61 protein-coding genes (1 of these 61 running past the window's edge) are annotated in these 57,671 nt (G+C 62.9%); 41 read left to right on the top strand and 20 right to left on the bottom strand.

The window, feature by feature from the left end:
• The first annotated feature begins 259 nt into the window (after positions 1-259).
• Complete coding sequence (locus tag E3T27_RS13495; RefSeq protein WP_134573342.1) at positions 260-805, top strand: hypothetical protein; 546 nt, start codon at positions 260-262, stop codon at positions 803-805.
• 135 nt (positions 806-940) lie between these two features.
• Here the strand turns inward: E3T27_RS13495 and E3T27_RS13500 are convergent, their stop codons facing one another.
• From E3T27_RS13500 to E3T27_RS13510, 3 genes are all read right to left on the bottom strand, one after another.
• Entirely contained in the window at positions 941-1,639 is a 699-nt protein-coding gene (locus E3T27_RS13500) for a hypothetical protein (protein ID WP_166786214.1), read from the bottom strand.
• A 349-nt stretch (positions 1,640-1,988) separates the two neighbouring features.
• Complete coding sequence (locus E3T27_RS13505) at positions 1,989-3,272, bottom strand: LCP family protein (protein ID WP_134573346.1); 1,284 nt, start codon at positions 3,270-3,272, stop codon at positions 1,989-1,991.
• Positions 3,273-3,322: 50 nt separating this feature from the next.
• On the bottom strand, positions 3,323-3,511 hold the full coding sequence (locus E3T27_RS13510) for a hypothetical protein (RefSeq protein ID WP_134573348.1): 189 nt from the start codon (positions 3,509-3,511) through the stop codon (positions 3,323-3,325).
• A gap of 645 nt (positions 3,512-4,156) precedes the next feature.
• On the opposite strand from E3T27_RS13510, the gene E3T27_RS13515 reads away from it, so the two are divergent.
• The 3 genes from E3T27_RS13515 (at position 4,157) to E3T27_RS13525 (ending at position 6,842) form a co-directional block, all read left to right on the top strand.
• Positions 4,157-5,368 carry an LCP family protein gene (locus E3T27_RS13515; protein ID WP_134573350.1) on the top strand — a complete coding sequence of 404 codons (1,212 nt, stop codon included), beginning with the start codon at positions 4,157-4,159 and terminating at the stop codon, positions 5,366-5,368.
• A 337-nt stretch (positions 5,369-5,705) separates the two neighbouring features.
• On the top strand, positions 5,706-6,041 hold the full coding sequence (locus tag E3T27_RS13520; protein ID WP_134573352.1) for an ArsR/SmtB family transcription factor: 336 nt from the start codon (positions 5,706-5,708) through the stop codon (positions 6,039-6,041).
• 78 nt (positions 6,042-6,119) lie between these two features.
• The gene (locus tag E3T27_RS13525) at positions 6,120-6,842 is read left to right on the top strand and encodes an NAD(P)H-dependent oxidoreductase (RefSeq protein WP_134573354.1); all 723 of its coding nucleotides are present in this window, start codon (positions 6,120-6,122) and stop codon (positions 6,840-6,842) included.
• 133 nt (positions 6,843-6,975) lie between these two features.
• On the opposite strand, the gene E3T27_RS13530 is transcribed toward E3T27_RS13525, so the two are convergent.
• Positions 6,976-7,608: a GNAT family N-acetyltransferase gene (locus E3T27_RS13530; protein WP_241992255.1), complete on the bottom strand. Its 633-nt coding sequence runs from the start codon at positions 7,606-7,608 to the stop codon at positions 6,976-6,978.
• 230 nt (positions 7,609-7,838) lie between these two features.
• On the opposite strand from E3T27_RS13530, the gene E3T27_RS13535 reads away from it, so the two are divergent.
• Genes E3T27_RS13535 through E3T27_RS13545 form a run of 3 tightly spaced genes read left to right on the top strand, consistent with a single transcriptional unit; the run spans position 7,839 to position 10,761 of the window.
• Complete coding sequence (locus tag E3T27_RS13535; protein ID WP_134573358.1) at positions 7,839-8,894, top strand: nidogen-like domain-containing protein; 1,056 nt, start codon at positions 7,839-7,841, stop codon at positions 8,892-8,894.
• Positions 8,888-10,297, top strand: a complete 1,410-nt coding sequence (locus E3T27_RS13540; protein ID WP_134573360.1) for a PxKF domain-containing protein — start codon at positions 8,888-8,890, stop codon at positions 10,295-10,297. The genes E3T27_RS13535 and E3T27_RS13540 overlap by 7 nt, the downstream gene beginning before the upstream one ends.
• 23 nt (positions 10,298-10,320) lie before the next feature.
• Positions 10,321-10,761, top strand: coding sequence for a hypothetical protein (locus E3T27_RS13545; RefSeq protein ID WP_104196159.1), 441 nt, complete (start codon positions 10,321-10,323; stop codon positions 10,759-10,761).
• Here the strand turns inward: E3T27_RS13545 and E3T27_RS13550 are convergent.
• The 3 genes from E3T27_RS13550 to E3T27_RS17035 form a co-directional block, all read right to left on the bottom strand.
• Positions 10,746-11,048, bottom strand: coding sequence for a hypothetical protein (locus E3T27_RS13550; RefSeq protein ID WP_166786215.1), 303 nt, complete (start codon positions 11,046-11,048; stop codon positions 10,746-10,748). The two genes, E3T27_RS13545 and E3T27_RS13550, sit on opposite strands and share 16 nt — an antisense overlap.
• 372 nt (positions 11,049-11,420) lie before the next feature.
• Positions 11,421-12,272, bottom strand: a complete 852-nt coding sequence (locus E3T27_RS17030; protein WP_241992269.1) for an IS30 family transposase — start codon at positions 12,270-12,272, stop codon at positions 11,421-11,423.
• On the bottom strand, positions 12,167-13,210 hold the full coding sequence (locus E3T27_RS17035; RefSeq protein ID WP_241992256.1) for a helix-turn-helix domain-containing protein: 1,044 nt from the start codon (positions 13,208-13,210) through the stop codon (positions 12,167-12,169). The genes E3T27_RS17030 and E3T27_RS17035 overlap by 106 nt, the downstream gene beginning before the upstream one ends.
• Positions 13,211-13,816: 606 nt before the next feature.
• Here E3T27_RS17035 and E3T27_RS13560 point away from each other — a divergent pair.
• The 14 genes from E3T27_RS13560 (at position 13,817) to csrA (ending at position 25,020) form a co-directional block, all read left to right on the top strand.
• Entirely contained in the window at positions 13,817-14,200 is a 384-nt protein-coding gene (locus tag E3T27_RS13560; protein ID WP_134573362.1) for a hypothetical protein, read from the top strand.
• 339 nt (positions 14,201-14,539) lie between these two features.
• Positions 14,540-14,773 carry a flagellar FlbD family protein gene (locus E3T27_RS13565; RefSeq protein WP_104196162.1) on the top strand — a complete coding sequence of 78 codons (234 nt, stop codon included), beginning with the start codon at positions 14,540-14,542 and terminating at the stop codon, positions 14,771-14,773.
• Positions 14,773-15,639, top strand: a complete 867-nt coding sequence (locus E3T27_RS13570) for a motility protein A (protein ID WP_134573364.1) — start codon at positions 14,773-14,775, stop codon at positions 15,637-15,639. The genes E3T27_RS13565 and E3T27_RS13570 overlap by 1 nt, the downstream gene beginning before the upstream one ends.
• Positions 15,640-15,662: 23 nt before the next feature.
• Positions 15,663-16,493, top strand: coding sequence for an OmpA/MotB family protein (locus E3T27_RS13575; protein WP_241992257.1), 831 nt, complete (start codon positions 15,663-15,665; stop codon positions 16,491-16,493).
• Positions 16,494-16,565: 72 nt separating this feature from the next.
• Positions 16,566-17,477 (top strand): flagellar motor switch protein FliM, encoded by a 912-nt coding sequence (locus E3T27_RS13580; protein ID WP_174722224.1) that lies wholly within the window; start codon positions 16,566-16,568, stop codon positions 17,475-17,477.
• On the top strand, positions 17,474-18,181 hold the full coding sequence (fliN, locus tag E3T27_RS13585; RefSeq protein WP_134573366.1) for a flagellar motor switch protein FliN: 708 nt from the start codon (positions 17,474-17,476) through the stop codon (positions 18,179-18,181). The genes E3T27_RS13580 and fliN overlap by 4 nt, the downstream gene beginning before the upstream one ends.
• On the top strand, positions 18,182-18,643 hold the full coding sequence (gene fliO / locus E3T27_RS13590) for a flagellar biosynthetic protein FliO (protein WP_104196165.1): 462 nt from the start codon (positions 18,182-18,184) through the stop codon (positions 18,641-18,643).
• A 44-nt stretch (positions 18,644-18,687) separates the two neighbouring features.
• Positions 18,688-19,482, top strand: a complete 795-nt coding sequence (gene fliP, locus E3T27_RS13595) for a flagellar type III secretion system pore protein FliP (RefSeq protein ID WP_134573678.1) — start codon at positions 18,688-18,690, stop codon at positions 19,480-19,482.
• The gene (gene fliQ, locus E3T27_RS13600; RefSeq protein WP_104128455.1) at positions 19,479-19,754 is read left to right on the top strand and encodes a flagellar biosynthesis protein FliQ; all 276 of its coding nucleotides are present in this window, start codon (positions 19,479-19,481) and stop codon (positions 19,752-19,754) included. Before fliP ends, fliQ begins: the two co-directional genes overlap by 4 nt.
• A gap of 1 nt (position 19,755) precedes the next feature.
• A complete protein-coding gene (locus E3T27_RS13605) occupies positions 19,756-20,514 on the top strand; it encodes a flagellar biosynthetic protein FliR (RefSeq protein WP_174722225.1) in 759 nt (252 codons plus the stop codon).
• Positions 20,515-21,654, top strand: a complete 1,140-nt coding sequence (locus E3T27_RS13610) for an EscU/YscU/HrcU family type III secretion system export apparatus switch protein (RefSeq protein ID WP_134573368.1) — start codon at positions 20,515-20,517, stop codon at positions 21,652-21,654.
• Positions 21,651-23,702 carry a flagellar biosynthesis protein FlhA gene (locus tag E3T27_RS13615; RefSeq protein ID WP_104196168.1) on the top strand — a complete coding sequence of 684 codons (2,052 nt, stop codon included), beginning with the start codon at positions 21,651-21,653 and terminating at the stop codon, positions 23,700-23,702. The genes E3T27_RS13610 and E3T27_RS13615 overlap by 4 nt, the downstream gene beginning before the upstream one ends.
• Complete coding sequence (locus E3T27_RS13620; RefSeq protein WP_104196169.1) at positions 23,677-24,696, top strand: hypothetical protein; 1,020 nt, start codon at positions 23,677-23,679, stop codon at positions 24,694-24,696. The genes E3T27_RS13615 and E3T27_RS13620 overlap by 26 nt, the downstream gene beginning before the upstream one ends.
• A 9-nt stretch (positions 24,697-24,705) precedes the next feature.
• A complete protein-coding gene (gene csrA, locus E3T27_RS13625; protein ID WP_134573370.1) occupies positions 24,706-25,020 on the top strand; it encodes a carbon storage regulator CsrA in 315 nt (104 codons plus the stop codon).
• A 32-nt stretch (positions 25,021-25,052) separates the two neighbouring features.
• On the opposite strand, the gene E3T27_RS13630 is transcribed toward csrA, so the two are convergent.
• From E3T27_RS13630 to idi, 8 genes are read right to left on the bottom strand one after another with little or no spacing between them, the layout of a single operon-like run.
• Positions 25,053-25,430, bottom strand: coding sequence for an RNA-binding S4 domain-containing protein (locus E3T27_RS13630; RefSeq protein ID WP_104196171.1), 378 nt, complete (start codon positions 25,428-25,430; stop codon positions 25,053-25,055).
• A 36-nt stretch (positions 25,431-25,466) separates the two neighbouring features.
• Positions 25,467-26,366, bottom strand: coding sequence for a prenyltransferase (locus tag E3T27_RS13635; RefSeq protein ID WP_241992258.1), 900 nt, complete (start codon positions 26,364-26,366; stop codon positions 25,467-25,469).
• Positions 26,359-26,679, bottom strand: a complete 321-nt coding sequence (locus E3T27_RS13640; protein WP_134573372.1) for a lycopene cyclase domain-containing protein — start codon at positions 26,677-26,679, stop codon at positions 26,359-26,361. Before E3T27_RS13640 ends, E3T27_RS13635 begins: the two co-directional genes overlap by 8 nt.
• Positions 26,679-26,999, bottom strand: a complete 321-nt coding sequence (locus tag E3T27_RS13645; RefSeq protein ID WP_104196173.1) for a lycopene cyclase domain-containing protein — start codon at positions 26,997-26,999, stop codon at positions 26,679-26,681. Before E3T27_RS13645 ends, E3T27_RS13640 begins: the two co-directional genes overlap by 1 nt.
• Positions 26,996-28,603: a phytoene desaturase family protein gene (gene crtI, locus E3T27_RS13650; RefSeq protein WP_134573374.1), complete on the bottom strand. Its 1,608-nt coding sequence runs from the start codon at positions 28,601-28,603 to the stop codon at positions 26,996-26,998. Before crtI ends, E3T27_RS13645 begins: the two co-directional genes overlap by 4 nt.
• On the bottom strand, positions 28,600-29,508 hold the full coding sequence (locus tag E3T27_RS13655) for a phytoene/squalene synthase family protein (protein ID WP_134573376.1): 909 nt from the start codon (positions 29,506-29,508) through the stop codon (positions 28,600-28,602). The genes crtI and E3T27_RS13655 overlap by 4 nt, the downstream gene beginning before the upstream one ends.
• An 11-nt stretch (positions 29,509-29,519) precedes the next feature.
• On the bottom strand, positions 29,520-30,566 hold the full coding sequence (locus E3T27_RS13660; protein ID WP_166786216.1) for a polyprenyl synthetase family protein: 1,047 nt from the start codon (positions 30,564-30,566) through the stop codon (positions 29,520-29,522).
• Complete coding sequence (gene idi, locus E3T27_RS13665; protein WP_134573379.1) at positions 30,559-31,098, bottom strand: isopentenyl-diphosphate Delta-isomerase; 540 nt, start codon at positions 31,096-31,098, stop codon at positions 30,559-30,561. The genes E3T27_RS13660 and idi overlap by 8 nt, the downstream gene beginning before the upstream one ends.
• A 116-nt stretch (positions 31,099-31,214) precedes the next feature.
• On the opposite strand from idi, the gene E3T27_RS13670 reads away from it, so the two are divergent.
• The 7 genes from E3T27_RS13670 to E3T27_RS13700 all read left to right on the top strand — a co-directional run bounded on the left by E3T27_RS13670 (position 31,215) and on the right by E3T27_RS13700 (position 35,813).
• On the top strand, positions 31,215-31,721 hold the full coding sequence (locus E3T27_RS13670; RefSeq protein ID WP_166786217.1) for a MarR family winged helix-turn-helix transcriptional regulator: 507 nt from the start codon (positions 31,215-31,217) through the stop codon (positions 31,719-31,721).
• A gap of 43 nt (positions 31,722-31,764) precedes the next feature.
• On the top strand, positions 31,765-32,319 hold the full coding sequence (locus tag E3T27_RS13675; RefSeq protein ID WP_134545692.1) for an adenine phosphoribosyltransferase: 555 nt from the start codon (positions 31,765-31,767) through the stop codon (positions 32,317-32,319).
• 55 nt (positions 32,320-32,374) lie between these two features.
• Positions 32,375-32,890 (top strand): NUDIX domain-containing protein, encoded by a 516-nt coding sequence (locus E3T27_RS13680; protein WP_134573383.1) that lies wholly within the window; start codon positions 32,375-32,377, stop codon positions 32,888-32,890.
• A gap of 48 nt (positions 32,891-32,938) precedes the next feature.
• Positions 32,939-33,532: a CDP-alcohol phosphatidyltransferase family protein gene (locus tag E3T27_RS13685; protein WP_104196179.1), complete on the top strand. Its 594-nt coding sequence runs from the start codon at positions 32,939-32,941 to the stop codon at positions 33,530-33,532.
• 193 nt (positions 33,533-33,725) lie between these two features.
• Positions 33,726-34,160: an FHA domain-containing protein gene (locus E3T27_RS13690; RefSeq protein ID WP_104196274.1), complete on the top strand. Its 435-nt coding sequence runs from the start codon at positions 33,726-33,728 to the stop codon at positions 34,158-34,160.
• A gap of 35 nt (positions 34,161-34,195) precedes the next feature.
• Positions 34,196-34,894, top strand: a complete 699-nt coding sequence (gene ftsR, locus E3T27_RS13695; RefSeq protein WP_134573682.1) for a transcriptional regulator FtsR — start codon at positions 34,196-34,198, stop codon at positions 34,892-34,894.
• A gap of 367 nt (positions 34,895-35,261) precedes the next feature.
• Positions 35,262-35,813 (top strand): MerR family transcriptional regulator, encoded by a 552-nt coding sequence (locus E3T27_RS13700; protein ID WP_104196180.1) that lies wholly within the window; start codon positions 35,262-35,264, stop codon positions 35,811-35,813.
• A 276-nt stretch (positions 35,814-36,089) separates the two neighbouring features.
• Here E3T27_RS13700 and E3T27_RS13705 read toward each other — a convergent pair whose 3' ends face one another.
• Entirely contained in the window at positions 36,090-36,902 is an 813-nt protein-coding gene (locus tag E3T27_RS13705) for a ParA family protein (RefSeq protein ID WP_104196181.1), read from the bottom strand.
• Between the two features lie 78 nt (positions 36,903-36,980).
• Between E3T27_RS13705 and E3T27_RS13710 the strand changes: the two genes are divergently transcribed.
• From E3T27_RS13710 to def, 3 genes are read left to right on the top strand one after another with little or no spacing between them, the layout of a single operon-like run.
• On the top strand, positions 36,981-40,385 hold the full coding sequence (locus E3T27_RS13710; RefSeq protein ID WP_134573385.1) for a pyruvate carboxylase: 3,405 nt from the start codon (positions 36,981-36,983) through the stop codon (positions 40,383-40,385).
• A 35-nt stretch (positions 40,386-40,420) separates the two neighbouring features.
• Positions 40,421-41,782: a MinD/ParA family ATP-binding protein gene (locus E3T27_RS13715; protein WP_233200583.1), complete on the top strand. Its 1,362-nt coding sequence runs from the start codon at positions 40,421-40,423 to the stop codon at positions 41,780-41,782.
• 53 nt (positions 41,783-41,835) lie between these two features.
• Positions 41,836-42,327 (top strand): peptide deformylase, encoded by a 492-nt coding sequence (gene def / locus E3T27_RS13720; protein ID WP_104196183.1) that lies wholly within the window; start codon positions 41,836-41,838, stop codon positions 42,325-42,327.
• A gap of 71 nt (positions 42,328-42,398) precedes the next feature.
• Here the strand turns inward: def and E3T27_RS13725 are convergent, their stop codons facing one another.
• Positions 42,399-44,231, bottom strand: coding sequence for an AMP-dependent synthetase/ligase (locus E3T27_RS13725; protein ID WP_134573387.1), 1,833 nt, complete (start codon positions 44,229-44,231; stop codon positions 42,399-42,401).
• 174 nt (positions 44,232-44,405) lie between these two features.
• On the opposite strand from E3T27_RS13725, the gene E3T27_RS13730 reads away from it, so the two are divergent.
• From E3T27_RS13730 to E3T27_RS13740, 3 genes are all read left to right on the top strand, one after another.
• Positions 44,406-45,350 carry an ROK family glucokinase gene (locus E3T27_RS13730; protein WP_104196185.1) on the top strand — a complete coding sequence of 315 codons (945 nt, stop codon included), beginning with the start codon at positions 44,406-44,408 and terminating at the stop codon, positions 45,348-45,350.
• 86 nt (positions 45,351-45,436) lie between these two features.
• Entirely contained in the window at positions 45,437-46,126 is a 690-nt protein-coding gene (locus E3T27_RS13735; RefSeq protein WP_104196186.1) for a lysophospholipid acyltransferase family protein, read from the top strand.
• A gap of 100 nt (positions 46,127-46,226) precedes the next feature.
• Positions 46,227-47,597: a class II 3-deoxy-7-phosphoheptulonate synthase gene (locus tag E3T27_RS13740; protein WP_104196187.1), complete on the top strand. Its 1,371-nt coding sequence runs from the start codon at positions 46,227-46,229 to the stop codon at positions 47,595-47,597.
• A gap of 108 nt (positions 47,598-47,705) precedes the next feature.
• On the opposite strand, the gene pknB is transcribed toward E3T27_RS13740, so the two are convergent.
• The gene (pknB, locus tag E3T27_RS13745; RefSeq protein ID WP_134573389.1) at positions 47,706-49,688 is read right to left on the bottom strand and encodes a Stk1 family PASTA domain-containing Ser/Thr kinase; all 1,983 of its coding nucleotides are present in this window, start codon (positions 49,686-49,688) and stop codon (positions 47,706-47,708) included.
• A 91-nt stretch (positions 49,689-49,779) separates the two neighbouring features.
• Positions 49,780-51,114 (bottom strand): LysM peptidoglycan-binding domain-containing protein, encoded by a 1,335-nt coding sequence (locus E3T27_RS13750; RefSeq protein WP_241992259.1) that lies wholly within the window; start codon positions 51,112-51,114, stop codon positions 49,780-49,782.
• A 205-nt stretch (positions 51,115-51,319) separates the two neighbouring features.
• On the opposite strand from E3T27_RS13750, the gene E3T27_RS13755 reads away from it, so the two are divergent.
• Entirely contained in the window at positions 51,320-51,652 is a 333-nt protein-coding gene (locus E3T27_RS13755; RefSeq protein WP_369831124.1) for an Rv2175c family DNA-binding protein, read from the top strand.
• Between the two features lie 42 nt (positions 51,653-51,694).
• Here E3T27_RS13755 and E3T27_RS13760 read toward each other — a convergent pair whose 3' ends face one another.
• Positions 51,695-52,825: a polyprenyl synthetase family protein gene (locus E3T27_RS13760; protein WP_104196190.1), complete on the bottom strand. Its 1,131-nt coding sequence runs from the start codon at positions 52,823-52,825 to the stop codon at positions 51,695-51,697.
• A 105-nt stretch (positions 52,826-52,930) separates the two neighbouring features.
• Between E3T27_RS13760 and E3T27_RS13765 the strand changes: the two genes are divergently transcribed.
• The 6 genes from E3T27_RS13765 to E3T27_RS13790 form a co-directional block, all read left to right on the top strand.
• The gene (locus E3T27_RS13765; RefSeq protein WP_104128429.1) at positions 52,931-53,308 is read left to right on the top strand and encodes a DUF3040 domain-containing protein; all 378 of its coding nucleotides are present in this window, start codon (positions 52,931-52,933) and stop codon (positions 53,306-53,308) included.
• Between the two features lie 278 nt (positions 53,309-53,586).
• A complete protein-coding gene (mraZ, locus tag E3T27_RS13770) occupies positions 53,587-54,018 on the top strand; it encodes a division/cell wall cluster transcriptional repressor MraZ (protein WP_092110083.1) in 432 nt (143 codons plus the stop codon).
• Positions 54,019-54,117: 99 nt separating this feature from the next.
• Entirely contained in the window at positions 54,118-55,074 is a 957-nt protein-coding gene (rsmH, locus tag E3T27_RS13775) for a 16S rRNA (cytosine(1402)-N(4))-methyltransferase RsmH (RefSeq protein WP_134573391.1), read from the top strand.
• A complete protein-coding gene (gene ftsL / locus E3T27_RS13780; RefSeq protein ID WP_134573393.1) occupies positions 55,071-55,634 on the top strand; it encodes a cell division protein FtsL in 564 nt (187 codons plus the stop codon). The genes rsmH and ftsL overlap by 4 nt, the downstream gene beginning before the upstream one ends.
• A gap of 27 nt (positions 55,635-55,661) precedes the next feature.
• Positions 55,662-57,485 (top strand): peptidoglycan D,D-transpeptidase FtsI family protein, encoded by a 1,824-nt coding sequence (locus tag E3T27_RS13785; RefSeq protein WP_134573395.1) that lies wholly within the window; start codon positions 55,662-55,664, stop codon positions 57,483-57,485.
• Between the two features lie 15 nt (positions 57,486-57,500).
• Positions 57,501-57,671, top strand: the beginning of a protein-coding gene (locus tag E3T27_RS13790) for a Mur ligase family protein (RefSeq protein WP_134573397.1). Its footprint extends 1,374 nt past the window's final position; 171 of the gene's 1,545 nt are visible here — the first part of the coding sequence; the start codon lies at positions 57,501-57,503; its stop codon lies off the right edge, out of view.

Consider the following 57,671-nt stretch of genomic DNA (forward strand, 5'->3'; position numbering starts at 1 on the left):
AGAGGGTTTGATATCGGAATGACGTTTTGATCGAGAACGCTCTAACCACGGTCACGTCAAGGCGCCGATCAGAAACGACGTGCCGAAATCTGAGCCCGCAAGGGGGACCCTCACCGGGACGAGGAATACGGCAATAGCTCTTGTCACACTGGCTCGTGCCCGCTTCGTGGCGGTGTATCTGCTCGGCCGCCCGATTCGGACTGGAGACTAGGCCTGCCGTAAGCTCGGCTTGCGGCTACTACGAGGGGCGGAGCGGCTTGTGATCTTGGGTATCATCATCGCCTGCGAGATCGGGTTCTGGGTCGTCATCGTGCTGGGCCTGGTCGCCCGCTACATCCTCAAAGCCAAGCGGCTCGGCCTTGTGCTGATCGCTCTGGCCCCGGTCATCGACCTGGTGCTGTTGACCACGACCGCGGTGCACCTGCGCTCCGGCGCTGACGCGGAATGGGCGCACGGCCTGGCCGCGGTTTATATTGGCTTCTCGATCGCCTACGGCCCGGGGATGGTCCGCTGGGCCGACATCCGCTTCTCGCACCGGTTCGCCGACGGCCCCGCACCAACACGTCTCTCCGGAACCGATTACACCGTGGCCTGCTGGAAGGACGTCGCGCGCACCCTGCTCGCAGCGGCAATCTCCGCTCTCGTCCTGTTCGGCCTGACCTGGTTGGTAGGCAACACCACGCAGACGGCCGCCTTGGAGTACTGGTACCCAATCCTGATAACGATCTGCGGCATCGAAGCGATCTGGGCTGTGTCATACACAATATGGCCCCGCGCCCTCAAGCAGAACACCGCAACCGCATAACAACAACGCAGTCTCGCCCCGCAAGGGGAACCCCCTACGGGACACCGTTCACTTGACAAACTGAACAACCTTTGTTGCGCGTGATTCAAGGTCCCATAGACGGCACGGGCCGCTAATCCGTTGGTGTCCCTCGAGCTAGTTCGTGGATCGCGTCCAGGGGCTCACGCTTTCCAGCTGGACGTTGACGACGCTGGGACCAGCAAGGAGAGTGCCAACAGCCGTGAAGTCTTGTTGAGGGAGGATGCTGTCGGTCGGATCGATGCCGTTGAACTGTCGAACGTTGAGCCGCCCAGAGTTTAAGGTCGAGAAGACGACCGGTTGCTCGTCGCCCGCATACAAATAGGCGTCGTAGCCGCCGGTCTCCGGCAGTGCAGGAAGGGCCGAAACCGGTGACACGGTGATGGACCACTCACCCGCGCCGGGCCCGACGGCGATCCAGCCCGCCGGGCCAACGGAGGGGTCCAAACCATAGGCGACACTGGCGGAATCGCCTACATAGTCAGCCATGCCAGCCTCGTGGTACGTGCCGTCTTCACCATAAACCTGCGCGCCGGACTGCTCATTGGCATAGTGGTCGGGTGCCCACGTGATTGTGTAAAAGCCCGATTTAGCGTCGTCAGGAAAGACAATTTTTTCAGCGCCGCTGCCGGTGACGGTGAAAGCTTCGAACGTCCCGAATGTCTCATCTGCCCACGCCTGAGCCGATTCCTGCGCAGTGGGTTCATCCGTCTGGGCGGAGGTAGGCGGAGCAGTCGCTGATGATGAATCAGGTGTGATGGGCTGCTGTGCTTGGCAGCCTGACAAGATAACAGCCGCTGCGGTCGCTGCGGCCAACACGAATGTCATACGTTTCATAGAATCCCCCTGGTTTTTGTCGTCTACTCCGCGTTGAGATGACGTCGTCGGGCTGCGCCTTGGCGACCCACTGTTTCAGATTGAGTCTTGCACTGCCCGAGCTCGTCAGGCAATTCGACAGTTGTGGTCGTGTGTGCAAGGTCTATGCGTAGACCGTTGCCCTGATGCAGGCACTTCACCTTGCGCCGTGACCTTTGATGCTGTCCAGACGAACAGAGAGGCCCGCAAGGGGAAAACCTCTTGGGGGAATCTGATACAGGTTTTCACCGCATCGCGAGAAGCGACACCCAGTCTCGGCGCCCTAGCTCCCTGGCAACACAATTCGAATTTATCTGAACGCGGTGGCGATCAGGCTGCGGATGTAGTCGTAGTCCGGGTCCTGCGGGTCGACGCCATTATCCGGAACCAACTCAACGGACCCCACCGGTAAGTCTCTGGTCTTGCCCGCCAGGTTGGCGAAGTAGCCGAGCGTTCCCTGCGGTACGTCGGTCTTGACGACCTGCTGGCCGGCCTCGGCCACACCCTGGAACTTTGTGAGCACATTCGCCGGGTTGAACTGCTTCAGGATCGCCTCCTGCAGAACGCGCTGACGAGCCATGCGGTCATAGTCGCTCGTTCCGTGCCGGGAGCGGGCGTACCAGGTGGCGTGGTAGCCGTCCATATGCTGTTTGCCCGGCTCGAACCACTCGGCAACGCCGTTCAGTGCCTCATCGCCTCCGAGCGGAACACGGTCGGTGACAGTGATGTCTACGCCGCCGAGGGAGTCGATCAGGTCGGAGAAGCCTTGCATATCGATCAGCACGTAGTACTGGATGGTGAGGCCGGTGATTCCGCTGGCGGCGTCGCGCATGCCTTCAATGCCTGGATCGCTGTTGTCGGCCAACGCGTTCGGGTACATCTCCGGGCTCTTCAGGGCGACCTCGGTATAGATCGAGTTGAGCATGCAGACATCCACGGCGCAGCGATTCTCGTAGCCGTAGCCGTCCGGGTAGACCGCATTCAATGGCGAGTCCGCCGAGAACGGTACGTCTTCGAGGTCGCGCGGCAGGCCAATGATTTCGGCCTTGCCCGTCTCAGCATCCATGCTGACGACCGACATGCTGTCGGGCCGCAGGCCTTTCCGGTCGGCGCCAGCGTCGCCGCCGAGGAGCAGGATGTTGTAGCGGCCGTCTACGGGCGGCTCCGACGGTCCAGCCGCGAAAACCGAGGATAGGAAGTCACTGGCCGTGGTAGCCACAGAGGCACCATACCCGGCGACGCCGACCACGGCCGCCAGCACAACAGTCGCTAGCCCCGCGATAAACAGGCGCGCCTGGGATCGGGCCTTTACCAAGCGCACTAGCCGGATCGTGTCGACAGTTAAGACAACCCACACCGCGGCATAGAACAGCATCACGGCGGCGATGATCCACAAACCAATCGAGTTAGTGGTAACGGTGAGCAGGATCTCCGGGTTCATCGCATATGCGGCGCCGGTCACTACAACAAGGGCGAGGAAACATAGGGTGGCACGGAGGCCAAACCGGCCAAGTGCCCGACTACCGGCAAGCACTTGAGCGGAGCCGGGGATGAGAATATTGAGGACGACGAGCCACCAGGCCCGCCGAGTCATGAACGTTCGGGATCCGAAGTTCGGGTACCGGATCGGACTCCTCGCGCTGCTCAACGTTTCGCCCGCAGTGCCGTGTACTGCAGTTCCACATGACGGGCGAGGAAGGCGACCTCACCTCGTTCGACGACAAGGCTCTCCCTATCCACCGCGAATTGCACGTTGTCATTCCAGATATTGACTGCTGCGGGCTGCATTCCCACCGCCCCAAAGTCGTCATACGCGGCCGGGAAGAGGAGCATGTCAGAGTCGCTTTCTACGTGAGACGCAGCTACTGGAGGGAACGAAGTTCCCCAAGCCCAATCACGGGTGTCTGGAGCCACAGCTGTGCACCCAGTCAGCACGAGATCGCTGCAAGTACGGCCAAGTTTCTGGCACGGAACAGTGCGCCCCCAAATTTTCCCCATGCTTGCACCGTATCGCTACAGCGAAAGCAACATCGACTTCGGGGCGACTGCACCGAACTTCTGGCGCTGCCGGGAGCAACCAAATCCCTGTCCGTGGACAGAACCTTCACAATCTGTCTCAGTTCCCCCTCCGGTGACATTCAGGTTGAACCGGTTGATTCGGAACCACGCACAGCGTCCAAAGGGTATTAGGAAGCGAGTCTTAGCACCTGCGACCTCAAGAAAGACCCACTGACGGATTGAGTTCCAGGGCAGCCTGAGGAAAATTCCCCTGGTCAGCAAGGCGCCCAGCAACGCCAGTCTCGGTAACGAGGACCCCGTCCGCGCGCCACAGCCGTCGCCGTGGAAAGCGGTAACCTCGGGAGGGCCCAGCGCGACGTCGAGGGGCATGATCGGTCTAACGCAAAGAGATAGTTCGGTCACAGACCGGGCGCAAGGGGACGAGGCTTTGTGGTTGACGCGAGCAGGCGAAGCAAACGGATGATCGGGATCGCACGTCATGGGCGATTAAAGCGCTCGAATCCGTACGCCACCGCCCTCAAACTGGTGGCGGCCGTGCTGACCGTTGCCGTGGTCAGCACCTCAGCCGTGGCTGCTGTTGCGGTGTGGAGCTTCAGCAAGACAGTCGACGACAACGCCATCGACCTCACCGGTGGCGACCCGGCAGCGCCCGTGCCACAGCTCGAAAGCTACAAAAACGGCTTCAACATCCTCATGGTCGGCGTCGACAACGATGCGGTCCAGAGCGCGGCCTACGGTGAACGCCACGGCACCCTCAACGATGTGAACATTCTCGTGCACGTGTCCGCAGACCACAGCAACGCTGTCGTCGTGAGCATCCCACGCGACCTCATCGTGGCGCACCCCGAGTGCACCGATGTCACGACCGGCGCCGAGTTTTCGGCGATGGCCGCCCGCCCCGTCAATGAGGCCATGTCGCGTGGCGGGCTACCGTGTGTGGTCAAGACCGTGTCCAAGTTGACGGGACTCACCATCCCGTATGCCGGACTCATCTCGTTCAACGGGGTCGTGCGGATGAGCGACGCCGTCGGTGGAGTGCCGATCTGTTTGGATGCGCCCATCAACGACGACTTTGCAGGCTTGTATCTGCCCGCGGGCACGAGCGTCGTCGCCGGAGACACCGCACTGGCGTTCCTGCGGAGCCGGAAAGGCGTCGGCGACCAAAGCGACCTGGCACGGATTTCCTCCCAACAGATCTACATGGCCTCACTCATGCGCACCGTACAGGGCAACGGAACACTCACGAACATCCCGACCCTGATCAACCTCGCCAACGCTGCGGCCACCAATATTAAACTGTCGACGTCCCTCGCCAATATTGACACCATGGTATCCATGGCCCTAGCCCTCCAAGACATCGACCTGGATCGGTTGCTGTTCGTGCAGTATCCCGGCACGACCGGAGACTCCCGCTTCCCCGGCAAGGTCGTTCCCACGGAAGCGGTGGCCGCCGACATGTTCACCAAACTCGCCACCGATGAACCCTTCACCCTCCCCGGAACAACGCCAACACCGGCACCAACACCGGATGCACCGGTGCCGGTCGAAACGTCAACGCCGGCGACGACCGAAACCGCAGTCCCCACTCCACAGCCGACCGTTCAAGCGTTGGACGGACTCACCGGTCAAACAGCGCAGGATGACTCGTGCGCCCAAGCCTCCACCGGGTAACAGCGATCACACCGCGCTATAAAACGCACGAAATAGGCGTAGGTGTTTCCGGCCCGCCACGAACAATACCTTGTCCTTCACCTATGGCGTCCCGCAAACCGAACCTCTTGCGGGACAAATGGCGCGTCGGCGAAAAGTGGTCAGTGTGGTGTTTTGATGAGCGTTGCCAGAGTCATTGGAAGCTTCTTGCAGTTGTAACGACGGAGGCGATCCTCCTCGACTGCGCTGGCAATTTCATCGCGATGGAATCGTTCGGTATTTGCCGGAAAAATCTCATGATGAATATGTATGCTCAGAGCGAGATATCGAGGAATGTCAACACGTTGGACGGAAGTATATGCAGTCGGATCCGAGTACCACTCCAGATGAAAACTTGGTTGAGGTTTTCAAGGCCCTGGGCAATCCGATTCGACTCCGAATACTTCAATGGTTGAAGAATCCTGAGGTCAATTTCGCCGACTACGAGCCGATCGCTGACCGCGTTGAGGTCGGCGTGTGCGTGAGTCATATTCAAGCGAAAGCCGGCCTGGCACAGTCCACCATCTCGGCCTACATGGCGGTACTCGAACGAGCTGGTCTCGTCACGTCAACCCGGATCGGCAAGTGGACGCACTACCGGCGGGATGAATCGCACATTGAAAAGCTCGTGAATTCCTTGGGGCGAGACCTGTAACGCCCGGAAAAGTTGGTTGCCTCTTACTCGCGAATCTCGTTATATCGTTATTATTCGATATGACGATACGATGTGCATATGAACTTACCCCAGGACGCAGCCGAGCACACTGCGAAACCAACAGCCTTGATAGTGCACGCTCATCCCGAACCTAATTCATTTAGTAATGCGCAGATGCGGTCTGCAAGATCATCCCTGCAGGACCAGGGCTACGACGTCAAAACAATATATTTGTACGAGAACGGCTGGTCACCCGTGCTTGATCACTCAGAGTTCCCGTCGGCCTCGACATACTTCAAACCGCAGGCCGAACAAATGGCCGCAGCAAACGCTGGAACTCTCGCGCCTGACGTTCGTGCAGACCTCGACGCGCTACTAGATGCCGATCTCCTCGTACTGTCGTTCCCCCTCTGGTGGTTCTCCCTCCCCGCCATTCTCAAGGGGTGGATTGATCGAGTCTTTGTCATGGGAGCCGTTTTCGGAGGCGATCGCGGACTCTTCGACCAGGCTGCCCTTGCAGGTCACAAGGCCGTCTTGCTCATAACCACCGGAGGTTCGCCAGACTCGTTCGGTGAGGGCAGCCGATTCGGCGTCCTCGACACGCACCTATTCCACATACATTTCGGGATGCTTCGCTTCGTCGGTTACGACGTCTTGGAACCGATCGTCACGTACGGGCCAGCTCACCTCGACGCCGATAATCGTAAAGCCGCGCTCTTCGCAATTCATGACGCGTTCGAACGGATTGCCACACGAGCCGCGCTACCGCTCACCACACCGGTCCCACCTCAAAATCCTTAGAAGAGCGCCAAATTGCACGACCCGAAATCTTCGGAGCTTCGTGAATTGGCATCCTTGAGCGAAAGAAGCTTGGGGTCACGATGCGAGAAGTCCTTTGCAATAGTTCCGTAAGGGGAACCTCTTGCGGGACGCTCTACGGTTGCTGGGATTCCCAGCGAGTTTCACCGTCCTTCTTCGATGAGGTCGCGTGTAGGGCTTGATTTTGCGCCACCTTCATGGAGGCCTGATGGTCGGGATGAATGTGCGCTGTGAGGCGATGGACTCCGTGTGATCGCAACCAGGCGACCATCGCTTGAGCTGCCTCAGAAGCGATCCCTTGCCCTTGCCAGTTCGGTGAGATCACCCAAGCGATGTCAGCCACGAGACTTACCCCGTCGTCTTCGACGGTTGCCTGTACGAATCCCACCGGTGTCCCTACGTCTCGTTTTGTGACAACCCAGTTCAACCACCACTGCGAACCATCATCAGAGTGCCCAACGGCCTGCGTGGCATATCGTTTTTCCAACACCGTCAGAGACGGTATTTCTCCGCCGGTGTAGTCATAGAGCGAAGGATCGGCCAAAACCTCGATCATCGCAGCGGCGTGCTCCACCGACAGCGGTTCCAACAAGAGTCGCAGAGAAATAATGCGTTCAGTTGTGGGCCAGTCCATTCTTTGACAATGGCAGAGTCCTGAGATCTTCTTAAGCCGAACCCTGTCCGGGACCGGATCGTCGGCGCTGCCGCCGCGACGGCGTTTGTAGCAATTGTTGAATGAATTGATCAAGACATTGATTTGCCAGCGCTCAGGCCGTGACCTCGGCTGGTCGCAGGGCGCGACCTGGCGCGACTTTTGGTCGGCAGTACGTGAACCGGTGTCGCAGAGCGTTCCGCCCTGAATGGGGCGGCGCGGCCTAACGATTAACTGCAGTAGTGTCCAAGCAGCCACACGAACACACTGGGGAAACTGTGCGTCTTAGCTGGAAGCGGAACACTGCTGCGTTTGCAGTCATTGCAATGGCGCTGGGTGGCCAGGTGGCGGTGTCCACCGCTGAGGCATCTGGTGGAGCAGTGATCGACTCCATGGATTGTATGCAGCATGAGCTGACCGGTAACGACGACTCGTCCACTAACCAGGTTGCGTTGCCGTTCGGGGTCAACTTCTACGGAACCTCCTTTGAGCACTTGTGGGTGAACAACAACGGCAACGTGACCTTTGACAGGTCCTTGTCGACCTACACCCCCTTCGGCCTGGCCGGCACGAGCGCGCAGATCATCGCGCCATTCTTCGCTGACGTCGACACCAGAGCCGCTGGCTCGCAAACTGTTCGATACGGGTGGGGGAACACTACCTACGAGGGCCATCGAGCGTTTTGTGTGAACTGGGTCGACGTTGGCTACTACAGCGGACACACCGACAAACTGAACAGCTTCCAGTTGCTGTTGGTCAATCGTGAAGACTCCGCGTCCGCTGGCGATTTCGACATTGTTTTCAATTACGACAAGGTGCAATGGGAGTCTGGTGATGCCAGCGGCGGTTCGGCTGGGTTGGGTGGCAACTCCGCCGTTGCGGGGTTCTCCAACGGAAGTGGCCTCGATGGCACCTCCTACGAACTGCGCGGCTCCGCAGTCAACGGCGCATTCCTGGACTCAAATACTTCGGGCCTGACGGCTACCAGCACCGATAGCACCGTCAGTGGACGGCACGTCTTTCGCGTTCGCGGCGGTAACGCACCGTTAACCCAGTACGTCGCGCTGGGAGACTCGTTCCAGTCTGGTGAAGGTGCCGGAGCCTACCTGCCGCTCACTGACGTCAACGGCAATAAATGCCACCGTTCGGCCTACGCATATCCGCGTCGGCTTGTCGATGCGGGCGTCGTCACTCTCAATTTGGACTTCGGGGCCTGCAGTGGCGCCGTCATCAACGATTTGGCCGTCAGTTACAACCCAAATCAGCCGCCGTACACTGATGGTATTGCGCAGCTGGACCGGCTTAGTAGCAGCACTAAGCTAGTCACCCTGGGCATCGGCGGCAACGACATGAAGTTCGCCGAAGTGCTCGAATCGTGCTAAAGGGCACTCTATATGATGTTCTCAATCCATTCCACGAAGCCAGTTGCGAGGGGGACTCCGCTGCGGGGATCGACCAGAGTTATATCAACTTGGTTGAGGGTGGTCGACTGGAGAGCGTCTACAAGGAGGTTCGCAGACGGGCGCCGTTCGCTCGTATTGTCGTCCTGGGCTATCCCCGGTTCTACGTCGACGGTGGTGCGCACAACCGCTTCAGCGACGACTACTGCGGCGGTGTGCGCATCACAGACCAGCGATGGATCAACAGCGAGATCCGCCGCCTCAACAACGCCATCCGTGACAAGGCCCGCGGCCTGGGTCTACAGTTTGTCGACATCTACGACACGCCGAGCGGGCATGAGCTGTGCGGGCCGAGCGACCAACACTTCATGAACGGAATCAAGCTGCCGCGAGAAGAGTCGTATCATCCGAACGCGTTCGGACACGAATTGATTGCCGACGACGTGGCCGCGGCGCTGCAAAACTTTCTGTATAGCAATCTGTTCAACGTGCTTCCGTTCGAGACGACCCAGTACTCGTTCAACTCCACCGGTGGGCCACTCGACGTGTCCACACAATGGCCGGGCAGCGACGTTGTCCTGACCTTAACTTCACCATCAGGGCGCACGATCACCCGCAGTACGAGCGCTTCGGACGTGGAGCATGAGGTTGGGCCAACGTTCGAGAGCTACCACATCGCTGCTGCTGAGGCGGGCGAGTGGACGGCAAGCCTCTACGGTGCACAGGTAGCCGCCCAAGGAGAACAGACCAGCCTAGACATCTGGCAGGCTCCCACCCCTAACCAGGATCCGAAAGCGCAGATGTCTTTGGCCACCGTCGGGCGGACCATCACGGTCGATGGCGGCGCGAGCGCTGACGCCGACGGGACCGTGGTCGAATACCTCTGGGAATTCGGAGATGGCAGCACCGCTACCGGCAGTCGGGTGAGCCACACATACACGACCGCTGGCACATACCTGACGACCTTGGCAATCCGCGACGATCAGGGCGGCGAGGCATTTACGTCGGCAGACCACATCGTCGACATCCCGAAGTACCAGTTCGAGGGCTTTCTGGCACCCGTTGACGCAGCCCCTGTCGTCAACGCCATGACAGCAGGTCGTGCCGTACCGATGAAGTTCCGCCTCGGCGGCAACTTCGGCCTCGGAATTGTCTCGGCGGGCTCCCCAACGTCGGTTCGGGTTGACTGCACGACCGGCGCGAACGTTGATGAAGTCGAAACCACTACTACTGCCGGGGCCAGCAGCCTGTCATACGATCAAGTTACGGACACCTACAGCTATGTGTGGAAAACGGCGTCCGATTGGGCGGGAACCTGCCGAACATTCCACCTGAAACTCGACGACGGCAGCATTCATGAAGCGCAATTCAGCTTCCGCACCTGACGACTACCAAGATAAGTGGAGCTATGACAGTCAGGTGGGTACGTCTTTTACTCTGGGTTACCGCCCTGGTTGCATGGTCCGCACTCATTGTCGTCGGACTTCTCTTGTTCGGCACGGGTCTCGACAAAACATTCTTGTTCGAGCCGACCGGGGAGGCTCTTGAACGCGATCGTGTTGGGAAGATTCTCATCTTTCTTGGTTCGGTCGCCCTCTTCCTGGCTGCGGTCTGGGCTCGACTGATGCATACCCCGATCTGGGCATGCGCCCTCGTTGCAACCCCGGCAATCCTCGTCGGCGGCCTCACCCTATTTTTCGGAAGTTCTTTGCTCCCGCACCTCAGCGCTCTGGTGGCATTCCCAGTTGCCCTCGCTGGCCTAATTTGCGGTCTTGTCCTCGCCCGACCACTGCTGCGCCTTGGGTCAACGGGCCCTAGCGGGGCGGTTCAAGGTCAGGAATCGGACTGAGCTGCCGCCCGCCGGCGACGATTTCCCAGGACTATCAATCTGAAGACGGCAGCAGCATTGATCACAGCCACGAGGAAGAACCCCAGGTAATTCAGTGCCGCGCTCACGGCCAGCACCGCAACTGCAAATCCTCCTTGGCCCGACCCTTGCGAAGAACCCATTGAACCGAAGACAGAGTAAGCAGTTGACAGTGGCGACGTCAGAATGACGATGACAAGAACCAGCACTTCGGATGCTCCCGGCCCGCGCTTCATCTCAAAGGCGCGCATCACGGACACCGCAGCCACGAGCCCGGCGACTACCGCCACCTAGGCACCGATCGTTTCCAGTGCCCACGAGGGCAGGCGACTTTCCCCCGTTGGCGCTCCGCTCCCACCCATCATGTCCGGAAGCTACACGCGATACACCAACGGGCAGGGACAGCGGTCAAACGTGTCCTGCGTGGATCGAGTCGCCGGAGATCTTCACGAGTGCCCGTTAGCCGGACGACCACCGGGACACCCCGCGTGCAAGGAGTGCCGACGACGACCCACATGGTTCCGTGGGCGCCCGATTCCCGTAAGACCCGCCCGAGAAAATGCCCGGTCAACGGGTGGCGGATTCTGAGAGTCGACGCAACACAAGCGTTTTTGTCCGGCGTATTTCCGGGCATTTTGAGGCTATCGCTGATTCGCCTCGGGCGTGTCGCGCTCGGCGTTGAACCGCTCGGAGGGAGTGTCGTAGCCGAGTGTTTTCCGAGGTCGATCGTTGAGCTCCTGGACGACGAAGTCAACGTGGTCAGCGCTGTGTAGGGCCAGGTTGGTGCCCTTGGGAAAGTACTGGCGGGCCAGTCCGTTGAAGTTCTCATTCGCGCCGCGCTGCCAGGGGCTGGAGCGTTCTGCGAAGAAGATCGGAACTCCCGTCGATTCGGTGAGTTCCTCATGCCAAGACATCTCGACGCCCTGGTCCCAGGTGAGGGTGCGTTTGAGGTGGGCGGGAAGGGTGGCGAAAGCGGCGATGATGGCCGCGTTGACGCTGGCCGCCGTGTGATCGAGGGGCAGGTTCACGATGATGCCGTAGTGAGTTTTTCGTTCCCGCAGAGTCACCATCGCGGAGACTGAACCTAGACCGACGATGAGATCACCTTCCCAATGCCCGACTTGCATTCGGTCTTCGACCTCGGTGGGACGTTTGTCGATCATGGTCATGTTGATGATGCGGGAACCTCGCCCGATGCGACGGCGCCAGCGGGTTTTGCGGATGCGTCGTCCCGTGCGCAGCTTCACGGCGAAGCGTTTGTGGAGGCCGGAATCCTCCCGAAGGAGCAACGCCCGATAGATCGTTTCTGGGCTCAGGTGCATCGTCAGATCATCGGGGTAGTGCTTCTTCATCCATCCACAGATTTCATCTGGAGACCAGCATCGGTTCAGCTTTCGCTGCACCAGCAGCCGCAGCGAAACGTTGGAGACGAGCTTGGGCACCTTGGGCCGGGCACGCTGCAGCCGTGCGTCGTGGTCGGCTGTCTTGGGCAGGTAATGCCGCTGCCGTTTCGGTGCCGAGCCAGCTCCCGCGAGATAGTGGACGGTTGCCGACCGAGCGTGGCGGCGATGCCGCGCATCGACTGACCCAAGCGCAGCAGGTCGGCGATCTGGAGTCGCTCGCGGGCGTCCAGGTAGCGGCCAGTCGTATCGCGCTGGACGATGAGTCGTGGAATCTGGAAGTCGTTCGCCTGACGAAGTTGGGTCCCGGAGGAAATGTGCATGCCCAATAGTCTGCAAGCCTCGGCGTTGCTCAGGCCGTCCCGCATCAGCTGCCAGTACTTCTCCGCACGAACCCGCAACCGCTCCTGTCCGGTGGTGACCGCGCCGTTAAGGACCCGATCGGCGTAGCGCTTGGAGGAGAACGTGGCGTCGTGCTGCGCTGCACGAGCTGCAGTTGCCATATGGCGCAGCTGCGTCAATCGGCGTTCTTCGAAGATCCTCGCCCGAGCGTCGGTGAGGCGCAACGTGGTTTGGCACTGGCGCACGCTGTGGCCGGCAGATCGAAGGAGGTCATAACGCTTTTCGATCCACCGATAGGCCGTCGATTTGGATACCCCGGCCGACTTCGCTCCGAGGTTCGCGCTGTGGCCCGCGTCGAACGACCGCCAGAACGCGGACTCGTCGTCAACATCAACCCTCAGATGATGCCGTTCCCGGACGTAATCGACCTCCGCTTCCCAGCCGAGGAGACGCGAAGTCGTGAACCCAAGCTCGGCCGTCGAATCGGCCGGACTCTTCCCACTACGGCGCAACTCGAGGTATTTCTCGCGCAGCCAGCGGTAGCCAACTTCTTTGTCTATGCCGGCGTCGCGGGCGGAGGGTTTGAGACCGCGACCCTCCTTGATCGAGGCGAGAAACCGGACACCTGCTGCTGACGAAGAACGATGAAACATTGCAAACCACCTAAAAATAGGTGTTGCTTCGATCAATAGAATCCCGCGGGTGCTAAACGCTACAGCTTAAACCATGACCGCAATGCTCATAGGCCACGACCGCGTCTGCACTAATGGACAAGACCTCACCGGACAAAAGACCGCACTAGCCAACAGACATATCCGTTATGCCCACCGGCTCACCGAAGGTGTCGAGACAACGGCGTAGGTCGCGCGCGCTTTCGGAATATCCCGCGCCGCCTTTTAGGGCCGGGCACGCTCCCTAGGGCTAACGCCAGACCGATCCGGTGTCGAGACGGGCGACGGCGCCAGCTAGCGATGGCAGAACGTGCGCACAGAATCAACGCAACCTTGCAAATTTCCTAGTTCGATCCGCTCGCGCGCGGGCTTGCCGACGCACAACTCCCCAGCCTGACAACGGAGTATAGGCGTCGCGTCAGGGGACAAGAATATGGCCAGCTGCTTATATCAGAAGACTAAAGCTGCGGCTTGTCCGAGCTAGGTGGCAGAAAACCAAATGAGCTTAGCACGTGACACCGAGTATTGCGGGTAGTTTCCAAGCCCACCCGAAGCGCCGCGCATAGGGAAAGCGTATGGGTCTGAAACGATCAGAACCTAAGAACAAAGGAGGTCCGCACACCAGTGCTGCGCCAGCTCGAGCACTATTCCGACAGGCTTACCACCGAGATTATGGTCGGTTTTGCTCAATTCGCTTTCGCGAACAGAGTCACCGTGGCTTGGCCGGACATCGAACTGATGCTGCTGCATCATGTCCCGCCACGCCCGATCGTGAAACTGATGGTCGACCACCTCGATGATCTGCCGGCCGCCGAGTTGCTGACTGTTCTCCAGAAGCTCGGCAATGAGTACGCCCGCGTGCCTGGCCGCCAACGTCAGGCGACCCTGCCCGCTGACGATGCACACGCGGCGTTGGTGCAGCGCCTACAAAAAGTCAGACTGGTCGGCAGGTGTGTGCCGGACAAGCAACCCGGCTACGTCAGGGTGTTCATCAAGTATGGGGCGTAGGCCGCCCCACACCTCCTGGTCCCGACACGCTGAAACGCGGCTTCCGCGCCCATGGAGGGAGACAGTTTTCTCGGCCTAAGATGGTCCGCCTCTTCTCGTCCTCGCGGCTTCGCAGGAGACAGGGCGAAGTGCCCTACCGGGGGAGACACCCCTCGTTCCCGGTAGAAGCGGTAATCGCCCCATGCGCATCGTCTCTGGCCCCGCACCTGTCGGGGTCAGAGGCGTCTGTGCACGCAAGCGGCCGACGAACTGGCCAGCCGCGCTAGCTAACATGAGCCGCGCGGCAGCCGATGGTACACAATGACGCCTCCCTCGAGTCGTTCGAGACAGGATGAGCACATGATCGTACTTACGCGGCTGAATGACAGTCACTTTGCGATTAACCCGGATCTGATCGAACGCATCCACGCCAACCCGGACACCACCCTGGTCATGGTCGACGGCGCCAACTTCATCGTCACCGAATCCATGGAAGATGTGATCGAGAAAATCGCCCGCTACCGTGCCCACGTCATCGCGCTCGCCTACGACCCGAGCGCCGGGGACCTGCCACGAGGCCCCAGGAAGATCTAGTGGATCCCGCAACTCTGATCGGCCTGGTACTCGCCTTCGGTGCCCTCGTTGCCATGATCACCCTCGAACATTCTTCTGTCATGTCCATCCTGCTGCCAGCGCCCATGGTTTTGGTCTTCGGTGCGACCATCGCGGTCGGCCTTGCGGGCGGCACGATCAAGGACTTCACGTCTGCCTTCAAGGCAGTACCCGGAGCGTTCCTCGGCAAGACCACGCCGCCGCAGTCCGTTATCGACCAGGTCGTCGGACTGGCCGAAACTGCCCGCAGTTCCGGCCTGCTCGCACTCGATCAGGCGGCCGACGAGATCAAGGACCCGTTTCTGCGCGGCGCCCTGCAGAACATCGCCGACGGTACCGACGGAGATGAATTGAGGATGCTCCTCGAGGACGAGATCGCGACAGCGGCTCGATCGAATCGGAACGCCGCCAAATTCTTCACCGGTCTTGGCGGGTACGCCCCAACGGTTGGCATCATCGGTACGGTCGTATCGTTGACCCACGTTCTCGAAAACCTGGACACGCCCGCGACACTGGGACCGATGATCGCGGCCGCCTTCGTCGCAACTCTGTGGGGCCTGCTCTCGGCCAACTTCATCTGGCTGCCGCTCGGCTCGCGCCTGCGTCGCCTGGCCGACCTCGAGGTCGACCGCATGACTCTCGTCATGGAAGGCGCCCTGGCCGTGCAGGCTGGCAGTCAGCCACGCCTTCTCGGAGAACGCCTGCGCGCCATGGTGCCCGCTGAGCTGCTGCCGAAAGTCGGCGCCAAGGGCAAAGACGGCGCTGCGGATGCTGCTGGGGTAGCCGCCAGGACCAAGACGAAGACCAGAGGTAAGGGTAAGGATAAAGACCTTCCCGAAGCAGCATGAGTGTGCGGGCCAAGCGCCGCAAAATGGTTGAAGAGGAGGACGTCCACCCCGACGAACGGTGGATGGCCTCCTACATGGACATGGTCACCGTGTTGATGTGTATGTTCATCGTGCTATTCGCCATGTCGACCGTCGACCAAGACAAGTACGAGCAGCTGGCTAACTCCCTGGCCACCGGGTTCGGAGCGGTGGATGCGGGTATGGTCGACACCGCTGAGGGAGTCGTTGTTCCGGCTGACCTTGTCGACAACAAGGGCGAATCACCCACAGAAGTCACTCACTCCGCCGATGCTCTCGATCCGGCCGAGGCGACGGCCCAGGCACTGGCAAACGCCGAAGCCGCCAGACAGGAGGTCATGAAGCTTGATCAGCTCAAGATTGCCGTCACCGCTAACCTGACCAAAGCCGGGGTAGCCGACCTCGTGGAATTTCACATCACCGACCGTGGACTGACCCTGGGGCTGGTGGGGAGTGAAACATTCTTCGCACCGGACAGCGCTCAACTCACGGCAGCCGCGATCACGGTGCTCGATGCCGCAGCACCGGCCTTCGTAGCCACCGCGCAGAAAATTTCGGTTGAAGGGCACGCCGACAAACACGGCCAATCCACCACCTTCGCCAGCGACTGGGAATTGTCGGCAAGCCGGGCTACCCAGGTGTTGCGTCGACTTGTGGAGCAGGGCGGCATCACCGGAGGGTTGATATCCGCCGTCGCCTTTGGATCGGCCCAGCCGGCGAACACCGGTTCCACACTCGCTGACATGGCACAGAACCGCCGGGTCGATATCGTGTTGCTCTCAGATCAGCCGGACAGCGTGCGGGCACTCATTCCCGGCGTGGCCGCCGAGGACTGATCATAAACCGGCGCGGCGCTTCGGCTAGCTGAGATTTCTTACCTTTCGACGGGGCCGGTCGATAGTCCCAACGTGACAGTCCAGGATCAGGTCGGCAACAGTGCGCTCGTCAAAGCGGCACGAAGCGTTGAGCTGTACGACTTTCGGCGGCCCACCACCCTGGCACGTGAACACGCCCGTGTTTTAGAACTGGCCTTTGAGACTTTTGCGCGGCAGTGGGGCACCCAGCTGACCGCCCGCGTGCGCGTGCTCTGCATGGTGACCTGCGAGCAAGTGCTCATGGCCACCTACGACGAGTACGCGGGTTCGCTACCGCCGAAAACCGCCATGGTGCTGTGCACGGTTGCGGGCCTGGAAGCCCGCGCGGTCATACAGTTTCCGACCACGTCGGCCCTCACCTGGGTGAACCATATGCTCGGCGGCAACAGCAGCAACCCAGTGCTCGCTGAACGCAACTTCACCCAGATCGAGCTGGCCCTGATTCGCAAGCTCATTTCGGAAAGCCTCGAAGACCTGCGTTATTCCTTTGGGCCGTTGATCGTCGACGAAATGGGGGTCGAGGCCATTCAGTACAACTCCCAGTTCGCGCAAGCGGCGGCAACCGGCGACCTCATGGTGGTCGCGACGTTCGCAATTCGAGTGGAAAAGGTCACGGCCACGGCAACGGTGGCGATTCCCGCCACGGCACTGATGCCGCAACTCGGCGAAGCGAACCCCACGAGCACCACATCGAACGCTGCCGAATTTCTGCAGGCACAGATCGCGGCCGTACCGGTTGACGTATCGCTTCGACTCGAGACCGCCCATGTGCTGCCCAGTCGCATTCTGTCGCTGGCGGTCGGCGATGTTCTACACATTCCGCATCCCCAGCATCGTCCGCTCAATCTGACCGTTGACGGCCAGTCGCTGGCCCGCGCCGCCGTCGGGGCCAACGGTTCACGGCTGGCCTGCATCGTCACTGATACCGAGGAAACCGCCCAATGATTTCTACCCGATCTATTCCCGAAGTCGCCGTCGACGCGCTCATACGTGTGTTGCCTACGACGGTACCGCTGCAGGCATTGCCACACGTCGTCAGCGCCGAATTGGCATCGCGCGTCGGTTCGGCCGTGGTGGCCTCGTTCGTGGGTACGACATCCGCTGACCTGGCCGTTGTGCTCACCGACTCTGCGTCACTCGACGCCGCTGCCGGAGCGAACTCACAGCTCGTTTCCAGCCGGGACGTTCTCCGTCCGGCCCTCGAGAGCGCGTCGGCAGTGCTCGGAATCGGCGTGCTCGGCGATTCCCGGGTCGAAGACGCCTCAGCACTGTTCGCCGCCACAGAGACCGAGGTTTTCGAACTGAGCGCGGGCGGGGTGGTGACCGGTTGGTTTGCCATTCGCGTTCGCCAGAACGGAGTTGTTGGCGGGCCAGGATCGGCGCCAGAGCGCACACCCTTGGGCAACCTCGGGCGTATCAGCAACGTTGAAATGTCGTTGACGGTTGAAATCGGGCGGACCCGCATGTCCGTGCGTGACGTCTTATCACTCACGCCGGGCGCCGTTATCGAGCTGGATCGCTCCGCGGGAGCGCCGGCCGATATTCTGCTCAATGGTCGCCTGATTGCCCACGGTGAAATCGTCGTCGTCGACCAGGACTACGCCGTGCGCATCACCCAGATTCTCGATGTAGCGGATGGCCTGTCGTAAGTGGACACCCTTATTGTTGCGGTGCGTGTCGCCCTGTCACTGGGCGTGGTTCTCGCACTGCTGTGGTACCTGCAGCGACGCCTGTCGCGCGGAGCGCGCGCGTTGGGTGTCGCCAACCCGGTGACCGTCGTTGGACGTCAGCCCATCGGGCAGAAGGCCTCCGTTGTCGTCGTCGAGGTCGACGGAACGCGCCTCGTTCTCGGCGTCACCGAGCAGGCCGTGACCGTGCTGCACGAGAAGTACCTTGTGCCCGCAACCGTCTCGACCCTCGACGCCGCCATTTCGGTGCTGGGCGGGTCGCAATCGGCGCCAGCGACGGCGTTCGCCCGTTCCCTGGCCGCAGCTGAAGCGGATGATGCCGCTCGCGTAGCGCCGCCCGCCGCCTCCGCTCCGCTGGCCGGATCGATCCTGTCGCCGTCGACGTGGCGCCAAACCGCCGCACTACTTCGGCAGGGACGGTGAATACCGCCCCATCTAGAATCGGCTCCCGGGCCGTTTTCGCGCGTATGGGCCTGTTCATCATCCTCATCGTGGTGACCACGACGGCGCTGCTCTGGCTCGGAGCGACGGCGGGCCATGCCATGCCGATCGACCCGACGCCTCCGATCGACCCGACTGACCCCGGTGGCGGCGGGCTCACCGTTGATATCAATGGTCCTAACGGCGCGCCCTCATCGGCGATCGTCACCCTGCTGGGCATTACCCTGCTGTCGGTCGCACCGGCACTGCTGCTGATGATGACGAGCTTCACCAAGATCTTCGTGGTGCTTGCTATGACCCGCAACGCCCTCGCGCTGCCGTCGATCCCGCCGAACCAGGTGCTCGCCGGACTAGCCCTTTTCCTGTCCCTGTTCATCATGGCGCCCGTGCTGACCGATATCAACAACATCGCACTGCAGCCCTACCTCGACGGTTCACTGAACTTCACCGATGCGCTGAATCTGGGTTCGGAACCCCTGCGGCAATTCATGCTCGCCAACACGCGCGGCGAAGACCTGGCGCTGATGACCCGGGCTGCCGATCAACCGAACCCGGACAGTCCCGATGACGTCACCCTGCTGACGCTCATTCCCGCGTTCATGATCTCGGAATTGCGTGCCGCGTTCATCATCGGATTTGTCATCTTCATCCCCTTCCTGGTGATCGACATCGTCGTCTCCGCGGCGCTGATGTCGATGGGCATGATGATGCTGCCACCGGTCATGATCTCGCTACCGTTCAAGATCCTTCTGTTCGTGCTCGTCGACGGCTGGGGGCTCATCATCACGAGCCTCATCGGCAGTTACCAGATGGCCGCATGAACACCAACGCCGTGCTCGACATCGGCCTGCAGGCCCTCATCCTCGCGGCCAAACTCTCGGCCCCCGTACTTATCACCGCCCTCGTAGTGGGCTTTGCCATCTCGCTGCTGCAGTCGATCACGCAGATTCAAGAAGTCACGCTGTCTTTCGTGCCCAAGGCCGTGGCCGTGGCACTGGTCCTGCTTATTTGCGGCCACTGGATGATCGCTGAGTCGATCACATTCACCAACCAGATGTTTGAAAAGATTCCCTCCCTGCTCGGCGGAGGCTGACGTGGAGTTCACCCTCAATTTCACCTGGATCGAAGCGGTCATGCTCGCGGGTGTGCGCATAATCGCCTTCTTGGTCATCGCGCCGCCGTTCTCCTATCGCGCATTCCCCGCACGCATCAAAGCCATGCTCGCGATCGGACTGGCCCTGGCCGTGTCGCCGCGGGTCACCGCCGACTACGTCTCCCAGGACACCGCCGGCTTCGTCGGCGCCCTGATTCTGGAGATTCTGGTCGGTGCCACCCTGGGCTTTTTGGTTTATCTGGTCTTTGCCGCCGTGCAGTCGGCCGGTGGTCTCATCGACATGTTCAGCGGATTCCAGATGGCGCAGGGCTTCGACCCCCAGTCCATGATCAACGGTGCCCAGTTCACCCGCTTGTTTCACATGACCGCCCTCGCGCTGATGTTCGCCTCGGGCGCCTACCAGCTCGTGCTCGGCGGCCTGTTTCGTAGCTACACCGCCATCCCGCTCGGCGCTGGCCTGAACCTGGCCGCGCCGGCGCAGGCCATTATCGCCGGTACGACCCAGATGTTCCTCGCTGCCGTGCAGATCGCCGGCCCCCTGCTCGTCGTACTGTTTCTAGCGGATGCCGGCCTCGGCCTCCTCACCCGGGTCGCCCCCGCGCTCAACGCATTCGCCCTCGGTTTTCCGCTGAAGATTCTCATCACGCTGATCCTCGCCGGAACGGTCTTCATGGCCCTGCCGCGCATCGTGTCCTCACTCACCGGGCAAGCCCTCGATGCCCTCATGGGGGTGAGGTAATTGTCCCAAACTGATTCCGGTGAAAAGTCTGAACCGGCCACCCAGAAACGCATGAAGAGGGTGCGCGAAAAAGGTGAGCTGTCCAAATCGCAGGATGTCACCGCCTGGCTCGGCGTTGGCGCCGCCGGCCTCATGCTGCCGGCCACTATCGCAGCGGCCAGCAATGCGGGTACCGACCAGATGTATCTCATTGGTACCCTCGCCAACAGTCCTGACCCGAGCGTGGCAGTCGAAGCCCTCGCCAACGGGTTGGCGTCGCTCGCCGATATTCTGACTCCGTTTTTTGTCGTGGTGCTCGTGGTCGTGCTGGGCGGTGCTGCGTTGCAGGGCGGCATCCACTTTAAAAAATTCACCGGAAAGTACGAGCAGTTCAACCTCGTCACCGGCATGAAACGCGTATTCGGCACCCAGGCACTGTGGGAGGGCGTCAAGGTGCTCGCCAAGACGGCCGCCGTCGGGATCGTACTGTGGTGGGTGATTCAGGGACTGATGCCCGTGTTGCTCACGGCGGGGGGGCTGCCGGTCTCGGAGTTGCTCAATGCCGCCAGCAGCGGCACGGTCGCACTGCTGCAGGCAGCCGTTGCGGCCGGCCTGGTGCTCGCCGTCGCCGACATCTTCGTCATCATGAAACGTAACCGCAAGAAAACCATGATGACGAAGAAGGAGGTCACAGACGAGAACAAGGCCGCAGAGGGTGACCCGCTGATCAAATCGCAGCGCCGCTCCCGCCAGCTGATGATGAGTCGCAATCGCATGATCGCTTCGGTCGCCGATGCCAACGTCGTGCTGGTCAACCCCACGCACGTGGCCGTGGCGCTCAAATACGAGCCGGGCAAATCCGCGCCGCGCGTGGTGGCCAAGGGAGTCGGGCACGTGGCCGCCCGTATCCGCGTGCAGGCCGAGACCGACCAGGTGCCCATTGTGCACGATGTCCCGCTCGCGCGGGCGCTGCACGCGGCCTGCGAGATCGGCGACGAGATTCCCACGGAACTCTATAACGCCGTTGCCAGGGTGCTCGCCTTCGTCATGGCCCTGCAGAAACGGGGCAGTACGGCGGGAACCCACACCATGAGCGCGCTGGCGACCGCGCCATCAATAACACCCACATCAACACTGCAGACTGCCGGAGGCCGTTCGTGAATCGCAATCTCATCAAGCTCGCCGTTCCGGTCGGCGTGGTCGGCATCATCCTGCTGTTGGTCGTGCCCATTCCAGCGGGCCTGCTCGACGTTTTGATCATTCTGAACATCATGCTGGGTCTGGTCACCCTGCTCACCACGATGTTCGTGAAGAAACCGCTCGACTTCTCGGTTTTCCCATCACTGCTCCTGGTCGCGACCTTGTTTCGCCTCGGCCTCAATGTGGCCTCCACTCGCCTGGTACTCGGCGAAGGTTATGCCGGCCAGGTTATCGAGGCTTTCGGGCATGTCGCCGTTGGCGGCTCGATCATCATCGGGGCGGTCATCTTCATGATTCTCGTCGTCATTCAGTTCGTCGTCGTCACCAAGGGCGCCGAGCGTGTCGCCGAGGTCGGGGCCCGATTCACCCTCGACGCCATGCCGGGTAAGCAGATGGCCATCGACGCCGACCTCAACGCCGGCCTGATCACCGACGCTGAAGCCAAGGACCGTCGCGCCGAGGTGTCGGCCGAAGCAGACTTCTATGGCGCCATGGACGGTGCGTCCAAGTTCGTCAAGGGTGACGCGATCGCCGGCCTGATCATCATCATCATCAACCTGGTCGGCGGCATCGCCATCGGCATGCTGCAGCGGGGCCTGGAGCTCGGCGAGGCGGTCAACACCTATGCGCTGCTGACAATCGGCGACGGCCTCGTCACCCAGATTCCGGCACTGCTCATGGCTGTCTCCACCGGAATGATCGTCACGCGCTCGAACGCGGAGACCGATATCGGTTCGACGGCATCCGCTCAGTTGACGCAGTCGCGCAATGCGCTGACCATCGCCGGCGCGGCCGCTGTGCTGATGGGGCTCATTCCGGGAATGCCGGTGCTGCCTTTCCTCATTGTCGGGATGGCGCTGATGCTGATCGCCCAACGTATCAAGGCCGGCGAGGTCACCAAACAGGCGAGTATCGCTGCCACCACTGCCGCGGAGAGGAGCGCTCCCAAGACCGACACGACCGAAGACCTGATCGAGCAGATGCGCGTGCATGCGCTGGAGATCATGCTCTCGCCCGACCTCGTCGACCTCGTCTCCGGTGCCTCTGACGATCTGCTGGCCCGGGTGCGCGGTCTCCGTCGCAAAATCGCCATGGATCTCGGCGTGGTCGTGCCGCCGGTGCGCACCCGCGACAGCGTCGATCTGCCACCAGCGACCTACGTCATCCGCATTGCCGGTGTCGAATACGGGCGTGGTCTGGCCCCCGCCGGCAAGGTGCTGGCCCTCGGCGACGCGCTCGATACCCTGCCAGGACAGGTCACGATCGAACCGGTGTTCGGACTGGCCGGAAAGTGGGTGCCGAGCGAAATGCGGCACAGCGCCGAAATGACCGGAGCCACCGTGATCGATCGGGTTTCGGTCGTGGTCACCCACCTCTCCTCGATCATCACCACCAACGCCGCCCGGCTGCTCACCCGGGAAGACGTGCGGGTGTTGACGGATGGCGTCAAACAGGTCAATCCTTCGGCCGTCGATGATCTCATTCCCGGCTTGCTCTCCCTCGCCGAGGTTCAGCGGGTGCTCCAGGGGCTGCTGGTCGAGCAGATCCCGATCAACGACCTGCCGCGCATCTACGAGGCACTCTCCTTGCGCGCTAAGGCTTCCAACGATGCCGAGGGCCTGGTCGAGGCCGCTCGCCAGGCCCTCGGTCCGGCACTGACAGCTCAATACCTCGATGGCACGCTGCTGCGTGTGATCATGATCGACCCCACGCTCGAGCAATCCATGCTCGAGGGCCTGCGCCCCTCTGATCAGGGAACGCAGATTCTGATGGATCCGGCGCGCCTGGAGAACGTACTCGCCTCGGTACGCACCTCGGTGGCCAGGGTCGAGGCGAGCGGTCAGACCGCGGTGCTGGTATGTGCACCGGCGCTTCGACCGGCTATCCGTCGCCTCATTTCGACGCAGACCGGTGGCCTGCCGGTATTGTCGTATCAGGAAGTAACATCGGCGAACGTGACCATTGAGACTGTGGGTGTGGTGCGTGGAGCCGAAACGATTTCTGCTTGAGGGTCCGACACTGCGGGAGCTGAAGGAGCGCGCCGTCGCCGAGCACGGTGCCAATGTCACCATCATCGCCGCTGAACGGGTCACCGTCGGCGGCATCCACGGATTCTTCGCACGCCAGCACTATGAAATCACGGTCGAGGTGACGGAACCGGCAGAGCGCAAGCGATCGGCGCACTCCGGCCTCGATATTTCGGCCCGGCTGGGCATAGCGGCGCTGCTCGACGACGCCGACGAGGCTGAATCAAGGCTGCACCGCACGCAGGCGTCACCGCAGCTATCGACGACGTCTGAGGGGTTCGCGAGGCTCATGGACGAACTCACCTTCGCCACCGGCCGCGGTGCTGTGGCGGGTTCGAATCCTGAGCCGGTCACGGGAGCACCAGCAGCTCCGAATCCGGCACCCGCTTCGGCACCCGTTGTTACCCCGGTTTTCCTACCAGCGCCGACGCTCGCTCGCCCGCCGGTACCGGCGCCGCTGACGAGGCCGGGGGACCTGGTCTTGATTGTCGGGCTGGAGGACGACCCCCTTACGATTGCGCTCCTGATGCTGCGCGTGGCCGGTGCGGGCGACCTTCGCACCTCAGGGACGCTGCGGCAGGACGGCACTGAGCGGGTCGACGACCGGCGCGGCGCCATGTTGGCCAGAGCCCAGGGCGTAGAAATCGGCCACAGCACGTTTATCGCGTACGGGCTCGAACCCGCCTCTGACGCGCTTGCGCGTGCGGCAGCGCTGACCGAGATCGGTGCGGACCAGGTCTGGGTGGTCGTTGACGCGAGTCGAAAGACAGAGGACACCATCCGCTGGGTCAACATGGTGACCAGCAGCATTCAGGTGCACGCGGTCGCTGCGCTCGGCCGGCAATTCACGACCTCACCGGCCACTGTCGACGACCTGGGCCTGCCGGTGGAGTGGATGGACGGACGGGTGGCCGCAGCGCCGACGGGACGTCGCGTGGCGACGCCGCTATCCCGACCGGGCGAGCGCGAACGGTAGGCTGGAAAGATGCTCGTTTTGACACGCAAACTGGGGGAAAAAATCCTCATCGGTGACGATATCGTCATCACCGTGCTCGACGCCCGCGGCGACAGCGTGCGCATCGGAATCGACGCACCACGGGGAGTGAAGATTCAGCGCGACGAGGTCGTGCGCGCGGTCAGTGAGGCCAACCTCGCGGCGACCCAGATCGATACTGCAGCGGAAGATCGAATCAAGAGGTCGCTCGACGTTCTCTCCGCGATGCAGTCAGCCCCGTCAAGCCATCAGCCCCAGCCGGACACCGCGACACCACCGCTGCCGAACCCGCCTGCTGAAGCCTGAAGCCGTCTCAGCGACCGCTGTTACAGCACCCGTCACTCGTTGACGTGCCCGCGCAGCTCATCAATCTCCCGGCGTTCACGTTTGGTCGGCCGCCCGGCGCCGCGGTCGCGCATAGGTACCAGAGCCACCTCTTCGCGTGGCGGTCGCGGGGGAGTCTTATCCACGTAGCATTCGGCGGCCACAACGGCTCCCACTCGTTTCACCACGAGGCGTGACACGATCAGTACCCGGTCGAAGCCATCGAAGCGCACACGCACCTCATCGCCGATATGCAGGGCCTGGGCGGCCTTGGCCTTGTCGCCGTTCACCCGCACATGTCCGGCGCGGCAGGCGGTCGTGGCCATCGAGCGGGTTTTGTACAGGCGCACTCCCCAGCTCCAACTGTCGACGCGGGCAGACGTTAGCTCCATCTGTTCACTGTAATAGAAAGAGGTCGAATCAAACGCTCAGGCACCCTGCCGCGTCCAGATGATCAGCAGCAGCGTTGAGAGAAAACCGGTGAAGAAATTGAGCCACAGAAAACGTTTCCAGCCCCGGTTCGCACGCTCCGACTCTTCGTCACTGACCGACCAGAACGGCAGCACTGCCAGAATGTAGGGAGCGGAGAGCGCCGCCGCGAGAGGCCCCGGCCAGGGTGTAGCGAGCATGAACAAGCCGGCCAGGGCCCAGAACGTGATGGCGAGCCGCACGGTCGGCGCGGCGCCGAGCGCAGTGGCGATCGACGCGATCCCGGCCTGGCGGTCGGGCTCGATGTCCTGCACCGCGCCGAAGGCGTGGCTGGCCATTCCCCATAGAAAGAACGCCGCGAGCAGGGCGATCAGGCCGAAGTTGACGGTGGCGCCGGCCACCGCGAGCCCGTACACGGCGGGGCTGACGAAGTGGGTGCTGGAGGTGATCGAGTCCAGAACGGGCCGTTCCTTGAACCGCAGCCCGGAAACCGAGTAGGCCACGACGGCGAACAAGCTCACGGTGATCACGACCCAGGAGAGCGGATGCGCCGCCCCCGCCAACACGACCATCGCCCCGCCCACAATCACCGACGAAACGATCCCCGCAGCAATGACCGTTCGGTGCAGCGTGGGGTGCAGCAGTGCGCCCTCGGCCCCGCCCTTTCGCGGATTGCGCAAATCCGACTCGTAGTCGAAGACATCGTTGATGCCGTACATGAGCAGGTTGTAGGGAATGAGAAAGAACAGCGTGCCCACAATCAGCATCGCGTCGATGCGCCCGGTGGTCACCACGTACGCGGCGGCGAACGGGAACGCCGTGTTGACCCAGCTGAGGGGGCGCGACGACAGCACAACCTGCCGGGTCTTCCCTCTTGCCATGCCGACCTGCTCAGTCATCCGTTCGTCCTAACCTGGTACCGCCCGAAATCACCCACAGGGCCGGAAGCAGAATCGCCGCAGCCAGTGGGTAGGCAAAATCTTCGATCGGGGCGAGACCGATCAACACGCCCGAAATCTGCTCCGGGTCGTAGCTGAACAGCCCAGCACCAATCATCAGGTTATCGAACACGGCCGTCAGCAGCAGGGTGAGCGTGAGCGCGCCGGCCACGGCTGAGACGAAACGGACCGAGATGAGCCGGCGTGTCACTGCCACGACGGCCACCAGCGCCGCAACGACGAGAAAGACCGCATTCAACAACAGATACGTCATTACGCTGCCCGCCGCGCCAGTACGAGCCGGGTAGCCTGCACGAGATTCATGGTGAGGTAGCAGAGAAAGGTCAGAAAGAAGAATTCCTCGAGCGGCAGTTCCGGCGCCAGTTGCACGCCGGTCATCAGCGTGGTCTCACCCCGGTAGAAGATGCCGAGGCCAATACCAGCGAGGTCCCAGAGCAGAAAGAACAGCACTCCGATGCCGAGCACGAGGGCGGCCCGGAGGGGCGAGCACCAGAAGAAGAGGCGGAAGCGCCAATCCAGCACTGTCATGCCTCCGAGCGAAACGAGCAGTACCAGCAGGTACAGAACGCTCACGACCGCCTGTGTGCGGACTCCGCTGGCGCCGCATCGGGGCCGAAGCGGCGCGCCGGCAGCGGTTCGGCGAGCGGTTCCGTCGTCGTGTCATGTCGAATTCGCTTGAGTAAGATTTCCGCGCTGATCAGGCACATCGGCAGGCCGATACCGGGGATGGTGGTGCCGCCGGCGTAGTACAGACCGGCAATCTTCTTGGACATGTTCGTTCCGCGCAGGAAAGCACTTTGACGCAGGGTGTGCGCTGGGCCCAGGGCGCCGCCCTTCCAGCTGTTCAGGTCGTCGGCGAAGTCGGCCGGGCCGACCGTGCGTCGCACCGTGACGCGGTCGGCGAGGTCGGGTATGCCGGCCCACTGGGCCACCTGCGCGATGGCGGCGTCCGCTATGAGCTCGATCGTGGCTGAACCAGCGCCGTTGATGCCTCCAGCACCGAGCGTCACATCGGCCGGTACGGGCACCAGCATGAACAGGTTGCTGTCGCCGGCAGGCGCGACCGAGGGGTCGGTCGCGCTCGGCATGCATACGTACAGCGATGCCGGGGACGGTACGGAGGTCTTCTTACCGAAGATCTGCCCGAAGTTCGTGCCCCAGTCGGTCGTGAAAAACAGGGAGTGGTGCTGCAGCTGGGGGAGTGCGCCGCTCACGCCGAGCATGACCAGCACGGCGCCGGGACCGGACATGCGTTTGTCCCACCAACGCTCCGGATAGGTCTGCAGCTCGGCGGGAACCAGTTCGGTCTCGGTATGGTGCAGGTCAGCGGACGACACCACGATGTCGGCGTCGAGGTTGTGCGGTTGTCCGGAGCCATCGATGTAGCTGACCCCGTGCACCGTCTTGTCGGCATTGACCCGAATGGCGCTCACTCGCGCTTCGGTGATGATTCGTACGCCTTCGGCACGAGCGATCGCGGCGATGCTCTCAATCAGCGTGCTGAAGCCGCCCTGCGGGTAGAGCACCCCGTCGGCGAGGTCCAGATGGCTCATCAAGTGGTACATCGACGGTGTCAGGTTCGGCGCTGACCCCAGGAAGACGGCCGGGTACCCGAGAATCTGACGCAGTCGCGGATCCCGCACATACCTGGCGATGAACTTGTCGAGTGGCTGCAGCAGCAGTCGCCCCAATCGCACCAGGCGCCGCAGCACGTCGGGTACCAGAAACGGTTGGAACGACTCGAAGCTCGAATACAGAAACCGTTTCACGGCCATGTCGTAGGTTTCGCTGGCTGAGTCGAGATAGCGATCGAGCGCCTGGCCGGCCCCCGGTTGCACCGACTCGAACAAGCGGATGTTCGCGGCGCGGTCGCTGCGAATATCAACCGGCTGGGCATCGCCCTCAAAGAGCACCCGGTAGCCAGGATCCAGTTTCACGAGGTCGAGCTGCTCCGCCGCGCTCGTGCCGAACAGGCGGTAGAAGTGCTCGAAAACCTCGGGCATCAGGTACCACGACGGGCCGGTGTCGAAGCGGAATCCCTCGGACTCCCACAGTCCGGCCCGCCCACCGAGTTCTGCCCGGGATTCCAGCAGCGTGACGTCGTGGCCTTCGCGAGCCAGCAGGGCAGCGCTGGCCAGACCGGCGATACCGCCGCCGATCACAATGGTGCGTGTCATCGCTTCCACGCGCCGGGGCCGATGCTCGAAGTCAGTGCGATCATGAGTTTCTCTCCATCTGGCACCCGCACGCGGGAGCGCAATAACTGATCGGCCGGCGTCGACCGCAACCGTCTGGACAATCGAGTGAACAGCCCCTGCGCCGCGGCCACGGCCCGCCGGCAACCGGGCGGCAACAACGGCAGAACGGCGCTGGCAATGGCCAAATCAGCGTCGATGTCGTCGAGGATCACGGTCTTCTGCTCGTCGTTGAGGTTCAGCGGATCGATGCCCGGAAAGTAGTTGCGGCCGAGCGTCTCGCGATCACACGACAGGTCACGCAGAAAGTTGATCTTCTGAAAGGCAGCGCCGAGGTGGCGTGCGCCATCTTCAAGCACGGCAAGTTCGGTGGCCTTACGGGCGGACCAGTGCACGAAACAGCGCAGGCACATGAGCCCGATCACTTCCGCGGAGCCGTAAATGTATTCGGCGACGCCTTCCGCGCTAAACGGGGTCGGATCAAGATCGCGGCGCATGGATGCGAAGAAGGGCGCGATCAGGGTGGAGTCGATGCCGCACTGCCGGGCCGTCTCTGCGAAAGCGTGCACCACGAGATTGGTGCTGTAGCCGCGAACGATAGCGCGCTCGGTCTCGAGTTCGAGCTCGTCGAGCAGTTGCCGCTGTTCAGCAACCGACACGCCGGCCTCGGCGGCGGCTCCGTCGACGATCTCGTCGGCAATGCGGACCAGGGCATAGATCGTGCGTACCGGCGTGCGCACCTGGGCCGTCAGCAGCCGAGCGGCGAGTCCGAACGACGTGGAGTAATGTCCGATCACCGTCGTCGAGCTGGCCTGCGCCGTCTGCGCGTACTTGTTCAGATTCGTGTCAGAGCGCGTTCGCGTGGGCACGGCTGGCTGGTGGCTCATGCGCTGGCTCACTAGCGGGCCCGATTCACGGCGGCCTCGGCCAGCTCGATCAGGGTCGCTCGCAGGTTTGCCGGAATGACTGCCGGGCTGAGCGTTTCGACTGCCAGGCGGGAGTGGTCATAGGCAAGCCCCTCGGCGGCGGCTTTCGCTCCGCACGCACGCAGGTGCTCCCGCGCCCGTTCGGCATCCTCTTCGCTGAGATCGACCTTGCCGAGATAGGGCGCGATCAGCGACCAGCTTTCGGTACCGCCGGCGTGGGCGATCAGTGCGGTCTGTTTGCCTTCGCGCAGGTCGGCGGTGACACTCTTACCGGTCTTGACGGGGTCGCCGAACACCCCGAGCAGATCGTCGGTGAGCTGAAACGCCACCCCGACGAGGCGTCCGTATTGCCCGAGCAGGCGAATCGCCTCGGCCGACGCGCCGGCCAGCACGGCCCCGGCCTGTAGTGGCGCTTCGAAGGAGTACACCGCGGTCTTGTTCTCCAGCGTGGCAATGACCTCGGCCATGGTGAGCGGATGCCCCGCAGAGCTGTTGGTGACGTCGGCCAACTCCCCGGCGGCCGAGACGAAGACCGCTCGGTCGAGCAGGTCAACCAGTCGCAGCCTGGTGGGCACGTCGAGCGGCAGTTTGGCCAGCGCGCGATGCGCTTCACTCAACGCGAGGTCGCCGGCGAGAATGGCCGCAGCGGCCGCCCAGACACCGGCCTGATCAGCGGAGGCTCCGTGCGCCAGAGCGCGGTCAGTGAAGCGTCCGGCGATGTTGGCGACTCCGCGCCGGGCCAGGTCGTGGTCGATCACGTCGTCATGAATCAGGAACGCCGTGTGCAGCAATTCAAAGCTCACCGCGACCGGTGACACGAGGGCCTGATCGCGCCCACCGAAACCGGCATAGGCGGCGAGCACCAGGGCGGGCCGTACTCGTTTACCGCCGCTACTGGCCTGCTCCAGAGAATCCCACAGGGCGACATAGTGCTCGCCATAGTCACTCGCACGCAGTCGTGCCGCTGCGAAAAAACGGGCTAATTCGGTCTCGACGCCCGCCGCGACGGTGTCAAGCACGAAAATTGTCCAGCTGCTGCATTTGGAGCACCATCCACGGACTGAACGCCCACGGGGCATCCGTAACCGCACGGTACAGGTCCGCTGGTCGGGTCCAGGCGTACTCGGCGACCTCGTCAGGGTTCGGCGTTGGCTCCTGCAGGGTTGTGGCGAGGTAGACCGGGCAGATTTCATTTTCGACTATGCCGCCACTGTCGGTGGCACGGTACCGGAACGAGGGGAGGGCGACGTCGATATTGTCGAGCTCGAGCCCGAGTTCATAGTCGGCCCGGCGGGTGACAGCGTGCGTCGGTGGCTCAGCGGGCAGCGGGTGCCCACAGACCGAGTTGGTCCACACTCCCGGCCACGCCTTCTTCGTCAGCGCGCGGCGGGTGACCAGCACCTCGCCGAGCGGGTTGAGGACGTAGCAGGAGAACGCCAGATGAAGCGCGGTGTCTAATCCGTGCACGCTGTACTTCGGCGCGGTGCCGATGTGACGCCCCTTCTCATCGAGGGGGATTACGTGTTCATCAAGAGCGTTTGCGGACTCCACGTTGGCTCCCCTTCTCGGTTCAACTGGCCATGATTGGAATAACTAACCAGGTTAGCAACTTCCCACGATACCATGAGTACATGTTCCACAAAGAGAGTATCCCTCTAGAACCAGAGATGTACTGGTACGACCCCAAGAATGCTGGAGTTTCTTCGGCAATGGATGTTTTACGCGCCGTGCGCCGGTTTCGAGTTGCTGACGCCGCGATGCGTCGTCGCGCTCAGAATGACATGCGCATCAACGAAACCGACCTGATGGCCATTCGTCATCTCATCGCCTGTGAACGCCATAACCAGGTTGCCAGCCCGAAGCATTTGAGCGAATTCTTGAATATCTCCTCTGCCGCCACGGCGAAACTCCTCTCCAGGCTCACGGCCTCCGGCCACATTCGCCGCGAGGTGAATCCAGACGACGGTCGTGCCCAACGGCTGTACGCCACGCAGGCATCGCACATCCAGATCCGACGCGCGCTGTCGGGCACCCACAAGCAGCTGATGAAGGTCGCGCTCGATCTCACGGCCGACCAGCAGGCAGCCGTAGTGCATTTTCTCGAAGCAATGAGCGCCATCGCCGTCATGCCACGTTCTGAAGCGACCACCGTCGAGCAGTCTGCCGAGTTCTGACGGCCGTTCTGCCACTGACACCAGTGCCGCTTAAGATGAATCAGTGACTCATCTCTCTGCACCCGACGCTTCGCCGTCATTGGCCGCCGCCCACGTCGAGGCTCTGCTGGCCTCCTATCCCGACTTTCCGCAGCCGAACATTCTGTTCCGCGACCTCAACCCGGTTTTTGCCGATGCCGTCGCTTTCCGCGCGATTATCGATGACCTCGCCGATCAGCACCGCGGGCAGTTCGACGCTGTGGCCGGTATCGAAGCACGCGGCTTTCTCCTGGCGGCCGCCGTCGGCTATGCGGCCAATGCGGCCGTGCTGGCCGTGCGCAAAGGCGGCAAGTTGCCCGGCACTGTCTTGATCGAAGAATACGACCTGGAGTACGGCTCGGCTCGGCTTGAACTCGAAGTCGGGCAGCTTTCGGCCGGTACTCGCGTACTCATCCTGGACGATGTGCTCGCCACCGGTGGCACCATTGCAGCCACGAGCCGCCTCATCGAGCGGGCCGGCTATACCCTAACCGGAGTCGGTGTCGTGCTCGAGCTCACCGACTTGCACGGCCGTGAACGGCTCGGCACTGCGCCGGTGCACGCGATCATGTCGATCTAGGACACCGGACAATGTTTCGCATGCATCTCAGGCGTGTGTGGGGCATGCTTGGAGCATGAATGACAGTTCGGGTGTCGATGCAAGCAGCGTGCACGGGGCTGCGATCCCCCCAGCCAGCCCCAACCGGGACAGCGGTGACGCGTGGGTGCACGCTCCCGACGGCCGCAAATTCTGGGGCCGGTTCGGTGCCGCCGGACTACTCGTGCACCACCCCCGCTTGGGTGTGTTGCTGCAGCATCGTGCGCTGTGGAGCCATTTCGGCGACACCTGGGGGCTGCCCGGTGGTGCCCGCCACGAAAACGAAACCGCGGTCAACGCCGCCCTGCGCGAAGCTCGGGAGGAAGCCGGCGTGCCAGCCCATTTGGTGGAGGTTAAATTCACGTCTCTGCTCGACCTGGGCTTCTGGTCGTACACCACCGTTGTAGTGGAGGCGACTGAGGAATTTGTACCTGTCATCAGCGATCAGGAGAGCATCGCCCTGCGCTGGGTATCGGCCGATACCGTTGACCTCCTCGCCCTCCATCCTGGTTTTGCCGACAGCTGGCCCGCACTGCGGGGGCGGCTCGGCTGAATCTAGCCCATTCGATAGACTTGAACCGTGACGGGGGGAGCGAACGAGATGGTGAGCGACCGGGTGCTGACCTTACCCAATGTGCTGAGCCTTCTGCGGCTGGTACTGGTGCCGGTTTTTCTCGTGCTCCTCGTTCAGGGAGAAGATGCCTGGGCCTTGGTCGTGCTCAGCATCTCCAGTGTCACCGACTGGCTCGACGGTTTTCTCGCACGGCGCTGGAACCAGATCACTCGCCTCGGGCAGCTGCTGGATCCGGCCGCCGATCGCCTCTATATCTTTGCCGCTTTGATCGGGCTTGCCTGGCGTGATCTGGTTCCGTGGTGGATTGTGCTGGTCGTAGTTGGTCGCGACATCTTTCTGCTGGCTTTGGGGATCATCCTCGCCAATTTTGGGTTTGGCCCGCTGCCAGTTCACCACCTGGGCAAGATTGCTACCTTCTGCTTGTTCTACGCACTGCCGATGATCATGCTCGGGCAGGCCTTTCCTCAACTGGAGTGGTGGTCGCAGCCGGTGGGGTGGGCGTTTGGCCTGTGGGGCGCTTTTCTGTACTGGTGGGCTGGCATCGTCTACGCCGGTGAAACGATGCGGGTGATTCGATTGCCGAGGGGCGCCCCGGGTGTATCTTCCGATACGCTGGATTGATAGGAGGTGCATGATGGTCGAGCTATCCGGAAAAAATAATTCCAAGGAGCAGAACGAGCCCGTGCCCGCAGATCAGCCCGAAAACCCGACGACAGGCGAAGCAATGCCCAGCAAGGCGCAGTCCACCCCAGCATCCTCCACGTCTGGCGCGACCCGGGACGAGACGACCGGCGAATCGACGACGGTTCACGACATGCTCAGCACCGACACAACCATGAACTTTAACCAAGAGTTCGCCACCCAGATCGCGTTCATCGATTCCAATGTGACCGTGGAAGAGCAGGAGTCCATCGCGGCCTTGCCTTCGGGGTCGGCGCTCATGGTCGTGCGCCGCGGGCCCAATGCCGGCGCCCGCTTTCTGCTCGACGCCGACCTCACGAGCGTGGGGCGCCACCCCAATGCTGATATTTTTCTCGACGACGTCACGGTGTCGCGTCGACACGCCGAGTTTTTGCGCAACGGCACATCGTTCACGGTGAAAGACCTCGGCTCGCTCAACGGCACCTACTTCGACGGGGAACGGATCGAAACGGCTGCTCTGACCGATGGCGCCGAGGTGCAGGTTGGTAAGTTCCGCCTCACCTTCTACGCTTCGCGCCTCGACCTCGCCCGCGCGACGAGCGAGTAGTGGCGGCAAACTCTGCCCAGGCTCGGTCCGTGTCTGTGTCTTCGTCGGCAGCTCACGGGCAAGTTGCGGGATCAGCGACGCTGCTGAGTATCGGCCAGGTGCTCGCCCGACTGACCCCGGAATTCACCGATCTGACCCCGTCAAAACTGCGCTTTCTCGAGGAACAGGGCCTCGTCGCGCCGGCTCGCACGGAATCCGGCTATCGCAAATTTTGCGCGAGCGACGTCGATCGCCTGAGACTGATCCTGTCGATGCAGCGCGATCATTACCTGCCGTTGAAAGTCATCCGCTCCTATCTTGCTGATCTGGATGCCGGACTGGCGCCAGTGCTGCCGGGCGGAACCACTCCCGGGCCGTCAATGCTGGGCACGCTGCGACGTTTGACCCGCGACGACTTGCTGCGCGAGGCCGGAGCCTCCGCCACTTTGCTCCATGACGCCGTATCCGCATCAATCATTCTGCCCGCCGAACATTACGGCGACGGCGTGCTGCACGTCTTGCGCGCCCTCGTCGAACTGCAACGAAGTGGGATCGAGCCACGGCATCTTCGGGGCTTTCGTGGGGCGGCTGAACGCGAACTCGGCCTTATCGAAAGCGCGCTGGTACCGCTCTCCCGCCGCAAAGACGCCTCCAGCCGGGCGAAGGCGGCTGAAATGGCCGTCGAGATCGCCGGGCAGCTCGAGATTATTCGCGGCAGCTTGATTCGGTCAGCACTGGGCCGACTGACCCAGTAGGTCGTAGACTGGCGCAGGCGCAGGCGCACAGCTGGACTGCCGCCGGTATAGTGCACTCGCTCGTCTACGCGTCTGCCTGCACTCGATCGACACGCCAAAACCATTACGCGAATGTCAGCGCGCACGGTCTTCGCCTCGGTACCGTAGAGAGTGCGAAGCACAGTAGATTTTTTTCGCATCACCAGCTATACCGCATGAGTTCAATTCAGCACCACAGTCAATTCAGCACCACAGTTAATTCAGCACCACAGTGAATTCAGCACCACAGTTAATTCAGCACCACAGTTAATTCAGCACCACAGTGATCCAGGCTTGCTTCACTGCAGCTACAGTCACGGCACCACGTAACCCCCGAAAGGCAACCCCTATGAGTGAGCTCAAGCCTGACGCTGACGCTACGCGTTACTCGTTAGGACTGCTGTTCACCGATGGCATGCCCGAGCTTGATGAGAACTGCGGCTACCGCGGTGCTGTCGCTGCGCGCGCGGCCGGCATCAGCTACCGTCAGCTCGACTACTGGGCCCGCACGGGCCTGGTGGAGCCCACAGTGCGCGGAGCGGCTGGTTCCGGCTCACAGCGACTGTACGGCTTCCGTGACATTCTCGTACTCAAGCTCGTCAAGCGGCTGCTCGACACGGGCATCTCCCTTCAGCAGATTCGCACGGCGGTCAACCAACTGCGCGAATCAGGCGTCAGCGACCTCGCGCAGACCACGCTGATGAGCGACGGCGCGAGTGTCTACCTGTGCACCTCGAATGACGAGGTCATTGACCTCGTCAGCCGTGGCCAGGGCGTCTTCGGCATTGCCGTGGGCAAAGTGCTTCGCGAGGTGGAGACAAGCCTGGTCGAACTCGACGTGCAGGCCGTTGACTCCGCCGACGAGCTCGCCGCCCGACGGAGCACCCGCAAAATCTCCTAGCGCCACCGCCCTCGCTTGGGCGCAGCACGGAGCGCGACTGCAGCCTGTCATTCGCTCCTCAGCTCAGCGCTCGGCACGCCGCGTTCATCACGCCGCGTTTGCTCCTTCAGGCAACGGTTCCTGTGCTCCGTTGAGAAACACTGTTGGGCCAGGCCGCGAGGCGGCCGTGCAATCGTCATGGGACGCGAAGAAAATATCTCCACGTCGAATCGCACCAGAAATCTGCACCGACCAAAACGCGATTCACCGGCCCCGAAGAGCCGAAGAAGAAACCGGTCAGACCGCTGGAGCCTCGGCGTACTCACCGATGCGCGCTGTACGCAGCACCCGGTCGAGCAGCTGGTCGAAGTAGCCGGCCATTTCGAGTGCACTGTCCCCCGGCCAGATGTGCAGGGGCTTTGCGGCGCCCTGCGCCTGCTGTAGGGACGTGCGCTCCGGCAGCTGCGGGCTCAGCACGAGCGGCCCGAACATGTCGCGCAATTCTTTGATGCGGAACTGGTGTTCGAGCGAAGCCGAACGGGCCCGGTTCACGATAATACCGAGCGGCTGAAGACGGGGGCTCAGGCCACGACGAATCTCTTCGATCGCACGCAGCGCACGGTCGGCAGCAGCGACCGAGAACAGGCCGGGTTCGGTGACGACGGCGACACGGTCGCTCGCAGCCCAGGCGGTGCGCGTGAGGGCGTTCAGAGAGGGAGCGCAGTCGATGAGCACGAGCTCATAGTCCTTCTCAATCGTCGAAAGCGCTTCTTCGAGTTTCCAGATATCGCGAATGCTCGGGTGCGGTCCGTCAAAATTGATCGCCGACGGGCTGCCGATCATGACGTCGATGGTGCCTGGGCGGTTGCGGGTCCATCCGCTCGGGGCGATCGCCGCGCGAACCGTCTTTTCTTTGGGAGAACCGAGGACATCGGCAACATTGAGGTGACCGGCGACCTGGATATCCATACCGGTGGACACATCGGATTGCGGATCGAGATCCACGACGAGTGTTCGCACGCCACGGGCGAAGGCAGCGGAAGCCAGACCAAGGGTCACAGTGGTCTTGCCGACACCACCCTTGAGGGAACTTACGCTGAGTACGTGCATGAGTAACAACGTTACCTTCACTAGTGTTAGAGAACCTAACCGTTAGCTGTGCGCTGAGTACGCCCTCGAAAGGCTTGCATGTTTGAAAAAATCCTTGTTGCCAACCGCGGCGAGATCGCGATCCGTGCCATGCGCGCGGCTTACGAGCTCGGAGCAAAGACCGTGGCGGTGTTTCCGTTCGAGGATCGCAATTCATTGCACCGCCTGAAGGCGGATGAGGCGTACCAGATTGGTGAGGTGGGGCATCCGGTTCGGGCCTATCTCGACGTGAGTGAAATCATTCGCGTTGCCCAGGAATGTGGCGCCGACGCCATCTACCCCGGCTACGGCTTTCTGTCGGAGAACCCGGAGCTAGCCGATGCAGCCGCCGCTGCCGGCATCACGTTCATCGGCCCGGGCGCTGACGTACTCGAAATGGCCGGCAACAAGGTCACCGCAAAGGAACACGCCATCGCGGCCGGCGTACCGGTATTGAAGTCGACGCAGCCGTCGACCGATGTCGAACTCTTGATCAGCCAGGCCGATGAAATCGGCTTTCCCATTTTTGCCAAGGCCGTCGCCGGCGGTGGCGGGCGTGGCATGCGCCGGGTGGCAAAGAAAAGCGAGTTGCGGGGAGCGCTTGAAGAGGCCATGCGTGAGGCCACCAGTGCCTTTGGCGACCCGACGATGTTCCTGGAGGCTGCGGTGCTGCGGCCCCGGCACATCGAGGTGCAGATTCTGGCGGACGCTTCCGGCGAGACCGTGCACCTGTTCGAGCGCGACTGTTCGGTGCAGCGTCGGCACCAGAAAGTGATTGAAATCGCTCCGGCGCCGAACCTGAGCGATGAAATTCGGGTTCAGCTCTACGCTGACGCCATCAAGTTCGCCCGGTCGATCGGCTACGTCAACGCCGGGACCGTCGAGTTTCTGCTCGATACCGTTGGGGAACGCGCCGGGCAGCACGTCTTCATCGAAATGAACCCCCGCATCCAAGTGGAGCACACCGTGACTGAAGAGGTCACCGATGTCGACCTCGTGCAGGCGCAGATGCGCATCGCGGCGGGGGAGACCCTCGAACAGATCGGTCTGACCCAGGGGGAGATCCGCCTGCGCGGCGCGGCCCTGCAGTGCCGCATCACAACTGAAGACCCCGCGGCCGGGTTCCGCCCCGACACCGGTAAAATCACCACCTATCGTTCACCCGGCGGCGCCGGCATCCGCCTGGATGGTGGAACCATCAACACGGGCGCGCAGATCAGCCCGCACTTCGACTCGATGCTCGCCAAACTCACCTGCCGAGGCCGCGACTATGCGGCCGCCGTCGTGCGGTCCAAGCGCGCGCTGGCCGAGTTCCGAATCCGCGGCGTCTCCACCAATATTTCGTTCCTGCAGGCCGTGCTCGACGACGCGGACTTCGCAGCTGGCGACCTCAGTACCTCGTTCATCGACGAGCGCCCGGAGCTGCTGCGCGGTCGGGAGTCCAAGGACCGTGGCACCAAGATTCTCAACTGGCTGGCCGAGGTCACCGTCAACCAGCCCAACGGCGCGCCGCCGACCACGGCGCACCCGCGTGACAAGCTGCCACAGCTTGACATCACCCAGCCAGCCCCCGACGGTTCCCGACAGAAGCTGCAACTGCTCGGACCGACCCGGTTCGCCGCTGATCTGCGCGCGCAGACCGCGTTGGCCGTGACCGACACCACCTTCCGGGATGCCCACCAGTCGCTGCTGGCGACACGGGTACGCACCAAGGACCTCGTGGCCGTGGCGCCCTATGTCGCCCGGCTGACGCCGCAGTTGCTCTCGGTCGAAGCGTGGGGCGGCGCAACCTACGACGTGGCGCTGCGTTTTCTTGGCGAAGACCCCTGGGAACGCCTTGCGAGCCTGCGCGAGGCCCTGCCGAACATCAACCTGCAGATGCTGCTGCGCGGCCGTAACACTGTGGGTTACACCCCGTACCCGACCGAGGTTACCGACGCGTTTGTGCGCGAGGCGACCGCCACGGGTGTGGACATCTTCCGCATCTTCGATGCCCTGAACGACGTGTCGCAGATGCGGCCGGCTATCGACGCCGTGCTTGCTACCGGTACCGCGCTGGCCGAGGTGGCCGTCTGTTACACCGGCGATTTGCTCGACCCGGCCGAAAAGCTTTACACCCTTGACTACTACCTGCGCCTGGCCGATCAGATCGTCGAAAGCGGCGCTCACGTGATCGGCATCAAGGACATGGCCGGGTTACTCCGGCCGAGCGCCGCTGAGAAGCTCGTGGCGGCGTTCCGGGAACGCTTCGACCTGCCCGTTCACGTGCACACCCACGACACTCCGGGTGGCCAGCTCGCGACGCTGCTGGCCGCAGCCCGGGCCGGCGCCGACGCTGTCGATGTGGCATCCGCTCCCATGGCCGGCACGACCAGCCAGCCGTCTGCATCCTCCCTCGTAGCCGCTCTCGCCCACACCGAACGCGACACGGGTATTTCGCTCCGGGCCACAACTGACCTCGAGCCCTACTGGGAAGCCGTGCGCACCCTCTACGCTCCGTTCGAATCGGGCCTGTCGGCACCGACCGGCCGGGTGTACTCGCATGAGATTCCAGGCGGCCAGCTGTCGAACCTGCGCACCCAGGCCGTCGCGCTCGGGCTCGCCGACCACTTCGAACTCATCGAAGACATGTATACCGCCGCGAACGGCATCCTCGGCCGGGTGCCCAAGGTCACTCCCTCGTCGAAGGTGGTCGGTGACTTGGCCCTGTACCTGGCCGCGGTGAAGGCCGATCCGGCCGATTTCGAGCAAAACCCGGGCAACTACGATGTCCCCGACTCGGTCATCGGCTTCATGGCGGGCGAGCTCGGGGACCTGCCCGGCGGCTGGCCCGAGCCGTTTCGTTCCAAGGTACTCGCGGGACGTGAAGTGCGCGTCGGCATCACCGAGATCACCGCGGGGGAGCGCGCCGCGCTCGGCGCCTCGAGCCTCGAACGTCGCGCGATGCTCAACCAGTTGTTGTTCCCCGCGCCGACCCGCCAATTCCAACAAGTCAGGGAGAGCTACGGCGACCTCTCGGTTGTCGATACCGTCGACTACCTCTACGGCCTTCAGCAGGGCCAGGAGCACGCCGTCGAAATCGCCAAGGGTGTGCGGCTCTACGTGGGCCTTGAAGCGATCGGTGAAGCCGACGACAAGGGCATGCGCACCGTTATGACCATTCTCAACGGCCAGCTGCGCCCGGTGTTCGTGCGTGACACCAGCATCACCGTGCAGACCAAGGCCGCCGAGAAAGCTGATGCCAACCAGCCCGGCCAGATCGCCGCACCCTTCTCCGGCGTGGTCACCCTGCAGGTCGAGGAGGGCGCGCACGTCGAAGCTGGCCAAAGCGTCGCTTCGATCGAAGCCATGAAGATGGAAGCGGCGATTACCTCGCCCATCGCCGGGACCATCGAACGCGTCGCCATCCCGCTCACCCAGCAGGTCGATGCGGGCGATCTGCTCGTGACGGTGCGTCCACGCTAAGATTAATGCCGATATCGACCAGTTGAGGATGTACCGTGCCAGACAAACGTACTGACGACCAGAGCGCGCCCGCCCGCCCGGTGTCTGCCGCAAAGCGAACCCGCGACGAGCGCGATAATTTCGACACGCAGGGTGACGACTACCACAGTGAGCTACCGCCGCACACGATCGACAACCTCGCCGCGTCATTGCCCGAGAGCCTGAGCGTTCCGATCGAGGTGACGTTCGGGCCCCGACGCTCGGTGGCTGCAGCCGTTCGGCCGTCTTTTGTAGCGGGCAACGGAATCGAGACAACGCGTATCGTGTCGGCCCCATCCACGCACACCGTCGAAATCTCAACGCCAGCGCCGACCCGAGCAGCCGGCGCCAGTTTTGCCATCGAATCACTTTCACGAGCGGATGCTGCCTCTTCTGTCCGGCGCGACCGCATCCGCACCGAAAACAGCACAGCCCCCGAGTCCGCGTCCATGCTCACGTCTGATCGCCTTCTCGCGGTCAACCGCAAGACCCGCAAAGCGCCGCAGGGCGTCTGGCCTGAATTTGTCTACGCGCTGACGCTGCACCTGGTCAACCTCGGTGACTCCGCCAAGGTGCGGGCATATAAAGAAATGGATGAGCGCATTCGTCGCCAGTTTGACGGCGGTACGCGGTTCGTGCCGATCCTCACCCGCAAGGGTGGCGTGGGCAAGACCACCGTCACGACCCTGCTCGGCATGGCCCTGGCCGACGCCCGCGACGACCGTATTATTGCCATCGACGCCAATCCCGACCGCGGCACGCTGTCCGAACGCGTCAGCAAGCAGACACGCTCGACTGTTCGCGACGTCGTCTCGAAGGCCGCGTCGATCGGCAACTTCACTGACTTTTCCTCTCTGGTCTCCCGCGACGAGACCCGCCTCGACATTCTCGCCTCCGATACCGACCCGTTGCTCTCGGAAGCATTCGATGAGAACGACTACAACGTCGTCGCCGATCTGGCCGCCCGGTACTACTCGATCGCGCTCACCGACTGCGGCACCGGCATCGTGCATTCGGTCATGCGGGCTACGCTGCAGCGCGCCGACTCCATCGTGATCGTCTCCGGCGGCAGCGTCGACGAGGCACGTTTGGCCTCTGAGACGCTCACCTGGCTCGAAGCAAACGGATACGGCGAGCTGGTGCGTAACGCGATCGTCGCGATCAACACGGCCACCCAGGGCACTAATCTGGTTCGGCTTGAAGAGATCGAGGCGCACTTTCGCTCCCGCGTGCGCGAAATCGTGCGGATTCCCTATGACCCGCAACTCGCCGCCGGCAGCGTCGTGTCGTACAAGGACCTGAAGCCGATCACTCGGCTGGCCGCACGCACCCTCGCCGAGCTCGTCGTTGAGGGCCTCCCCGCCGACCGCAACCTTTAGCCGGCCGCCGACTCACTCGCCGTTCACCAGCCGCCCTACCGAGGAGTTTCCCCGTGCCCGAACGCCAGATCCGTCTCTTCGGAGATCCGGTGCTGAAGACCGTCTCCGATCCCATCAACAGGATCGACGACCGGGTACGCGGCCTCGTACAGGACTTGATCGACAGCGTGCGACTGCCCGGTCGGGCCGGCGTTGCAGCGTCGCAGATCGGAACCAACCTGCGCGCCTTCAGCTACAACGTCGACGGTGTCATCGGCTACATTCTCAACCCCACGGTCGTCGAACTCTCCGGCGAACCCGAACTCGTCGACGAGGGCTGCCTCTCCGTTCCCGGCCTCTGGTACCCCACCAAGCGCTACCCGTTCGCCCGAGTCACCGGCATCGACCTCGACAACAATCCGGTCGAACTCTCCGGCACCGGCATCATGGCGCAAGCCCTGCAACACGAAACCGATCACCTCGACGGCTTTCTCTACATCGACCGCCTCGACAAAACCAACCGCAAGGCCGCGATGAAGGAAATCCGGGAGTCCACCTGGTTTTAGCCCCGCAATCACAGGTGGACCGAGCGAAGTCTCGAGTGCCTGTGAAATGAGGGCGGAGCCCAGCGGCCACGCTACTCGCGCAGCGAGATGCCCTCGGTCACCGGCGCCCCCGAATACATCGCGTCGATCTCGCCGGCGAAATCACGCAGAATAACGTTGCGTTTGATGCTCATTTTCGGCGTCAGGTGCCCGCTGTCCTCGGTGAGCTCAAGAGCGAGCACCGTGAATTTGCGAATCGACTCCGCCCGCGACACACCCTCGTTGGCATGGTCGACTGCGCGCTGGACTTCGGCGAGCACGGCTTTGTTGACGGATGCCTGCGCGAGCGACATGCCGGCATCCTCGCGGTTGTTGTTGAGCCAGACCGGCAGCATGTCGGGGTCGAGGGTGATGAGCGCGCCGATGAACGGCTTTTGGTCGCCCACAACGATGACCTGGCTGATGAGCGGATTCGCGCGAATGGGGTCTTCCAGGGCGGCCGGTGCCACGTTCTTGCCACCGGCTGTGACGATGATCTCTTTCTTACGCCCGGTGATGGTGAGATAGCCGTCGGAATCGAAGTCGCCGATGTCGCCGGTCTTCAACCATCCGTCGTTAAAAGTGTCTGCGGTGGCCTGTGGGTTATTCCAGTACTCCTTGAAAACGTTGACGCCCTTGACCTCGATCTCGCCGTCGTCCATGACGCGCACCGAGACGCCGGGCAGTGGGGGTCCGACGGTGCCGATCTTAGCCCGCGTAGCCAGGCCCACATTGGCGGGGGCAGTCGTTTCGGTCAGGCCGTAGCCCTCCAGAATGACGATGCCGAGGCTCTTGAAGAAGTGGCCGAGGTGGGCGCCGAGCGGGGCGGAGCCGGAGACCGCCCAGACGACCTTGCCGCCCATGGCCGCACGCAATTTGCTGTAAACCAGCTTGTCGAACAGCGCGAATTTGATCTTCATCCCGAGCGGAATCGATGTTCCCGCCTGCACCAGCTGGGAATGCTCGACCGCCACATGCGCGGCAGCATCGAAGATTTTGCCCTTACCGCCGGCGATGGCCTTCTGCTGGGCCGAGTTGTAGACCTTTTCGAAGACCCGAGGTACCGCGAGTAAAAAGGTCGGTTGAAAGCTGCCCAGCGCGGCCAGGAGCGTCTTGGTGTCGCCCTGGTGGCCGACCCGCACCCCCGCGTGCACGCACAAGACCGAGATGAAACGCGCGAAGACGTGGGCGGTGGTGATGAACAAGAGGGTCGAGGCGCCTTCGGGGTGAACCAGTACCTCCTTGAGCGCGACCGCGGCATTGCGGCTGGTCTCGAGAAAGTTCGCGTGGGTGAGCACGCAGCCCTTGGGCTTGCCGGTCGAACCGGAAGTGTAGATGAGGGTCGCCATATCATCGCCCACGGCGAGATTACGGCGGCGTTCGATTTCCGCATCCGTCACGACGACGCCCCCGGCGACGAGCTTGTCGAGGTCGCCCAGATCGATCTGCCAGACCGAGCGGATGTCGGGCAGCTCCGGATGCACCTCATCAAAGCGGGCGAAGTGATCGGCGGTTTCGACGATGACCGCCATAGCGCCGGAGTCGCTCAGGTTCCACTGCACCTGTTTGGGTGAACTGGTCTCGTAGACCGGCACCAGAATTGCTCCGGCGAACCATACCGCGAAGTCGATCAAGGTCCACTCGTAGCGGGTCTTGCAGATGAGCCCGATCTTGTCGCCGGGCTCAATGCCGGCGGCAACGAAGCCTTTGGCCAACGCCACGACCTGCGCATGAAACTCCCGAGTGGTGACGGGTTGCCATTGGCCGCCACGTGGCAGTGAGAACAGTGCCAGATCGGGAGTCGCGGTAAGACGATCCATCAGAAGATCGGTGATGTTGGCGCCAGGATCGGCGGGAACGACGGCGGGCATATCAAACTGTTTCACGGCAACTCCTTTGGTACCGGCTGAACGTACCCACCGCGCAGTCGCGAGAGAATCCTTCGGTGAGCGGGTGTTTCGTCCAGCGGCAAACTGGTTTAGTACACTCTAGACGGTGTCCTGCGTGGCGGTCCGGCCCACGGACGCAGCTTTTCTCAGGCCGAGAAAGAAAGGTGGCCCGTGCGCGCCATAGGTATCGATATCGGGGGCACCAAAATTGCCGGAGCACTGGTCGACGAGGCGGGCACCATCATCCGGTCTGACCGGCAGCCGACCACGCCGGGCAACCCGGATGAGATCGAAGATGCCGTCGTGGCGATGGTGCTGGCGCTGTCCGAGGGCGAAGACGTTGTTGCTGCCGGGGTCGCTGCCGCCGGTTTCATCGACTCTGCCCAGTCGACCGTGTACTACGCACCGAATATCAACTGGCGCAATGAGCCGTTCCGCGACAAGCTCGAGGCTCGACTCGACCTGCCCATCATTATCGAAAACGATGCCAACGCGGCCGGCTGGGCAGAGTTTCGCTTTGGTGCCGGTCGCGCGTACACCGACATGGTCACCCTGACCGTCGGAACAGGCGTGGGCGGCGCGATCGTGACGGGCAACGCCCTGTTCCGCGGAGGTTTCGGCGCGGGCGCCGAACTGGGTCACCTCCGGGTCGTTCCGGACGGGCTTCCCTGTGGTTGCGGAGCCCATGGCTGCCTGGAGCAGTACGGCTCAGGTCGGGCGCTGCTGCGGATCGCCAACGAATTCGCCGATGCCGGCGGTATCGGCCTGGGCCTGGCCGCAGTCCGTGAACGACGCGGCAAACTCACCGGCAAAGAGGTGGGGCGGCTGATTCAGGACGGCGACGGCGGCGCTCTCGCGGCACTGCGTCAGCTGGGCGGTGCCCTCGGGCAAGCCTGCGCCAGCCTCGGCGCCGTGCTCGATCCGCAGGTGTTCGTGTTCGGCGGGGGAGTAGCCGCGGCTGGCGACCTGTTGCTCGAGCCGATTCGCGCGGCCTACCTCGATTTTCTCCCCGCCCGTGGCTACCATCCGGAAGCGGAGTTCGCCATTGCCCAGCTCGTCAATGACGCCGGTGTGGTCGGCGCGGCCGACCTCGCCCGAATACACGCGGTGCGCTGAACGGATGCCGTGGGCGGGGCCGGGCGCGGCATCTACTTTGCTGTGGCAGGCGGACTAAGCTTTCGAGGTCGGATAAAGGAGTGCGAATGTTCTATTGGGTCATGAAGAACATCGTCATCGGCCCGTTATTGCTCTCGCTGTTTCGCCCGTGGATCATCGGCCTGGAGAACATTCCGAGGACCGGCCCGGTGATCTTAGCCAGCAACCACCTGTCGTTCATCGACTCGGTGTTTCTGCCGCTCGTCGTGCCGCGCCGTGTTGCGTTTCTCGCCAAGAGCGACTATTTCACCGGCACGGGTCTCAAAGGCTGGGCCACGCGGCAGTTTCTCACCGCGGCGGGGCAGCTCCCCATCGATCGCTCCGGCGGTAAGGCCTCGGAGGATTCGCTGAACACCGGCCTGCGAGTGCTCGGCGAAGGCCGTATCCTCGGCATCTATCCCGAGGGCACCCGCAGCCCCGACGCTCGCCTCTATCGCGGACGCACCGGTGTGGCCCGAATGGTACTGGAATCGGGCGTGACGGTCATTCCGGTGGCCATGATCGATACCGAGAAGGCGATGCCGACCGGCACGCGCGTTCCCCGGGTGCGTCGCATCGGCATTGTGATCGGCAAACCGCTCGACTTCACCCGGTTCGCGGGCATGGCGGGGGACCGATTCGTCCTGCGCAGCGTCACCGACGAGCTCATGTACGAGTTGCAGCGACTGAGCACGCAGGAGTACGTCGACGTCTACGCTTCCTCGGTCAAGGAGAAGCGGGCCAGCCTTTCGCGATAAGCTGCCTGAAGTGCTGTCCGCGCTTGTGGCGGTGCAGCACCTCATCCATTTCGGGTCGGTACACGTTGTACGGCCCAGCAGAGAAAACAGGAACTATCCCGTGGTAGACCCCACCGAGCCCATCGTTGCCGCAGAAGCCTCTGTCATCACGGGACTCGACCACTGGCGCACGCTGCCGATCAAGCAGCAGCCCACCTGGCCCGACGCGGCCAAGGTGGCGGCGGCATCCGCCGAGCTGGAGACCCAGCCGCCGCTGGTTTTCGCCGGTGAGGTCGACATTCTGCGCGACCGGCTCGCTCAGGCCGCGGGCGGGCAGGGCTTTCTGCTGCAGGGCGGCGACTGCGCCGAGACCTTCAGCGGCGCCACGGCCGATCAGATCCGCAATCGCGTGAAAACCGTGCTGCAGATGGCCGTTGTGCTCACCTATGGTGCCTCGATGCCGGTGATCAAGATGGGGCGCATGGCCGGACAGTTCGCCAAGCCTCGCTCGAGCGACTTTGAGACGCGCGGCGACGTGACGCTTCCGGCGTACCGCGGCGACATCGTCAACGGGTACCCGTTCACGCCCGAGTCGCGCGAGGCCGACCCAGACCGGTTGGTCAAGGCGTACCACACGTCAGCTTCGACCCTCAATCTCATTCGCGCGTTCACGCAGGGTGGCTTTGCTGACCTGCGCCAGGTGCACAGCTGGAATCAGGGTTTTGCCGCTAACCCGGCCAACCAGCAGTACGAAAAAGTTGCCAAGGAGATCGACCGCGCGATCAAGTTCATGATCGCCTGTGGTGCTGACTTCGAGGCCATGCGTCGCACCGAGTTCTACACCAGCCACGAAGGCCTGCTGATGGACTACGAGCGGCCGATGACCCGCATCGACTCGCGCACCGGAACGCCGTACAACACCTCGGCCCACTTCATCTGGATCGGCGAGCGCACCCGCGACCTCGACGGCGCACACGTGGACTTTTTGTCACGCGTACGCAACCCGATCGGCGTCAAGCTCGGCCCGACCACCTCGACGGACGACATGTTGCGACTCGTTGACAAGCTCGACCCGAACCGCGAACCCGGCCGCCTGACCTTCATCACCCGCATGGGCGCCGGCAAGGTGCGCGACGCCCTGCCGCCGCTGCTCGAGGCCATCAAGGCCAGCGAAGCGACGCCGCTGTGGGTCAGCGACCCGATGCACGGCAACGGCGTCACCACGCCGACCGGTTACAAGACGCGTCGTTTCGACGACGTCGTCGACGAGGTCAAGGGCTTCTTCGAAGCACACCGTGCCGTTGGAACTCACCCCGGTGGAATCCATGTCGAGCTCACCGGCGACGACGTCACGGAGTGCCTCGGCGGTTCCGAGCACATCGACGAGGCCGCCCTGGCGACCCGGTACGAGTCGCTCTGCGACCCGCGCCTCAACCACATGCAGTCCCTCGAGCTCGCCTTCCTGGTGGCCGAGGAACTCGCCGCCCGCTAGCTCCTCTTCGGACGGGGCCCGGGCCCCGTCCGTGGGCCCAGTTTATAAACTGGGCCCACGGCCGTAAGGTGGGCCCGGGATCAGTCGCCCGGGATCAGTCGCCCGGGATCAGCCGAACGGGTTCGTCGGCTTGAGCGATATCGTGCTGCCCTTAGGCAATGACGTACCGGCTGCTGGATCTGTCGATGCTACCTGAATGAGCGAGGAGTAGATCGGTGCATCCGCGCCCGGGTTGTAGGTCAGTTTGAAGCCGAGCGCGGTCAGGGCGTTCTTGCCGTCGGTCCAGGACATGCCGACGACATTGGGCACTGTGACCGGCTCTGGGCCGCGGGAGATGACCAGGGTGAGGGTAGCGCCCGCGCGAATGGTGCCATCGGGCACCTGCGCGCCGATGACGTCGCCCTCCGCGATCGTGTCGCTGTACGTCTGCTCACCCGAGACCACGAGCAGGTTCTTGCCGACCAGAATGTCGGTGGCCTCGGCCACGGTCTTGCCGTCGACGTTGGGAATGGAGCCGAGCGACACGACGAGATTCACGGTCAGGCCTTCGAAGTACTCGCCGCCGGCCGATAGGTCGGCGCCATCAGATTCCTTGCTCGCCGAAATGAGTGATCCCTCGGCCACATCGCCGTTGAAGACCGGATCGACGCTGCCCACCACGGCTTTCAGATCGGTGATGGCAGCGGATGCCGCCTCCTGCGTCAAACCGGCCAGGGCGGGCAGCGTGATGGGCTGCAGGCCCTGGGAGACGATGATCGTGACCGTGCTGTCTTGCGGAACCCGGCTGCCGGTATCCGGATCGGTGCCGATGACGAGCCCCTCGGCGATCGTGGCGCTGAATGCGCCGCCGAGCTTCGGGATCAGACCGAGTTCGGTCAACTGCGTCGACGCTGCCTCGGGGGAGGCCGACACGAAGTTCGGGACGGACACGTCTGACCCCGGGCCCGAACCGAAATACCAACCGGTACCGCCAAGGGCAACGGCGATGAGAATAACGAGGGCGAAAAGCCAGAACCCGCGGCGCTTGCGCTTGTGTGCTTTCTGCGTCAGCAGGTCGCCGCTGTCGGGCGGATCGACCGGACCGGTGCCGACCGGGTGAATACCGAGCAAGGTCGCGGCGGGAGGTCTGGTGGAAGCGAGCTTGGCGCCGAGAACCTGCGTTTCGGCATCCGCAACAGCGTTCGCGCCGGTGCGCAGGCTGGCGGGCAGCACCATGGTCGACTGCAAAGCCAATTCCTGAGTACCGTCGCGTACCAGCGCGCTCACGTCATGCAGTTGATCGAGCATGACTCTGGCATCTCGGGGACGATCTTCTGGGTCGCGCGCAGTAGCCCAGAGCACGAGTTCGTCGAGTTCGCGGGGAACGGAGGCGACCTTGCTGCTCGGCATCGGCACGGTGTCGTTGGCGTGCTGGTACGCAATCTGCATCGGTGCCTCGCCCACATAGGGTTGCTCACCGGTGAGCATTTCGAAGGTCATGATGCCGAGGGCATAGATATCGCTGCGTGCATCCGCGATACCGCGGGTGACGAGCTCGGGAGAAAGATAGGCGATGGTTCCGAGCAGGGCCTGGCCGGTCGCGGTGTTGTTGTTGACCGCGCGCGCCAGGCCGAAATCGCTGATCTTGATGCGGCCGTCATCGGCGAGCAGCACGTTCTCGGGCTTGACATCGCGGTGCACGATACCCGCCTTGTGGGCGGCGGCCAGCCCGCTGAGCACGGCTTCGAGAATATCGAGCGTCTGCTCGGGGGTGAGGCGACCGTAATCCGTCAGCAGGTCCCGAAGGGTGATTCCGGGAAGGTACTCCATCACGAGATAGGCCATGTCCGCGTCCTGACCCTGGTCGAAGACGTTCACGACGTTGGGGTGGGCGAGCCGGGCGGCCGACCGGGCCTCCTGAATGAAGCGGACCTTGAACGCGCTGTCGTCGGCGAGATGGCCATGCATGATCTTGATCGCGACCCGGCGTTCGAGGCGCAGATCGGTGGCCAGGTAGACCGTGGCCATGCCGCCGCGCGCGATACGCGAGCGCACTTGATACCGGCCGTCAATAAGACGGCCTATCATCGGGTCGGTCGCAGGAACGCTCACTCCTAGATTCTACGGAAATCGGCGGCGGCCAAGGCGCGCGGCGCGCAGAAGGGCGCCAGCCAAGTCGGGGGCCACAGGGTCAACTGCCAAGCTAGCCGATTTGGGACAGCCATGCCTGCGCTGACGTTTCCCACTTGGCGTAATAGTCCGGGTAGGCCGATATTTGCACGGCCTGGGCAGCTTGGGTCACAGTCATCGACTCCCAACCCGCGATATCGAGCAGACCGCGGGTCACGTCCGGGTTCGGGTTGCTTGCCCCGCCGAAAAAGGCGAGGCTGGCCCGCACGGGATCCATCACCTGCTCCGGCGTACCCCAGCCGGCACTCGGGCGTTGTTGGAACAGGCCGAGGGAATCCCGATCGCCGTAGTCCACATTCCGCAGCCCGGATTCCTGGGCGGCCGCGGCCAGTGCGACGACGAGACCGGCATCGCTCACACCGGCTCCCCGCCCAACGGCCACGATCGTCTGGGCGTTCTGCCGCATCTCCTCTGACATGGGAGTCACGAGACCCGCCGTCGCCACGGGAATTAGTGCAGCTGCTGAGACGGATGCCGGTGCCGGCGTGACCGGCAGAGTCAAGACCTGTCCCGGATAGATGATGCTCGACCAGCCCAGGCCATTAGCGTCGAGCACCGCCTGCACGCTCACCCCGGCCGCGTCAGCCACTGCGGTGATGGTGTCGCCCATGGCGATGGTATGGGTGGCTGCTGCGGCGATCTCGGTGACCGGCACGACATACGCCGCCGACTCCAGCGCTGGAGACGCCGCGAGGAGGATGAGCTGTCCGGGGTAGATGACGCTGCGCCCGTTCAGTCCGTTGGCGCTGAGAATGTCGGCGGTCTTCAGCGAATGGGCGGCAGCGATGCCGCTGATGGTGTCGCCGCTTTGCACCGAGTACGAAGCGGATGCTGCCGGCGCGGCCACGACGGTGGCTGGCGCCGCCGCCGGGGCCAGGGTCAAAACCTGGCCCGGAAAGATCAGGGCCCGGGAATCGAGACCGTTCAGTGCCAGCACGACCGCCGTCGACAAGCCGAACCGGGCAGCGATGCCGCTCACGGTGTCGCCATCCACGACCGAGTACCGGGCAGGGGCAACCTGGACGGCGGCGGCCACCGCGGCCACCATTCCTACGGGGCTGGTCTCGGCGAGCTTGGACTTGAGCGGCTTCTTCGCCAAGGCCTGTGCCTGGGCTGGAGCGGCCAGGTTGAGGCTGATCGCGAGGGTACTGACCAGCACGATTGGCACGGTCATCGCTGCCGCGAGGGACCGCCGGTCACTGGGCTTCTTCGCACGCCGCTTTGCCGCGGCGTCGATACCGACGAAGCTGCGACCGGAGACGGCGACGCTGCCTGCGTCGTCAACGGCCGCATTTCGAGCGGCGGATGCCGCGGCATCCGCCGTATTCGTGTTCACCTTGGTCGACATGGTGCTCCGTTCATTGTGCGCACGCGCGTGATCCAGATAGCGGGTACAGCTTCGGGTCGAATGCAGCATTCCCCACAGCGAGGTTTTCACAATTATGAGAGGGAGTCAATTGACCAGGCGACCTGAGATGGCCCGTTCACGACTAAATAGTGCCGTGAAGTTTTGCCGCGGCCCCAAATCGTGGGAAGCTAAACGCGTGAGTGACGTGTCTTCAGAGCCCGAGTGGCTTACTATTCCTGCCCTAGTCAACCTGCTCGGAATGAGCCAGAGCCGCGTGCGGCACCTGATCGATGACAAATACCTCCTGGCCATCCGGCGCGACAACGTCGTGTCGGTTCCGGCCCTGTTCCTGCGAGACGGCGCTCCCGTACCCGAACTTCGCGGCACGCTGTTCGTGCTGGCCGACGACGGATTCACGGACATGCAGGCCATGACCTGGCTACTCGAGGTCGACGACAGCCTGGGGGTGCCGCCGATCGAAGCCCTCCGAGCCGGCCGCAAGGCCGAAGTGCGTCGGGTCGCCCAAGCCCTGGCTTAGACAGCGGTTCGACTCAACAGGCCGGCGTACTGCCGCTGCCGATCAAAACGCTCGACGCGTCACCCGATCGGTCAACTCCAGCAACTTCTGCCGGGCACGGGTGCCGATGGGCGCGCTGTGCAGAGCAGCCAGGGCCTCGGTAACCTGGGATTCGATGAGCGCCTCGACCCGGTCGACGGCGCCACTGGCTGTGATGAGCTGCTGCAGGGAACGAATCTGTGTGGCATCGAGCGTTGGGTCACCGAGCTGGGAATCGAGCGATGCTCGGTCGGTGGCAGTCAGGCGTTCCCGTGCCAGTGCGATCAACACCGTGCGCTTGCCCTCTGTCAGGTCGTCGCCGCTTGGCTTGCCGGTCACGGCGGCGTCGCCGAACACACCGAGCAGGTCGTCGCGCAGCTGGTACGCCATGCCCAGCGGCAGGCCGAATGCGCGCAGCGAGTTCAACTGAACGGTCGAGGCGCCCGCGAGCGCTGCACCAATCACGAGCGGTGCTTGAACGCTGTACTTCGCCGACTTGTAGACGATCACGCGCAGGGCCCGATCGAGGAGTTCCGCCTCCGGCTGGGCCAGCCAGGCGCGTTCCTCGAGAATGTCGAGGTATTGACCGGCCGTGACCTCGGTGCGCATGAAGTTGAACTCGAGCCTGGCACGCCGGGCGGAGGCCCGATCGGCGAGCTCCTCGAGCCCCTCGTCGAGCAGCTCATCGCTCCAGCCCAGCAGCAGGTCGCCGAGCAGAATGGCCGACGCCCGGCCATATGAGGCGGGGTCACCGGCCCAGCCCTCATGCTCGTGCAAGCGTTCGAATAATTTATGGGCGCTCGGCGCACCTCGACGGGTATCGGAATTGTCGATGATGTCGTCGTGCACGAGCGCTGCCGCGTGAAAAATTTCGAGGGCACTGGCGGCTGACACGATTGCGCCCAACCCGGCCGGGGCCGTCAAGCCCGCCGTCGGCCTGACCTGTTCCGGGCCGGAATCAGGCGGTAAAACGCTCTGCGCCCCCCAGTAACAGAACTGCGCTCGGAACCGTTTTCCACCGCTGAGAAACTGCCGTGAGTAGTCGACGAGTGCAGTCAAATCGGAGCTGATCAGAGTCACAATTGGCTCGCGGGACATGAGGTACGCGTCGATGCGAGATTGAACCAAGTCGACCAGGCGTTTGCTTTCAGGCACACGTGTAGCCTAGCCATCCCGGCGGGGCTAGAATTAGGCTAGTCGAGCTTGCCCGGTGCGAATTTGTCAAACCACCCGCTCGATCCCGTAACTGGAGGGAATGAGATGCCGCTTTCGGAACAGGAGCAGCGACTCCTTGAAGAGATGGAGCGCAGCCTTTATCACAACGATGCCGACTTTGTCGCCAGCGTCGGAGTGTCCAGGCTTCGCCCGAACTATCGTTCTATCGCGCTCGGTGTGCTGCTCGCCGTAGCTGGCATCGTCGCCCTCATCGCCGGCGTCGCCATTGCGCAGCTCTGGCTCGGCATCCTCGGCTTCGTCATTATGTTCGGCGGCGTTCTCATCGCCGTGACTCCCGGCCGGGCCATTCGTTCGGTGCCCGGACCGTCGTCGCCCGGTCGTCGCCCGGCCCAAGCCAAGTCCAACCAGGGCTTCATGGATCGGTTGAATGACCGTTGGGACCGACGGCAAGACGGGCAGTAATCTCAACCGACTCCAGCCCTCCACCGCGCTCCGAAAGTTCAAAAACTCGCAGTTCGGAAGGGCCGATCATCTGATCGGCCCTTTTTTTGTGCCCAAAAAGGCGCTGTCAGCATGCGTTCCTGACCATGCTGCTCCATTTTCCTCCACCGTTACTCTTCAATGATTTGCTGTGCACGGGACGCTTTTTTGAGAAAAGATCTCAAAAAAACTTAGGTCAGTGGATGAAGGTGGAGTAAAGTGGAGTCACACCTGAATCTGGCCGGAAGAAAGGGGTGCGCGTGTTTCTTGGCACCTACGCCCCCCGGCTCGACGAAAAAGGTCGCATCATTCTTCCCGCGAAGTTTCGGGATGAACTCTCCACCGGTGTGGTGATGACGCGGGGACAGGAACACTGCATCTACGTGTTCAGCACCCGCGAATTCGAAACGCTGCATGACAAAATCCGCCAGGCACCCGTCACGAGCAAGCAGGCTCGGGACTACCTCCGGGTGTTTTTGTCGGGCGCGAGCTCGGAAACACCGGATAAACAAAACCGCGTCACCATCCCCGGCAACCTCCGCAGTTATGCGGGACTCGACCGGGAATTGACCGTCATCGGTGCTGGCAGCCGAGTCGAGATTTGGGACAGCGAAGCGTGGGCCACGTACCTCGCCGAGCAGGAAACCTCGTACGCCAACACGACGGAGGAGGTGATTCCGGGACTCTTCTAGCCCCTGGCGCCTGACTCCCCGCCGTTTTTGCCCTGACACACTTCCCCCGTGCCAGGTCGAAATGGAGGGGAATCAGGCTTCACGGACTAGCCCGGCATTATGGCTAGCAACGAAATTCACACCCCGGTACTGCTCGAACGCTGTGTTGCGCTGCTTGCCCCGGCGCTCACAAAACCCGGCGCCGTTCTCGTCGACGCAACACTCGGCATGGGGGGCCACGCCGAGGCGATCCTGGCGCGTTTCCCTGAACTGACCCTGGTTGGACTAGACCGCGACACCGAAGCCCTCGCCATCGCCGAGGAACGCCTCAAGGCCTTCGCCGGCCGGGTGCACCTGGTGCACACCGTCTATGACGGTATCGGCGAAGCCCTCGATGGCCTCGGCATCAGTGAGGTTGCAGGAGTGCTCTTCGACCTTGGTGTCTCCAGCTTGCAGATCGATCGCGTCGAACGTGGTTTCTCCTATTCAAAAGATGCCCCGCTCGACATGCGCATGGACGGCACCGCTGGCCTGACCGCTGAGAGCATCCTCGCCGATTACAGCGAACGCGATCTCAAACGTATCTTCCAGGACTACGGCGAAGAGAAACTTTCCGCCCGCTACGCCAAGGCCATCGTCGAAGCCCGCGAAACGACTCCCTTCGTTCGGTCAGCGCAACTGGTCGACGTCATCACCAAGGCCACCCCGGTCGCCGTCCAGCGCCTCGGTCACCCCGCCAAGCGTGTGTTCCAGGCGCTGCGCATCGAGGTCAACTCGGAACTGGCCGTACTGGAACGGGCCATTCCGGCCGCGCTCGACCGCGTGCAAGTCGGCGGCCGCATCGTTGTCATGGCCTACCAGTCGCTCGAGGACCGCATCGTCAAGCGGGCCTTCGCCGCGGCATCCGGCTCGACAGCGCCCGCCGGTCTTCCCGTGGAACTGCCCGAACACAAACCACTCTTCACCCTTTTGCTGCGCGGCGCTGAACTGGCCTCCGACGAAGAAAAAGCATTCAACCCCCGCGCGACGCCGGTTCGACTGCGCGCCGCTGAACGATTGAGAAGGGCCGCCGCATGAGCGACAACCTGGCACGCGTGTCATTTTCAATCGAACGCGAACCCTACGCGGCGCCGGCACGGCGTGGGTTTCGTCTGGTCTCAGCGGCTCCGAATCGCCGCACGCGCCCGCGCATCTTCTATGCTCTCACCGCGGTGGCCGGCATGGCAGCCATCATCGTGGCCCAGCTGTTGCTCAGTGTCGGCATCTCCCAGGGTGCCTATGAAATCTCCAGCCTGCAGTCGAGCCAGTCCGAGCTCGGCCGCACGGCCGCCAGTGTGAGTGAAGACCTCGTACGGGTCTCCTCCCCGCAGAGCCTTGCTGCCAATGCCGAGGGCCTGGGTATGGTCAGCAATTCCAACCCCGTCTACCTCCGTTTGTCCGACGGGGCCGTTCTGGGCGCTCCCGCGTCAGCGTCGGGCTCGCAGGCCGGAGCGGCCAGTCTTGTTCCCAACTCCCTGTTGGCTGGCAGTACCCCGCTCTCTGCGCTTCCGAAGGACACGACGGGGACGGGCGAAACCCTGGCGATCACGAGCGCACCGGTAGTTCCGGCGGGACTCGCGGCGCCCACTACCCGATAGTTTCCCCGAGTCGACAATGATGGGCAGATGAGCGTGCGCAACAGCAGTGCCCGACAGACCGGAGCCCGAACCAACCCGACCAATTCCCGGTCCAGCCGTCGACGCACTTTCTTCACCCTCGTCGTGCTGTTCGCCGTGATCGGCGTGTTCCTGGTTCGGCTCGTCGATATCCAGGTGGTGCAGGCTGATTCGCTCACCGCCGACTCCGTGGGAAACCGCTCGGTGGGCCAGGTCGTCTATGGCTCGCGCGGTGAGATCGTCGACGCCAACGGCGTCGTGCTGGCGGGGACGGTCATGCGCTACAACATCACCATGTCCCCGGTGAACGCAACGCCTTTCAAACGCACCGTTGACGGCAAGAAGGTTGTCATCTCGGTGGCTGAGGCCGCCGCCGAAATCGGTGCGGCAACCGGTCAAACCGGTGACGCCATCCTGCTGACCATTGGGGCCGCCCTCGAAGCCAACGCCAAGGCGAATTTCGCCTATATCGCCCAGAAAGTCGATGTCGACGTGCTGCGGGCCGTACAGGAACTGCACATTCCCTGGACCTATTCGGAGAACAGCCCGAGCCGGGTGTACCCGAACGGGGCCGTTGCCGGCAACATGCTCGGTTACCTGTCGGGGGAGGGCGTGCCGCAGGCCGGCCTCGAATCCGGACAGAACACCTGCCTGGGCTCGACCAACGGCTCAGAAACCTACGAGAAGGGTGCCGATGGCGTGCGCATCCCCGGCAGCAGCGTCACGAGTACCGAGGCCGTCGATGGCGGCGACGTCATCACCACCATCGACTCCGATCTCAACTGGTTCGTGCAGCAGACCCTCGCCGCGCGGGCGCAGGAGACCGGGGCAGCGTGGGCGACCGCGGTCGTGCAGGATGTCAAGACCGGCAAGCTCCTTGCCGTGGCCGACTATCCCTCGGTCGACCCGAACAACGTCGGCGGAACCAAGAACCCGGAAGATCGCGGTTCCCGCGCCTTCACTCAGTCCTTCGAACCGGGCTCGACCTTCAAGGCGCTCACCATGGCATCCGTTCTCGACGCTGGGGCGGCCACCCTCGAGACCGGGATCGTCGCGCCCTACCGGTACCTGCCGGCCAACGGTGCCAACATCAACGACAGCCACGCGCACCCGGATCAGCACATGACCCTCACCGGCGTGCTGATTGACTCAAGCAACACCGGCATGTCCAAGTTCGGTGAGAAACTCACCGACCAGCAACGGTACGACTACATGACAGCGTTCGGCGTTGGCACGCCCACCGAGACCGGCTTTCCCCGAGAAGATGGCGGCATTCTGCATCCGGTCGACGAGTGGGACAACCAGACCAGCTATGCCACGATGTTCGGGCAGGGCCTCACGACGACCGCGCTGCAGGTCGCGAGCATCTATCAAACCATCGCCAACGACGGCGTGCGCATGCCGGTGCAGCTGGTCGAGGGCTGCCGCCAGGCCGACGGCACCATGGCCAACGTGCCAGACCAGGTCGGCACGCGGGTGCTGTCGGAGAAGGCAGCCCAGGACACCAGCGACGTGCTCGAAATGGTGTATCAGAAAAGTTGGGTGCAGAGTAAATGGAACATTCCCGGCTATCGGGTCGCCGCCAAGACCGGAACCGCGCAGATGCCGGATGGCCAGGGTGGGTACTCCAACGGGTATCTGGTATCGGTGTCGGGCTACGCTCCGGCCGACGATCCGCAGTATGTCGTCTCGGTCAGCATCGCCGACCCTGTTAAACTGAATACATCTGCCGCACCGGCTCCGGTCTTCCAGGAGATCATGAGTCAGGTGTTGAAAAAGTACCGGGCGGTTCCCTCAGGCGCGACTGCGCCTGACCTCCCTTCCACCTGGTAAGAAAGCGAGCCCTGCGTGTCTGAACCGGCGCCGTCGGCTCTCCGTCCCGAGCATCCCGTTCCGCGGTCGTTGTCGGGATTGGTTGCCGAATTTGATCTAGAACTGCGTGGAGACATCGATGGTCTCGAAGTCACCGGAGTGAGCTTGAGCTCGAGCTCGGTGCAACCCGGCGACCTCTATGTCGGC

Source organism: Cryobacterium lyxosi (assembly GCF_004403345.1).
Lineage (GTDB): Bacteria > Actinomycetota > Actinomycetes > Actinomycetales > Microbacteriaceae > Cryobacterium > Cryobacterium lyxosi.

Coding starts and splice junctions, on each gene's coding strand:
- E3T27_RS13525 (WP_134573354.1), top strand. CDS start 6,120: ATGAACTTACCCCAGGACGCAGCCGAGCACACTGCGAAACCAACAGCC.
- fliP (WP_134573678.1), top strand. CDS start 18,688: ATGGGCCTGTTCATCATCCTCATCGTGGTGACCACGACGGCGCTGCTC.
- ftsL (WP_134573393.1), top strand. CDS start 55,071: ATGAGCGACAACCTGGCACGCGTGTCATTTTCAATCGAACGCGAACCC.
- E3T27_RS13520 (WP_134573352.1), top strand. CDS start 5,706: ATGCAGTCGGATCCGAGTACCACTCCAGATGAAAACTTGGTTGAGGTT.
- E3T27_RS13785 (WP_134573395.1), top strand. CDS start 55,662: ATGAGCGTGCGCAACAGCAGTGCCCGACAGACCGGAGCCCGAACCAAC.
- E3T27_RS13680 (WP_134573383.1), top strand. CDS start 32,375: ATGAATGACAGTTCGGGTGTCGATGCAAGCAGCGTGCACGGGGCTGCG.
- E3T27_RS13565 (WP_104196162.1), top strand. CDS start 14,540: ATGATCGTACTTACGCGGCTGAATGACAGTCACTTTGCGATTAACCCG.
- E3T27_RS13750 (WP_241992259.1), bottom strand. CDS start 51,114: ATGTCGACCAAGGTGAACACGAATACGGCGGATGCCGCGGCATCCGCC.
- E3T27_RS13670 (WP_166786217.1), top strand. CDS start 31,215: ATGTACTGGTACGACCCCAAGAATGCTGGAGTTTCTTCGGCAATGGAT.
- crtI (WP_134573374.1), bottom strand. CDS start 28,603: ATGACACGCACCATTGTGATCGGCGGCGGTATCGCCGGTCTGGCCAGC.
- E3T27_RS13510 (WP_134573348.1), bottom strand. CDS start 3,511: ATGCTCCTCTTCCCGGCCGCGTATGACGACTTTGGGGCGGTGGGAATG.
- E3T27_RS13705 (WP_104196181.1), bottom strand. CDS start 36,902: ATGCACGTACTCAGCGTAAGTTCCCTCAAGGGTGGTGTCGGCAAGACC.
- E3T27_RS13545 (WP_104196159.1), top strand. CDS start 10,321: ATGACAGTCAGGTGGGTACGTCTTTTACTCTGGGTTACCGCCCTGGTT.
- csrA (WP_134573370.1), top strand. CDS start 24,706: ATGCTCGTTTTGACACGCAAACTGGGGGAAAAAATCCTCATCGGTGAC.
- E3T27_RS13635 (WP_241992258.1), bottom strand. CDS start 26,366: ATGACTGAGCAGGTCGGCATGGCAAGAGGGAAGACCCGGCAGGTTGTG.
- E3T27_RS13765 (WP_104128429.1), top strand. CDS start 52,931: ATGCCGCTTTCGGAACAGGAGCAGCGACTCCTTGAAGAGATGGAGCGC.
- E3T27_RS13575 (WP_241992257.1), top strand. CDS start 15,663: ATGGTTGAAGAGGAGGACGTCCACCCCGACGAACGGTGGATGGCCTCC.
- fliN (WP_134573366.1), top strand. CDS start 17,474: ATGATTTCTACCCGATCTATTCCCGAAGTCGCCGTCGACGCGCTCATA.
- E3T27_RS13690 (WP_104196274.1), top strand. CDS start 33,726: ATGCTCAGCACCGACACAACCATGAACTTTAACCAAGAGTTCGCCACC.
- E3T27_RS13685 (WP_104196179.1), top strand. CDS start 32,939: ATGGTGAGCGACCGGGTGCTGACCTTACCCAATGTGCTGAGCCTTCTG.
- E3T27_RS13735 (WP_104196186.1), top strand. CDS start 45,437: ATGTTCTATTGGGTCATGAAGAACATCGTCATCGGCCCGTTATTGCTC.
- E3T27_RS13640 (WP_134573372.1), bottom strand. CDS start 26,679: ATGACGTATCTGTTGTTGAATGCGGTCTTTCTCGTCGTTGCGGCGCTG.
- E3T27_RS13700 (WP_104196180.1), top strand. CDS start 35,262: ATGAGTGAGCTCAAGCCTGACGCTGACGCTACGCGTTACTCGTTAGGA.
- E3T27_RS13515 (WP_134573350.1), top strand. CDS start 4,157: ATGATCGGGATCGCACGTCATGGGCGATTAAAGCGCTCGAATCCGTAC.
- E3T27_RS13535 (WP_134573358.1), top strand. CDS start 7,839: ATGGCGCTGGGTGGCCAGGTGGCGGTGTCCACCGCTGAGGCATCTGGT.
- E3T27_RS13710 (WP_134573385.1), top strand. CDS start 36,981: ATGTTTGAAAAAATCCTTGTTGCCAACCGCGGCGAGATCGCGATCCGT.
- E3T27_RS13630 (WP_104196171.1), bottom strand. CDS start 25,430: ATGGAGCTAACGTCTGCCCGCGTCGACAGTTGGAGCTGGGGAGTGCGC.
- rsmH (WP_134573391.1), top strand. CDS start 54,118: ATGGCTAGCAACGAAATTCACACCCCGGTACTGCTCGAACGCTGTGTT.
- fliQ (WP_104128455.1), top strand. CDS start 19,479: ATGAACACCAACGCCGTGCTCGACATCGGCCTGCAGGCCCTCATCCTC.
- E3T27_RS13505 (WP_134573346.1), bottom strand. CDS start 3,272: ATGACTCGGCGGGCCTGGTGGCTCGTCGTCCTCAATATTCTCATCCCC.
- E3T27_RS13655 (WP_134573376.1), bottom strand. CDS start 29,508: ATGAGCCACCAGCCAGCCGTGCCCACGCGAACGCGCTCTGACACGAAT.